39 protein-coding genes and 2 riboswitches are annotated in these 46,712 nt (G+C 66.2%); of the genes, 32 read left to right on the top strand and 7 right to left on the bottom strand.

Features of this window, described 5'->3' with window-relative positions:
• On the bottom strand, positions 1 to 141 hold a 141-nt coding region (locus ACT6S0_RS09195; RefSeq protein ID WP_444763601.1), incomplete at its 3' end, for a heavy-metal-associated domain-containing protein.
• 33 nt (positions 142 to 174) lie between these two features.
• Here ACT6S0_RS09195 and ACT6S0_RS09190 point away from each other — a divergent pair.
• Positions 175 to 717 carry a hypothetical protein gene (locus ACT6S0_RS09190; RefSeq protein WP_444763600.1) on the top strand — a complete coding sequence of 181 codons (543 nt, stop codon included), beginning with the start codon at positions 175 to 177 and terminating at the stop codon, positions 715 to 717.
• A 71-nt stretch (positions 718 to 788) separates the two neighbouring features.
• Here the strand turns inward: ACT6S0_RS09190 and ACT6S0_RS09185 are convergent, their stop codons facing one another.
• A complete protein-coding gene (locus ACT6S0_RS09185) occupies positions 789 to 2,051 on the bottom strand; it encodes an MFS transporter (protein WP_444763599.1) in 1,263 nt (420 codons plus the stop codon).
• On the opposite strand from ACT6S0_RS09185, the gene ACT6S0_RS09180 reads away from it, so the two are divergent.
• The 17 genes from ACT6S0_RS09180 (at position 2,050) to ACT6S0_RS09100 (ending at position 18,871) form a co-directional block, all read left to right on the top strand.
• Positions 2,050 to 2,292, top strand: a complete 243-nt coding sequence (locus ACT6S0_RS09180; RefSeq protein ID WP_444763598.1) for a hypothetical protein — start codon at positions 2,050 to 2,052, stop codon at positions 2,290 to 2,292. The genes ACT6S0_RS09185 and ACT6S0_RS09180 overlap by 2 nt on opposite strands.
• Positions 2,293 to 2,425: 133 nt before the next feature.
• On the top strand, positions 2,426 to 3,190 hold the full coding sequence (locus tag ACT6S0_RS09175; protein ID WP_444763597.1) for a hypothetical protein: 765 nt from the start codon (positions 2,426 to 2,428) through the stop codon (positions 3,188 to 3,190).
• Entirely contained in the window at positions 3,180 to 4,475 is a 1,296-nt protein-coding gene (locus ACT6S0_RS09170) for a hypothetical protein (RefSeq protein WP_444763596.1), read from the top strand. The genes ACT6S0_RS09175 and ACT6S0_RS09170 overlap by 11 nt, the downstream gene beginning before the upstream one ends.
• Positions 4,476 to 4,634: 159 nt before the next feature.
• Positions 4,635 to 4,982, top strand: coding sequence for a CzcE family metal-binding protein (locus tag ACT6S0_RS09165; protein ID WP_444763595.1), 348 nt, complete (start codon positions 4,635 to 4,637; stop codon positions 4,980 to 4,982).
• Between the two features lie 152 nt (positions 4,983 to 5,134).
• Positions 5,135 to 5,515, top strand: coding sequence for a cation efflux protein, CzcI family (czcI, locus tag ACT6S0_RS09160; RefSeq protein WP_444763594.1), 381 nt, complete (start codon positions 5,135 to 5,137; stop codon positions 5,513 to 5,515).
• A 109-nt stretch (positions 5,516 to 5,624) separates the two neighbouring features.
• Positions 5,625 to 6,956, top strand: coding sequence for a TolC family protein (locus tag ACT6S0_RS09155; RefSeq protein WP_444763593.1), 1,332 nt, complete (start codon positions 5,625 to 5,627; stop codon positions 6,954 to 6,956).
• A 26-nt stretch (positions 6,957 to 6,982) separates the two neighbouring features.
• Complete coding sequence (locus ACT6S0_RS09150; protein WP_444763592.1) at positions 6,983 to 8,593, top strand: efflux RND transporter periplasmic adaptor subunit; 1,611 nt, start codon at positions 6,983 to 6,985, stop codon at positions 8,591 to 8,593.
• Between the two features lie 13 nt (positions 8,594 to 8,606).
• Positions 8,607 to 11,786: a CusA/CzcA family heavy metal efflux RND transporter gene (locus tag ACT6S0_RS09145; protein WP_444763591.1), complete on the top strand. Its 3,180-nt coding sequence runs from the start codon at positions 8,607 to 8,609 to the stop codon at positions 11,784 to 11,786.
• Positions 11,787 to 11,883: 97 nt separating this feature from the next.
• On the top strand, positions 11,884 to 12,567 hold the full coding sequence (locus tag ACT6S0_RS09140) for a heavy metal response regulator transcription factor (RefSeq protein WP_444763590.1): 684 nt from the start codon (positions 11,884 to 11,886) through the stop codon (positions 12,565 to 12,567).
• The gene (locus ACT6S0_RS09135) at positions 12,564 to 13,943 is read left to right on the top strand and encodes a heavy metal sensor histidine kinase (protein ID WP_444763589.1); all 1,380 of its coding nucleotides are present in this window, start codon (positions 12,564 to 12,566) and stop codon (positions 13,941 to 13,943) included. Before ACT6S0_RS09140 ends, ACT6S0_RS09135 begins: the two co-directional genes overlap by 4 nt.
• Positions 13,944 to 13,974: 31 nt before the next feature.
• Positions 13,975 to 14,202 carry a hypothetical protein gene (locus ACT6S0_RS09130; protein ID WP_444763588.1) on the top strand — a complete coding sequence of 76 codons (228 nt, stop codon included), beginning with the start codon at positions 13,975 to 13,977 and terminating at the stop codon, positions 14,200 to 14,202.
• A 9-nt stretch (positions 14,203 to 14,211) separates the two neighbouring features.
• Positions 14,212 to 14,574 (top strand): cation efflux protein, CzcI family, encoded by a 363-nt coding sequence (gene czcI / locus ACT6S0_RS09125; protein WP_444763587.1) that lies wholly within the window; start codon positions 14,212 to 14,214, stop codon positions 14,572 to 14,574.
• Positions 14,575 to 14,731: 157 nt separating this feature from the next.
• Positions 14,732 to 17,410, top strand: coding sequence for a heavy metal translocating P-type ATPase (locus tag ACT6S0_RS09120; RefSeq protein WP_444763586.1), 2,679 nt, complete (start codon positions 14,732 to 14,734; stop codon positions 17,408 to 17,410).
• Positions 17,411 to 17,462: 52 nt separating this feature from the next.
• Complete coding sequence (locus ACT6S0_RS09115; RefSeq protein ID WP_444763585.1) at positions 17,463 to 17,900, top strand: DUF6328 family protein; 438 nt, start codon at positions 17,463 to 17,465, stop codon at positions 17,898 to 17,900.
• 29 nt (positions 17,901 to 17,929) lie between these two features.
• A complete protein-coding gene (locus tag ACT6S0_RS09110; RefSeq protein ID WP_444763584.1) occupies positions 17,930 to 18,247 on the top strand; it encodes a hypothetical protein in 318 nt (105 codons plus the stop codon).
• Between the two features lie 4 nt (positions 18,248 to 18,251).
• A complete protein-coding gene (locus tag ACT6S0_RS09105) occupies positions 18,252 to 18,629 on the top strand; it encodes a hypothetical protein (RefSeq protein ID WP_444763583.1) in 378 nt (125 codons plus the stop codon).
• A 14-nt stretch (positions 18,630 to 18,643) separates the two neighbouring features.
• On the top strand, positions 18,644 to 18,871 hold the full coding sequence (locus tag ACT6S0_RS09100) for a hypothetical protein (RefSeq protein WP_444763582.1): 228 nt from the start codon (positions 18,644 to 18,646) through the stop codon (positions 18,869 to 18,871).
• Positions 18,872 to 18,975: 104 nt separating this feature from the next.
• Here the strand turns inward: ACT6S0_RS09100 and ACT6S0_RS09095 are convergent, their stop codons facing one another.
• Entirely contained in the window at positions 18,976 to 20,019 is a 1,044-nt protein-coding gene (locus ACT6S0_RS09095) for a porin (RefSeq protein ID WP_444763581.1), read from the bottom strand.
• A 376-nt stretch (positions 20,020 to 20,395) separates the two neighbouring features.
• Between ACT6S0_RS09095 and ACT6S0_RS09090 the strand changes: the two genes are divergently transcribed.
• From ACT6S0_RS09090 to ACT6S0_RS09080, 3 genes are all read left to right on the top strand, one after another.
• Positions 20,396 to 21,988, top strand: a complete 1,593-nt coding sequence (locus ACT6S0_RS09090) for a tetratricopeptide repeat protein (RefSeq protein ID WP_444763580.1) — start codon at positions 20,396 to 20,398, stop codon at positions 21,986 to 21,988.
• A 155-nt stretch (positions 21,989 to 22,143) separates the two neighbouring features.
• Complete coding sequence (locus tag ACT6S0_RS09085) at positions 22,144 to 22,914, top strand: hypothetical protein (RefSeq protein ID WP_444763579.1); 771 nt, start codon at positions 22,144 to 22,146, stop codon at positions 22,912 to 22,914.
• A gap of 111 nt (positions 22,915 to 23,025) precedes the next feature.
• Complete coding sequence (locus ACT6S0_RS09080; RefSeq protein WP_444763578.1) at positions 23,026 to 23,454, top strand: hypothetical protein; 429 nt, start codon at positions 23,026 to 23,028, stop codon at positions 23,452 to 23,454.
• A 19-nt stretch (positions 23,455 to 23,473) separates the two neighbouring features.
• Here the strand turns inward: ACT6S0_RS09080 and ACT6S0_RS09075 are convergent, their stop codons facing one another.
• Together ACT6S0_RS09075 and ACT6S0_RS09070 are read right to left on the bottom strand one after the other, a co-directional pair.
• On the bottom strand, positions 23,474 to 23,710 hold the full coding sequence (locus ACT6S0_RS09075; protein WP_444763577.1) for a hypothetical protein: 237 nt from the start codon (positions 23,708 to 23,710) through the stop codon (positions 23,474 to 23,476).
• Positions 23,711 to 23,810: 100 nt separating this feature from the next.
• Complete coding sequence (locus ACT6S0_RS09070; protein ID WP_444763576.1) at positions 23,811 to 23,969, bottom strand: hypothetical protein; 159 nt, start codon at positions 23,967 to 23,969, stop codon at positions 23,811 to 23,813.
• Between the two features lie 298 nt (positions 23,970 to 24,267).
• Between ACT6S0_RS09070 and ACT6S0_RS09065 the strand changes: the two genes are divergently transcribed.
• From ACT6S0_RS09065 to ACT6S0_RS09025, 9 genes are all read left to right on the top strand, one after another.
• On the top strand, positions 24,268 to 24,450 hold the full coding sequence (locus ACT6S0_RS09065) for a hypothetical protein (protein ID WP_444763575.1): 183 nt from the start codon (positions 24,268 to 24,270) through the stop codon (positions 24,448 to 24,450).
• Positions 24,451 to 25,124: 674 nt separating this feature from the next.
• A complete protein-coding gene (locus tag ACT6S0_RS09060; protein ID WP_444763574.1) occupies positions 25,125 to 26,006 on the top strand; it encodes an LpxL/LpxP family acyltransferase in 882 nt (293 codons plus the stop codon).
• 10 nt (positions 26,007 to 26,016) lie between these two features.
• Positions 26,017 to 26,934 carry an aspartyl/asparaginyl beta-hydroxylase domain-containing protein gene (locus tag ACT6S0_RS09055; RefSeq protein WP_444763573.1) on the top strand — a complete coding sequence of 306 codons (918 nt, stop codon included), beginning with the start codon at positions 26,017 to 26,019 and terminating at the stop codon, positions 26,932 to 26,934.
• Positions 26,935 to 27,032: 98 nt separating this feature from the next.
• The gene (locus tag ACT6S0_RS09050) at positions 27,033 to 30,302 is read left to right on the top strand and encodes an amidohydrolase family protein (RefSeq protein WP_444763572.1); all 3,270 of its coding nucleotides are present in this window, start codon (positions 27,033 to 27,035) and stop codon (positions 30,300 to 30,302) included.
• Between the two features lie 21 nt (positions 30,303 to 30,323).
• Positions 30,324 to 30,421: riboswitch (glycine riboswitch) on the top strand.
• Positions 30,422 to 30,441: 20 nt separating this feature from the next.
• A riboswitch (glycine riboswitch) is annotated at positions 30,442 to 30,556 on the top strand.
• A 25-nt stretch (positions 30,557 to 30,581) separates the two neighbouring features.
• Positions 30,582 to 31,694, top strand: a complete 1,113-nt coding sequence (gene gcvT / locus ACT6S0_RS09045; RefSeq protein ID WP_444763571.1) for a glycine cleavage system aminomethyltransferase GcvT — start codon at positions 30,582 to 30,584, stop codon at positions 31,692 to 31,694.
• Between the two features lie 5 nt (positions 31,695 to 31,699).
• Positions 31,700 to 32,074 carry a glycine cleavage system protein GcvH gene (gene gcvH, locus ACT6S0_RS09040; RefSeq protein ID WP_444763570.1) on the top strand — a complete coding sequence of 125 codons (375 nt, stop codon included), beginning with the start codon at positions 31,700 to 31,702 and terminating at the stop codon, positions 32,072 to 32,074.
• 21 nt (positions 32,075 to 32,095) lie between these two features.
• Complete coding sequence (gene gcvP, locus ACT6S0_RS09035; protein ID WP_444763569.1) at positions 32,096 to 34,984, top strand: aminomethyl-transferring glycine dehydrogenase; 2,889 nt, start codon at positions 32,096 to 32,098, stop codon at positions 34,982 to 34,984.
• 3 nt (positions 34,985 to 34,987) lie between these two features.
• The gene (locus ACT6S0_RS09030; protein WP_444763568.1) at positions 34,988 to 36,376 is read left to right on the top strand and encodes an L-serine ammonia-lyase; all 1,389 of its coding nucleotides are present in this window, start codon (positions 34,988 to 34,990) and stop codon (positions 36,374 to 36,376) included.
• A gap of 4 nt (positions 36,377 to 36,380) precedes the next feature.
• Entirely contained in the window at positions 36,381 to 37,178 is a 798-nt protein-coding gene (locus ACT6S0_RS09025; protein WP_444763567.1) for an NRDE family protein, read from the top strand.
• 298 nt (positions 37,179 to 37,476) lie between these two features.
• Here the strand turns inward: ACT6S0_RS09025 and ACT6S0_RS09020 are convergent, their stop codons facing one another.
• Both ACT6S0_RS09020 and ACT6S0_RS09015 read right to left on the bottom strand, forming a co-directional pair.
• The gene (locus tag ACT6S0_RS09020) at positions 37,477 to 38,469 is read right to left on the bottom strand and encodes a GGDEF domain-containing response regulator (protein WP_444763566.1); all 993 of its coding nucleotides are present in this window, start codon (positions 38,467 to 38,469) and stop codon (positions 37,477 to 37,479) included.
• 47 nt (positions 38,470 to 38,516) lie between these two features.
• Entirely contained in the window at positions 38,517 to 44,111 is a 5,595-nt protein-coding gene (locus ACT6S0_RS09015) for a CHASE domain-containing protein (RefSeq protein WP_444763565.1), read from the bottom strand.
• A 234-nt stretch (positions 44,112 to 44,345) separates the two neighbouring features.
• Between ACT6S0_RS09015 and ACT6S0_RS09010 the strand changes: the two genes are divergently transcribed.
• Complete coding sequence (locus ACT6S0_RS09010; RefSeq protein ID WP_444763564.1) at positions 44,346 to 46,286, top strand: response regulator; 1,941 nt, start codon at positions 44,346 to 44,348, stop codon at positions 46,284 to 46,286.
• 151 nt (positions 46,287 to 46,437) lie between these two features.
• A partial coding sequence (locus ACT6S0_RS09005; protein ID WP_444763563.1) for a hypothetical protein occupies positions 46,438 to 46,712 on the top strand: 275 nt, incomplete at its 3' end.

The raw sequence follows: 46,712 nt of genomic DNA, 5'->3' as shown, positions 1-46,712 counted from the left end.
GACGATGGCTTCGCGGACGCCCGGCACCTTCGCAAGGGCCTTCTCGACTCGGGCGACGCAGGAGGCGCAGGTCATCCCTGCGATGGGGAATGTCCAGCGGCGCGCATCTGCCGCCTGAGTGGTGGGTGCAAGTGAGTTCATGGATTCCTTCCCGGCCGGCTTCAGTGCCGACCCATGAACGGAAGTCTCAAGCTTGCCATGATGGGAGAGTCAAGAGGCGATGCAGAGATTTTTTGGCCTCGATGCCACGGTGCCATGGAGGTGTCACTCACCAGCGGCACCATCCAGGAGATGCTTGAAGACACTGCACGCTGCACCAGGTCCCGGTTGTTGCCGGTGCTACTTCTTGCCGTGCTGACACCGATGGCCGGCGCAGCACCCTCCGTTCCTGCCGCACTTGCGTGCCAGAGCACGTCCCTGAACGATGAGCGAGCCGAAGCCGTGTGCACGCTGCCAGGTTCATTGGCCGGCGAGGATGTCCGCTTCAAGGCTCATTTCCTGGGCAGCCACGACGACAGCAAGGTGTCGTTCCGGTCCGTCATGCTGAACGAAACGCCGGTCGCCTGCCGCACGGGCAGCAAGACCGATTCGAGATTCGAGGATGGGGAAGTGACGTTGGACTGCGGTTTCACCGCACCTGCGGCTGCGGCCAGCGTCAAGGTCAGCATTTCCCTGCATCACCTGCAGCTGGACAAGACCGAATTGGTCGTTGACTAGATCCCGCCGCCGGGGGTGGCAGTGCGCCGCGCGTCCATACGGTCTGACGAGTTCGCCCAGTGCCAGCACGCCTACCTGTTCTCACCTGTACCCACCTCCAGATCGTCACCTGAAACCTGAGGCCGCCACGCGAACCAGGAGACGCAGGCTCCGACGATGAGCACGGATGCGGCAATCCAGAACGGGGCCGTGGCATTTAAGGCAAACGCGCTACCGGCGCCAACTGCTCCTACTGCCTGGCCCAGATTGCCGGCGGCTGCCAGTTGGCCGAGCAACAAACCCGGAGCGCCGGGGCGGTTGTTGAGCAGCGTGTACGACAAGACGGGGGCGATCATTCCAGCGCCCAGGGCGACGACAGCGACCATCAGGCCCAGCGCTCTTGCGTCGGACGGAGTGAACATCAGCGCCAGGGCTGAAGCTGCAAAGGTGGCCGCCAGCCACCGCTCGTTGAGCCGACGCCGCACCGCTGCAAACAGCAGGCTAAGCTGCGCTGTCAGCATGACCAGGCTGCAGGTGGCGAACATGGCTGCGATGGCGCTGGAGTTCATTCCGAGCGTCTGGCTGCCGAAGAGGTTGAAGCCCACATCAAAGGTTCCCACCGCAACAGAGGCCAGGAAGGCAAGCAGCATGGACGAGCGAATAAGGCTGCGCGACTTTTCTGGGTCGCTGCAGGGCTGCGCTGAGCGAGCGCGCTCGCTGCCGAGCGCCCAGGGCGTGAGCGCCAGGAGAACCGTCCCGAACGCCGCAATCGCCCAGGCCGGCCAGTGCAGCATCTGCGCCATCTGCCCCACCGGTTCGCGCATCACGGGCCCGGCCAACCAGGTGCCGAACGCGGGGCCGGTGATCAGGCCGATAAACGCCATCGTTCCCAAGACGACAAACCGGCGGCTGCGCACCACCGGCGTGCTGATGTCGGCGATGTAAGCCTGTGCAGTTGGCACTACCGCGGCGGCGCCCGCGCCGGCCAGCAACCGAGTGGCATAGATCCAGCCGATCTGCGTGGCCAACGCGGTCAAGGCGGTACCGACCAAGAACAGGCCGAAGCCGAGCATCAGCACCGGGACGCGACCGATGCGATCCGAAAGGCGGCCCCAAACGAGCGCGAACGTGAATAGCGCGAAGAGGTAGGCCCCGCCCAGCCAACCCACCTGACGGGAGATTTCCTCCGCGGACACGGGGCCGAAATGTCGCAGCAGCGTGGGCTGCAACAGCGGCTGGGCTGCACCGTAGGCCAGCGACACCACAAAGACCATCGCTGCCAACAACGCGATGGCCCGCGCGGGATGAGTGGAAATGATGGACAGGAGGAGACAGGACAACGGGAAGGACGGCATGGCGTCAGACCTCCCGCCCGAGTCCGCGGCCGCGCATCTCGATGCGCTCGGCAAGGGCATCAACGACGTGGACGTGATCGTCCATGGACTGCTGGACAAGATTCCGCCTGCCAAGCCTTGGCAGCGGCAGTTGCGCACCCATCTGCGGTACGCGGATCGCCACGTCGAGATCCTGAGGCTGGCGATCTCGCGCGAGCGCGAGGGGTCGGAAATCCATGAGGCGGCTCGCCAGCTCAAGTAGGTGCTGGAAGTGGCCAACGTGCATATCGCGGGCGGCCGTGCCGACGGCTGGACCCGCAACGCGCTGATGGTGGCGTACCGGGACGCCTCTCTGGTGAGCGCGCTGCTCGCACCTTGATCGAACGCAGGCCCGGATGAATCCAGACCAGACGATGAAACCAATGGCTGACAGCAAAGCCGCCGCGCACGAGCGGTACCACGCCGCCATGGTGGAGGTGAAGTGCCGACTGCGGGCCGCCAACCGCGTTCTTGGCGCCAAGAAGCCGCGGACTCTGACCGATGGCACCGACAACGAGTTCCTGTGGCTCCAGGTGCGCAAGGTGGTCGAACTGGTGGCCTTCGCGGGCATCTCCTCTGACGAGGCGCGGTACGCCGCCTTGCGCGCGGAGGCCAAGGACAACCCGGACTACACGCGTGACTGGAAGGTCGGCGACATCCTGAAGCGGCTGGCCAAGATCACGCCCCACTTTCTGCCGATCGCGATAGGCAACGTCCAGGTCGTCAGCGAGGGCAGGTGGCATTTCGATGCCGGCCAGGAGAAACAGACTCTGGAGCGTTTTGTCGAGATCTACGAGCGGGCAGGGGAGCACCTGCATGTGCCCAACCCTTTTGGGGAGGCATCGCTGGCCAGGCACCAGGAACTCCTGGCCACGTCTCGCGTGCAATTGGTCGATGACGTCGAGTACCTGACAAACGTGCTCTGGACGCACGCCAAGGTCGGACTGGAATTCGATCCGCAGACCAGCGAGCCGCGCGAGGCCGCCAACCCGATTTCGGCGTGGCTGGTCAGGCTCGGCAAGCCCGACAACGATGACGTGAACGTCCTGCTGGCGGAGGGCGTCGACCATCGGGAGCAGACGCCGGGGGCGTCCACCGAGGAGCCGGCCAATGATGCATGAGTCAGCCCATCCGCCATCCGCGCTTTGGCAGCACGACTTCACCGTCGACAACATCATCGACTTCGCCCGCGCGTCGCGCGAGCTGTCCGACTACGTCCGGGTGCTGGTCAAGGAGGGGTATAGGCACCTCGTAGTGCCGAGCCGGGGCGCCGTTCCGTTCATTCGAGCGGCTGCGGCGGCGTGGCGACTTGATGCGCGATCGCTGCCCACGTTCGAACAGCGCCTCAAGGAGGTCAGCGAGGTGAACAAGTCGCCGTTTCTTCAGCAGCTGATCCTTCCATTTTCGGCTGACCCGCAGGATGCGACGCAGACGACGGCGGCTATTCGTCGCTTCTGGAGCAGGGTCCTGGCCGCCATCGTGCATCGAGAGGGCACCGATCCTTACCTGACCTTCTACAAGGCGCTCGTCGAGAACCTCGCCCACCGCTCATGGCACGCCGCGTTGCCGAGCAAGCTCCCCAACGAGAAATTCATCTTTGTTGACACGGTCGTCTCTGGGCGCGCCGTCTGCGAGATCTTCAAGGCCTTCGAACAGGTCGGCCTCAACCAGTGCCAGTTCATCCTGATCGTCGATGCGCGGGGCGCTGAAGTGGTGCCTCAGTACCAGCGCGTCATCGAGGAGATGTGTGCGCGCCAGCGCTGCACCGTGATCCCGGTGAATCGGCTTTTCACCGAAGACCGCGGACCGGCTGTCAGCGGCGTCTGGAGCACCGTGTATCCCCAGGTGCTCGACGCTTTGCGCCAGAAGTTCGAATGGGCCAGGGACGCGTACGGCGCCGGCACCTTCTATCACCGGGTGTCGAGCTCGCAGGTCGAGGCTCGTGAAGGCATTGGCATGACCGACTACAACATGCCCATCACCCAGATGTTTGCGTCGCTTTCGATTGGTATCTCCACCGCGGTCACAGCCCTGCGCGACGCAGATCTCGCCGAACGGAAGTTGGCAGAGACGGTCGGGCGAGAGTTCGAAGGCTTCTCCGAGATGCTGGAGAAGCGCAGGACCCAGATCGATCTGGACCTACGTCGACAACTCGACTACCAGCTCATCAGCTTCCGTGAGACCGTCGAGGAGATGAAGCCCTACAGCCCCATGGACAAGCAGACCACCCGGACCTTGGCGGAGCCGCGCGTGCTGGAGGCGCATCCCAACGCCGTGGTCGATGTCTCCAGTTCCCACCTGGTGAGGGTGACGTTGCCGGAGCAAGACATCGCCAACTTCATGCGGCAGGCCGAGCGCGAGATCGCCCTTGGCAAGGATGTCTTGGACGACGACTCGTTCAGGTAGCCGGCCCAGGAGTCCCGCGGCGCGGCATGCCCGGCTAAATGACAGATTTGTAATGGGACGAGCAGGCATCTCGTCGGGGTCGGATTTCTAAAGTTCTTTCCATGGTGAACGTCTCAGGTGGCTCCCCCGAGCGACCCGTCCGCCGAAGAAGGAATCCTCATGAACCGCACCTCTTCCGCCTCCGCCATGATCGCCAGCCTCTTGTTCGCCGTCGGCGCTGCCCAGGCCGCAACCGGTGGCAACCAGGTCATGCTCAACGGCAAGTCAGTGCACGGTGAAGTCGTCGCCGCCGCGCAAGGCGCGCGCGTCGTGAATGTCGATGCTGGCAAGGCCATCAACGTCAACTGCGGTGACGTGGTGACTTTCCAAAGCGCTGGCAAGAGCTTCACCTGGAAGTTCAACTCCGCCGCCCACCGCGCCCTCGATGTGCGCGACATCGCTCCTCAAGGCTTCACTGACAAGAAGCAGATGGTCTACGTGTCCAGAAACGAGGGCGAAGGCGCTTGATATCGGCGGCTCCGATCCGCGGTCGGGACCGGGCTGCGGATCGAGGAGACAACCTCCTGTAAGGCAAAGCAACCGCGCCTTGCGAACGATTTCACCGAATCGAAAATCTTCGATTCACCCTCGATTCACAGATTAAAGACACAATCCCGCCCATGCGTCGCTGGCTGACCATCCTCCTGCTGTTTGTGCTGCCCGCCCAGTTCGCCTGGTCGGCAGCGGCAGCCTATTGCCAGCATGAGCAGGTCCCGGCCAAGACGCACATCGGGCATCACGTCCATGAGCATGAGGCCGCCGGAGAAGCCGGATCCAAGGCATCCGGCAAGCATCTCGGCGACAAGTCGGCGTCCAAGAGCATCAAGCTCGTGGGCGACAACGACTGTGGGTACTGCCACCTGAGTTTGGCGAAGCCACTGGTGTCCGTCGCGATGACGTTCGACGCCCGAGCCGCCTTCATCGTGGACACCGCGTCCAACCAGGCCTTCCGTTCGCGCGGGCCGGATCTCCTTGAACGCCCCAACTGGCGCGTCGCCTGATTCGGCGAGCGCAGTTACTTTCCTCCCCCTTTCCCGATAGATGCGGCCCTGACCGCATCACTGCACTCGCCGAAGACCTCGCGTTGTTCCTACAACCCTGGAGTTTTCGATGCGCAGAACATTCGTGCCGCTTGCATGCGCGGCACTCATCTCATCCCTTGCCCAGGCGCAGTCGTCTGGGTCCGTCTCGCCCGTTGCGCCTGACGTCCAAGTTTCCCAGGCCTCGGTCGCAGTCCCCGCAGCGGTAGCACCGCAGATCACGCCGCAAGCTCCGTCACAGGTCGCACCTCTGAACCTGCGGTCCGCCGTCGACACGGCGATGGCACAGAACCCAGCACTGCGCGCTGCCGCAGCTGAACTGGATGCCAACGATGGCACGGTGCGGCAGGCAGGCCTCATCCCCAACCCCGTTTTGGGCGTGGACCAGGAGGACGTCAAGTCCGGCACGCGGGTCACCACGGTGCAGCTCAGTCAGACGCTGGAGATGGGTGGCAAGCGTGCCGCCCGCGTCGATGTGGCGCAGCGCGGGAAGGACATCGCTGCGCTTGATCTGGTCGCACGCCGCGCTGACGTGCGGGCCTCGGCCATTCAGGCGTTCTTCGACGCGTTGACCGCTCAGGAGCGCGTCAAGGTGGTCGAGGAGTCTCTGCGCATCGCCAACAGCGGTGCCGACGCTGCGACGCGTCGGGTGACCGCGGGCAAGGTATCCCCTACCGAAGAGACGCGTGCACGAGTTGCCGCATCGACGGCTCGCATTGATTTGCGCCAGGCCCAGGCTGAAGCCTCGGCAGCACTTCGTGCACTGTCCGCGGTCATGGGTGTGCCCGACGGCTCCATCCAGCGCTTGGACGGCAATGTCGATGCGCTGCCCGTCGCTCCCTCGGCTCCAGACATCATGGCCCGCCTGCCCGATGCGCCGGCGGTGCGACGTGCCCTGCTGGAGGTGCAACGGGCGCAGGCCACCTACGGCTTGGCGCGTGCGAACGGTGTTCCGAACGTCACGGTGGGCGTCGGCGCCCGCCGGGCGCAGGAGATCGGCCGCAATCAACCGGTGTTCAGCGTCTCCGTGCCGCTACCGTTGTTTGACCGCAACCAGGGCACACAGCTCGAAGCCCTACGTCGCCGCGATGCCGCCCAAGCCACGGCACAGGCCGAGGAACTGCGCCTGCGCTCTGAGTTGTTGCAGATGTCAGACCTGCTGCAGGCCCGCAAGGAAGAGGTGGAAGCCCTGCGTAGGGAAGTACTTCCTGGCGCGCAAAGCGCCTACGAGGCCGCTAAGACCGGCTTTGAGCTCGGCAAGTTCAGCTTCCTGGACGCCCTCGATGCCCAGCGCACATGGCTTCAGGTCCGCAGCCAGTACTTCACGGCGGTGGCGCAGGTCCACCGCACGGCCGCTGAGATCGACCGCCAGCTCGGCACTACCACCGCCGACCGCCCCTGACAGGCAATCCAACTTCGAGATCGACGATGAAATTCAACCAAAACACTACCGAGAGCGTGCGCGCCTCGCTCGGCAAGAAGCAGATGATCGCCATTGCGGTGGTCCTGGCGCTGGGCGCCGTGGGCACCGTCTCCATCCTCCGCATCGGCGGCAGCTCGCCTGCTGCCGAAGAGAAGGGGGACGCCCACGGAGAAGCCAAAGGCCACGGTGACGACGAGCATCACGGCGAGGTCAAGGGCGAGAAGGGCCACAAGGACGCTGACAGCCATGTCGATGGCGAGCATCACAAGGAGGCGAAGAAGGGCGCCAACGGCGGCGACGTCCTCGGAGTCCAGAAGGGCCTTTCCGTTGAGATGCTGCTTGCCGAGGAAGGCGGAGCGCCACGCATCAAGGTGTGGGTGACGAACGCCGGCAAACCGGTGAAGGTCACTGCGGAGCAGGTGGCCCTCCTGCTGGAACGACCCGGCCAGGACCCGGAGAAGATCTCTTTTGCCGGTCAGGGCGGCGCGCTCGTGAGTGCGAAGACCATCGAGGAGCCGCACCTGTTCAAGGGCTCAGTCAACGTCCAGACGGCTGAGGGCGCGCTGAGCTTCCCCTTCGAGAAGGACGAGGGCGCCGTCACGCTGACGGCCGAGCAGATCAAAACGGCCGGCGTTTCCATCGAAAGCTCGGGCCCGGCACAGATCCGCACGGCGCTCCAACTGCCCGGCGAGATCGCGTTCAACGAGGACAAGACGGCCCACGTGGTGCCGCGCGTTGGCGGCGTGGTCGAGTCGGTCGCCGTCTCGCTGGGTCAGCAGGTCACCAAGGGCCAGGTGCTTGCGGTCATCAGCAGCGCCAGCGTGTCCGACCAGCGTTCCGAGCTGCAGGCCGCGCAAAAGCGCCTCCAACTGACTCGCGCGACCTACGAGCGTGAGAAGCAGCTTTTCGAGCAGCGCATCTCGCCTCAGCAGGACGTGCAGCTGGCCGAGCAGGCCATGCGTGAGTCGGAGATTGCAGTGGCCAACGCGCGCCAGAAGCTCAACGCCATCGGCGCCTCGCCGGACTCTTCCGCGCTCAACCGCTTTGAGCTGCGTGCGCCCTTCAACGGCGTGATCGTCGAGAAGCACATCGCCTTGGGCGAACAGGTGCGTGAGGACGTCAACGTCTTCACCATCTCAGACCTGCGCTCGGTCTGGGCGCAGATCAATGTCCCGGCGAGCAGTCTGCCGCAGGTGCGCATTGGCGAGAACGTCACCATCCGCACGACCGCCTTCGAGCAGACGGCGATCGGCAAGGTCGCCTATGTCGGCGCGCTTATCGGCGAGCAGACGCGCACGGCGCAGGCGCGCGTGGTCGTCGACAACCCGAAGACCGCCTGGCGTCCGGGACTGTTCGTCAACGTCGAGGTGTCCGCCGGCGAGACCCAGGCCCCGGTCACCGTGACGTCGGATGCCGTCCAGACGATGGAAGGCAAGTCGATCGTGTACGTGCGCACCGCCAGCGGCTTCGCGCCGGTTCCGGTTGAACTGGGCCGCAGCGACGGCAAGCGTACCGAGGTCAAGTCCGGGCTGAAGGCCGGAGCGCAGTACGCCAGCGCTGGCGCCTTCGTCATCAAGTCCGAAGCCGGCAAAGCGTCGGCTTCGCACGCGCACTGAAAGAGGCGTCCACATGTTTGAACGCATCATCCGTTTTGCCATCGAGCACCGATGGCTCGTCATGCTGGCCGTGTTCGGCATGGCCGCGCTGGGGGTCTTCAGCTACCAGAAGCTGCCCATCGACGCGGTCCCCGACATCACCAACGTCCAGGTCCAGATCAACACCAAGGCGCCCGGCTATTCACCGCTAGAAACCGAGCAGCGCGTAACCTATCCCATCGAGACGGTCATGGCGGGCCTTCCCGGACTCGAGCAGACCCGGTCGCTGTCACGCTACGGCCTGTCCCAGGTCACCGTCATCTTCAAGGACGGCACTGACATCTACTTTGCACGCCAGCTCGTCAACGAGCGCATCCAGAGCGCGCGCGGCCAGCTGCCGGCGGGAGTGGACCCGAACATCGGGCCGATCTCGACCGGTCTCGGTGAGATCTATCTGTGGACCGTGGAGACCAAGCCCGGTGCCAAAAAGCCCAATGGCGAGCCCTACACGCCCACGGATCTCCGCGAGATCCAGGACTGGGTGATCAAGCCGCAACTGCGCAACGTCACCGGCGTCACCGAAATCAACACCATCGGTGGCTATGCCAAGGAATACCACGTTGCACCGGATCCCAGCCGCCTGGCGTCCTACGGCATCACGCTTGGGGATGTCGTCAACGCGCTGGAACGCAACAACGCCAACGTCGGCGCGGGCTACATCGAGCGCCGCGGCGAGCAGTACCTGATCCGCGCCCCGGGCCAGGTCCGCTCCATCGCTGACATCGGCAACGTGGTGCTGCGCAACGAGGGCAGCGTGCCGGTCCGGATCAAGGACGTGGCCACGGTCGAACTCGGCCGCGAACTTCGTACGGGTGCGGCCACCGACAACGGCAAGGAGGTCGTGCTCGGCACGGTCTTCATGCTGATTGGCGAGAACAGCCGCACCGTGTCTCAGGCTGTCGACAAGAAGATGGTCGAGATCAACAAGAACCTGCCAGCCGGCGTGCACGCAGTGACGGTTTACGACCGCACGATCCTCGTCGACAAGGCGATCAGCACCGTCAAGAAGAACCTGCTGGAAGGGGCGATCCTCGTGATCGTCATCCTCTTCCTGTTCCTCGGCAATATCCGCGCGGCCATCTTGACCGCCATGGTGATCCCGCTGTCCATGCTCTTCACGTTCACGGGCATGGTGAACCAGAAGGTCAGCGCGAACTTGATGAGTCTGGGGGCGCTCGACTTCGGGATCATCATCGACGGCGCCGTCGTGATCGTTGAGAACTGCGTCAGACGCCTGGCGCACGCGCAGGAGCACAAAGGCAGGCCTCTGACGCAGTCTGAGCGCTTCCACGAAGTGTTCCTGGCATCGCAGGAAGCACGCCGTCCGCTGCTGTTCGGTCAGCTGATCATCATGATCGTCTACCTGCCGATCTTTGCGTTGGCCGGTGTCGAAGGCAAGATGTTCCACCCGATGGCGTTCACGGTCGTGATCGCGCTGGTGGGCGCCATGATCCTGTCCATGACGTTCGTGCCGGCAGCCGTCGCGCTGTTCATAGGCAAGAAGGTCTCCGAGAAGGAAAACTTCCTGATGGGCTGGGCGCGCCGCGCCTATGAGCCGGCACTGCTGCGCGTGATGAACGCCAAGCCGCTGGTGATCACAGTTGCGGTCGTCGCAGTGCTCTTGTCGGGTCTGCTGGCCACCCGCATGGGTAGCGAGTTCGTGCCGAGCCTGAACGAAGGGGACTTCTCCATCCAGACGCTGCGAATCCCAGGCACGAGCCTGACGCAGTCGGTCGCCATGCAGCAGCAGCTCGAAAGCACGCTGAAGGAAAAGCACCCGGAAATCGAGCGCATCTTCGCCCGCACGGGTACCGCCGAGATCGCGTCCGATCCGATGCCGCCGAACATCTCGGACGCCTATGTGATGCTCAAGCCGCAGTCGGAGTGGCCTGAGCCTCGCAAGACGCGCGACGAACTGGCGGCACTGATCAAGGCGGACGTTGAGAAGCTCCCAGGTCAGAACTACGAGTTCTCGCAGCCAATCCAGCTGCGGTTCAACGAGCTGATCTCTGGCGTGCGTTCAGACGTGGCCGTCAAGGTGTTCGGTGACGACATGGACGTCATGAACGAGGCTGCCGGCAAGATTGCTGGCGTGCTCAAGGGCATCTCAGGCTCCACCGAGGTCAACGTCGAGCAGACCACTGGCCTGCCGATGCTGAGCGTCCAGATCGACCGGGAGAAGACCGCGCGTTATGGCCTCAATGTCCAGGACGTTCAGGACACGCTGGCGACCGCTGTGGGCGGCAAGGAAGGCGGCACGATGTTCGAGGGCGACCGCCGCTTCGACATCATCGTGCGCGTGCCTGAGAACGTGCGTTCCGACCTGGAAGCGATCAAGCGTTTGCCGGTTCCGCTGCCTGCCGGCGCCAACGGCACGTCCCGCAAGTTCATTCCGCTGAGTGAAGTGGCCGAGCTGTCGCTGTCTCCGGGTCCGAACCAGGTCAGTCGCGAAAACGGCAAGCGCCGCGTCGTGGTCAGTGCCAACGTCCGTGGCCGCGACATCGGTTCGTTCGTCGCCGAGGCTGAACAGGCCATCCAGCAGCAGATCAAGTTGCCGACCGGCTACTGGATGGTCTGGGGCGGCCAGTTCGAGAACCTGCAGTCCGCGACGAACCGCCTGAAAGTGGTCGTGCCGGTGTCGCTCCTGCTGGTCTTCACGCTGCTGTTCGTGATGTTCGGCAATGCCAAGGACGGTCTGCTGGTGTTCACGGGCATCCCGTTCGCGCTGACGGGGGGCATCGTGGCGCTGTGGCTGCGTGACATCCCGATGTCGATCTCAGCCGCGGTTGGATTCATCGCGCTGTCCGGAGTGGCGGTGCTCAACGGCCTCGTGATGATTTCGTTCATCCGGAACCTCCGGGAGTCAGGGAAAGGCCTCGATGAGGCCATCTTCGAAGGTGCGATCACCCGGCTGCGACCGGTGTTGATGACCGCGTTGGTCGCGTCGCTTGGCTTCGTGCCAATGGCGATCGCGACGGGCACGGGTGCCGAAGTGCAGCGTCCGCTGGCCACCGTCGTCATCGGCGGCATCTTGTCGTCGACCGCGCTCACGTTACTGGTGCTGCCGGTGCTTTACCGGATTGCCCACCGCAAGGACGAGGAAGAGGACGAGACCGCGCCTCGTGCCACGGCTGGGGCTGAGGTGATCGCATGAACGCAGGTTCGTACTTCGCGATGGAAGGGACGAAGCGCCGTTCGACCGCCGACGCTGTCCTCTTGAACGGGGGGCTGCCGCAAGGCCGCTGGACCTCATGAAGATCCTGGTCGTCGAAGACGAAGTCAAGGCGGCCGCTTATCTGCGCAAGGGACTCACCGAGGAGGGCTACCAAGTCGAGGTGGCTCACTCCGGTGTCGACGGCCTCCACATGGCGTCGGTAAACGAGTACGACCTCGTCATCCTGGACTGGATGCTCCCGGGCATCGACGGGATAGCGGTCCTCTCGGCGCTTCGCCACACCCGCTCGGTGCCCGTCCTGATGTTGACGGCGCGCGGTCAGATCGAGGACAGGGTGCGCGGATTGCAAGGCGGTGCGGACGACTACCTGGTCAAGCCGTTTGCGTTCTCGGAGCTGGTGGCGCGGATCCAGGTGCTGTTGCGGCGTGCGAGTGGCAGCCGCGGCGACGGCGAGACGCTGTTGCTGCGGGTGGCCGATCTGGAGGTCGACACGGTGCGCCGCAAAGCGTCCCGTGCCGGCCAACGGCTGGAACTGACGCCCAAGGAGTTCAGTCTCCTGATCCTGCTGTTGCGGCGCAAGGGGCATGTCCTCTCGCGCACCGAGATCGCCGCGCAGGTGTGGGACATGAACTTCGACAGCGAGACCAATGTCGTCGAGGTGGCCATCCGGCGTCTGCGCGCCAAGTTGGACCAGCCATTCGAGCGGACATTGCTGCACACCGTTCGCGGCATGGGGTATGTGATGGAGGAGCGGCCATGAACGCGCTCACAATTCCAGCACCGAGCCTGCGGGCGCGCCTGTCCCGGCAGTTTGCGCTCCAGACCATGCTTGGCCTGAGCCTGGTCTGCGGCGCGGTCTATCTCGTCATCTCCTTGACGTTGGCCAGCCGCCAGGACGACACGCTTGTCCAGAAGCGAGCCACCGTCCAGCGCTTGCTCAACGAAGGGCGAGAGGTCCACGACATCCCGGGCATCAAGCACCTGCTCAGCGATTTCCTGTCGGGTCATGACGACCTGTCGCTGGTCGTGAAGCAGCAGGACGGCACGACCGTCTTCGACAAGAACGACCGCAACCGGCCCGAGGCCATGACCAAGCGGCAGGCTTTCGAGGTACGTCTGCCTGATGAGTTGGGTGGCGCGGGCCGCGCCGAGCTGATCTATGACATCAGCAAGGACGAGAGCCTGCTCAACCGCCTGTGGTGGACGCTGCTGACAGCCGCCATCGTGGGGACATTTGCGGTGTCGGCGACCGGCTTTGTGCTGGTCAAGCGTGGCTTGGCGCCGCTCAACGCATTGGCGCGCCGCACGTCCGAGCTCGATGCGAGCCGGCTGGATCAGCGCTTAGATGCCACGGGCCAGCCCGAGGAGGTCCAGTCGCTACTGCTGCAGTTCAACGCCTTGCTGGACCGACTGCAGGCGGCGTACGTGCAGATGGAAGCCTTCAACGCGGACGTCGCGCACGAGCTAAACAACCCGCTGTCCATCCTCATCGGGACCTGTGAGGTGGCGCTTCGACGACCCCGCTCTGGGGCGGAGCTGCACGACACCCTGGCCTCCAACCTGGAGGAGCTGCGCCGGATCGCCGGCATCGTTGCGGACATGCTGTTCCTGTCCCACGCGGAGCGCGGCGTTTCAGCGCGGCGGTCGTTGCCGATGAGCATGGCTGACCTCGCATCCGAGGTGATCGACTATCACGAGGCGGTGTTGGAAGAGTCTGAGCTCCGCGTGGAGGTGCGCGGCGATGCACGTGCCGCTGTCGACACCGGGCTGGTCCGTCGAGCGCTGTCGAACTTGCTGAGCAATGCCACCCGGTATGCCACCCGCGGCTCAATGATCGAAGTGCGGATCTTGCGGGTAGACCCACGCCATGTCTCCATTGGAGTGCACAACCGCGGTGAGGTGATCGCCCCAGAGTACCTACCGCGACTCTTCGACCGGTTCTACCGGATCGATCCGTCGCGCACCAACGCCAACCGCAACCACGGTCTGGGCCTGGCCATCGTGGCGGCCATCGCGCGCATGCACGGGGGCACGGCGACAGCCGAATCGACGGACCAGGGCACCTTCATCGGGTTCACGTTGGAGGATGTCGGCGCGCAGGGCGCGGGCGACGCCAGCCGCGTGGGCGCGTCTTGACGGTGTCGATGCATCAGCAAGGAGCTCAGCCGTGCTGAAGTTATTCGAGCATCTGCGCGAGAAGCATCCTGGGTTGGCGACATACATCTTCGGCAGCTCGATCTTCGTCATCGTCGTCTCTCTGATCCTGCTCATCTACTTCCTGCGCCAGGACCGGGCGAAGAAGCAGCAGCGGCGGGAAGTGCGGCTCGAGGAGCGACGCCAGCAGCGCCGGCGTGGCCGCCAAAAGCGGTCGCCTCCTACAAAGACCCGCTGCTAGGATGTTTTGGTGCGTAAAGCTGTCCTGATCTTCTTGCTCGCGGTGCTGCCTTTCCAGTTCGTCTGGGGGGCGGCGGCCGGCTATTGCCGGCACGAGCAGGGGAGTGAGGTGAGCCATTTCGGGCACCACCTGCACAAGCACCAGAGCAAAGCCTCAGAGACCTCGGACAGTTCGGCGGACAACGCCAAGCTGTTCGGTGGCGAGGACGCCGACTGCATCGCGTGCCACATGAGCTGCGCCTCGGTGGTCTCCGATGCCCGTTTGAACCTGCGCGCTACCGAGGTCGAGCACCTGGTTGCGACGACGGCGAGTGCGTACGCACGAATGCTGGTGCCGTCGATCGACCGGCCCAAATGGGCGGCGGTTTCTTGATCTGACCCCGGAGCTTCGCTTCGGGACACGCCGCCGGCCGCATGTGCCGGGCGATCCAGATTGATCCGTACGTTCCAGGACACGGGTCGAACATCAGGCAGCCATTCCAGCCATCTCTGCGCGCTGGCTGCCGTTTTCCAAGAAAGCGACGCCGCTCATGAGCGACACCCAGAAGCTACGGCTGGACTTGCCATTGGTCCTGCCGGACATCCACGGTACCGACGACCCATGCGTGAAGCGGCTGCAGGACAAGTTTGCCGGGCGCCCCGGCATCGATGAGGCCCACGTCACCGGCGTCGAAGACGGCAAGCCCCAGTTATGCGTGCACTACGACCCCAACGTCATCTCCCTGGGCCGCTTGCGTGAGCTGGTCCAGTCGGAAGGCATCGCGCTGACCGACCAGTTTGCGCATGTCCTGGGACGGGTGAACCTGCCGACGCACGCGCGCAATGCAAAACGCATAGCCGAGCAACTGCGCTCACTCGATGGCGTCATTGAAGCGGACGTGTCCCCTGGCGGCGTCGTGCGCATCGAATACGACCGGTCGGCCATTGAGGAAGCCAAGCTGCACGGCCGCCTGACCGCGCTCGACATCACGCTGGACGGCGCCAGCACCGGCGCCCGGTCCGCGCCGATCGCGCCATCCAAAGTAGATGCCAAGGCCGACAAAGCTGACCATGCAGGGCACGACCATGGTCCGGATTACGACCACGACCACGGGGCTGAGGGCGCGCCAAAGGTCAAGGGCGACGGCAAAGGCCAGGGCGATAAGGCTGCCGCGCACGGCGAAAGGGGTCACGTCCATGGCAAGAACGAGGAGGGCGGCGAGCACAGCGATGAGCACGGCGGCCTGTTCGGCGAGAAGACCGAGCTGATATTCGCCTTGGTGTCCGGCGTGTTCCTGGTCGCCGGCTGGCTGATGGGGCGCAATGGCAGCGGCCCCGAGTGGCTGCCGACGGCATGCTATGTGGTCTCGTACTTCTTCGGTGGCTTCTACACCGTCAGGGAGGCCATCGAGAACCTGCGGGCGAAGCGTTTCGAGATCGACACGCTGATGCTTGTCGCCGCAGCGGGCGCCGCAGCTCTGGGTTCTTGGGGCGAGGGTGCGTTGCTGCTGTTCCTCTTCAGCCTCGGGCATTCGCTGGAGCATTACGCGATGGGACGCGCGCGGCGCGCGATCGAGGCGCTGGCCAAGCTGGCGCCGGACACCGCTACGGTTCGTCGGGCCTCGGGCACGGAAGTCGTGCCGCTCGCGAAACTGGAAGTGGGTGACGTAGTCGTCGTGAAGCCCAATGAGAGGCTGCCAGCCGATGGCATCGTGGTGGTTGGCACCTCCAGCGTCAACCAGGCGCCGGTCACCGGCGAGAGCGTCCCGGTCGACAAGCGGCCGGTCGAGGACGGCAAAGCCGCGATTGGCAATTTCGAACGCGCAGCTGCCGAGAACCGTGTGTTCGCGGGCACGATCAACGGCGCCGGCGCCATAGATGTGATGGTCGCGCGCAAGTCCGACCAGTCGACCATGGCGCGCGTCGTCAAGATGGTCACCGAGGCGGAAGCTCAACGCTCGCCGACGCAGCAATTCACGGAGAAGTTCGAACGCATCTTCGTGCCGTCCGTTCTCGCCCTCGTCGTCCTGCTGCTGGGCGCCGGCCTCGTCATCGACGAGCCGTTCTCGCAGACCTTCTACCGGGCCATGGCGGTGCTGGTCGCAGCCAGCCCCTGTGCGCTGGCCATCTCGGTGCCCAGTGCGGTCCTCAGCGGCGTGGCGCGCGCTGCCCGCGGTGGCGTGCTGGTCAAGGGTGGTGGACCGCTGGAGAACCTGGGCACGTTGACCTCCATCGCTTTCGACAAGACGGGCACGCTGACCGAAGGCAAGCCCAAGCTCACCGATGTGGTCCCGGCTCAAGGTGTCCCGGAGCAGGAATTGCTGGCCGTGGCGTTGGCAGTCGAAGAGCACAGCGACCATCCGCTGGCCGCTGCGATCGTGACCGGCGCGAAGGAGCGCCTGGGCGACAAGACCGCCCTGTTGCAAGCGTCCGACGTGAAGGCCATCACCGGCCGTGGCGTGCAGGCGCAGTTGGGCGGCGAGACGGTCCACATCGGCAAGCCGGTGCTGTTCACGGAGCTGCCGGATTCCAAGGTTCCTGCCGACGTCGACGAGGCCAACAAGAAACTGGTCGCGGACGGACGCACCACCATGATCGTGCGCAAGGGCAGTCGCTTCCTGGGCGTAATCGGCGTCATGGACACGCCGCGTCCGGTGGCAGGCCAGGTGATGGCAGAGCTCCGCAAGCTCGGCATCGAGCGGCTGATCATGATCTCTGGCGACAACCAGAAGGTCGCGGAAGCTGTTGCACAGACGGTCGGCCTGACCGAGGCGCGCGGCGACCTGATGCCTGAGCAGAAGGTGGAGGAGATCAAAAAGCTGCGTGCGGAGCACGGCAAGGTGGCGATGGTGGGCGACGGCGTCAACGACGCGCCGGCGATGGCTAACGCGACGGTGGGCATCGCCATGGGCGCGGCCGGCTCAGACGTCGCCCTGGAAACCGCAGACGTGGCGCTGATGGCGGACGACCTGGCGCAGTTGCCCTTCGCGGTGGGCCTGTCGCGCAGCACCAGCCGGGTGATCAAGCAGAACCTCTGGGTGAGCCTGGGCGTCGTTGCCGTATTGATCCCCTCGACCATCATGGGCCTGAGCATCGGCACGGCCGTGATCTTCCATGAAGGGTCAACGCTGCTCGTGGTCTTCAATGCGTTGCGGTTGCTGGCCTACAAGCCGTTCGACAAGAGCGCCAGGGCTGCGGAATCGGGCAAGGAAGCCGAGAAGAAGGCGTGAGGCGGCCATGTCTGCGAACCAAGAAGATACGCCGTCCGCCGGCTTCCAGGCATTGGATGCCGACGGCGATCTCACCGACATGCTGGGTGAGCTGCGGGTGCTGTTGCCCACCGCCCAGCTGTTGTCTGCCTTCCTGATCGCCGTGCCCTTTGCGCCGGGGTTTCGCAGCATCGTGCAGGCGGAGAAGAACGTGTTCCTGGCGACGTTCATGCTGTCCGTGGCCAGCCTGGTGCTGTTCACCGCGCCTGCGGTGCAGCACCGACTGATGCGTCCGCTGCGTCAGCGCGCCAACTTCAAAGTGCGCGCCAGCCGCCAGATGCTGTTCGGGGCGGCGTTGCTTGCGGCCGCGCTGGTACTCGCCACTCAGTTTGTGCTGTCCGAGGTGCTGGGGCACACGGTTGGCAACATCGCCGCCGGTATCGTCGGCCTGTTGATTGGAGCCATGTGGCTTCTGGTGCCGTTGAGCTGGAACCGGAGGCAGTCGGCATGAACGCCCAGCCGCTGTAGCTCGCAGCCGTGATGACGTTTGCGGCGGTGCCCGCCGCGGCAGTCGTCCTCGGAGGCGTCGCCGCGGCCGTGCGCACGCCGGGAGCGCGAGTGCAGAGTGCCGTCCAGCACATCGCGGCTGGCGTGCTGTTCGCGGCGCTCGCGACGGAACTGCTGCCCGACGTCGTGCACCGCCGCCTGCCGTGGGTGACGCTCGGCGGCTTCGCGTTGGGCGTCATCGCGATGCTGCTGAAGGCGCTGGCTCGCCGGCTTGAAGCGCGGGAGGAGCAGGCGTCAGCGCCTTGGCTCTTCCCATCAGCTGTTGGCATCGGCACTGGACATCGCCCTTGATGGAATGCTGATCAGTTTGAGCTTTGCGGCGGGCGAGCGCCAGGGTTTGCTGATCACGATTGCGATGACGCTAGAAGTGCTGTTCCTGGGCGTGGCGACCACGGCGGCGATGCGTGGGCCCAAGGCGAGGAGCCAAGTGCTGGCCACCACCATCACCTTTGCAGTGCTGCTGATGGCGGCCGCCGGCATTGGCGCGTACTTCCTGGCCAGCGCCAGTCCGCCCGTACTGGACGGCGTGCTCTCGTTTGGCGTGGCGGCGCTGCTCTACCTGGTCACCGAGGAACTGCTGACCGAGGCGCACGAGGTCGACGAGACACCGTTGCTGACGTCGATGTTCTTCATCGGCTTCCTGGCGCTGCTGATGATCGAGATGATGGTCTGACTGGAGACGACTCCATGCAACGCATGAAGGAACTGGCGAAGTTCGCATCTGGGTTTGAGGCGTTTCACGCGCTGGCAAACGCCTACTTCTGGACGACCAACGCGTCCTTCCCGCTGTTCGGGGTGGTGACGACCCTGGCGATGCATCTGACGAATGCGCTGGTGAACGCCGCCATTGCGGTGGCGCTCGGCGTCTACGGGTTGGAGGCACTCGATGCCGGGCGGCCGTCCATAGCAACTTGACCGGCAGGCGGTCCGCACCGCCCGGCGGAAGTTCCCCAACCAATGGCCTCCTCAGTCAGCGAGCGGGAGCGCCGAAGCGCGCCCGCTCGCTGTTGCGGTACCGATCAGAAGCTGTGGCGCATGCCGACTTCCAGCCCGGACGAACTCTCCCCGCCGCGCATGCCGGTCGGCGTCGTGTAGAGCACCGAGCTGCGCGCGGCACCCTTGTTGCTGATGTTGGCGTAGGTGCCGTACAGCGCCGTCCGCTTGGACAGGTCGTGCACGTAGCCCAGTGCGACGCGCGTGCTGTCGTCGGCGTCTGCATAGCCAGAGCCGGCCACCCCACCCGAGCGGTTCACGTTGGTGTAGCCGACACGGATCGAGCCTGCCTGGGTCACCGGGACGGTGGCGCCAACCGACAGCTCTTGGGCCTTGCGCTGACCCCACTTCTTCACGTCAAAGAGGGTGTGCAGCGTGCCCCACGGCGACTTGTAGTTAAACAGCAGGTTGTAGTTCTTGAACTTGGGCTGCGTGCTGCCGACGTCGGTCTGGCCAAGGGCGCCACCCACCAGAACGGTGCTGTTCTCGAAGCCGATGCGGCCACCGGTGTACTTGTTGCCCGCCACGCCTTCGCCCGCGGCGACGTGGACCTGGCCGAACCAGCCGCCCAGGTTCTTGGGCAGGAAGTAGCTGACGCCGTTGTCGGTTCGTTGGGCGGTCGTTGCACCGCTGCCCAGCACGGCGCTGGAGCCGTAAACGAACACACCGCGCGAACCGACGCCGACGATGCCGAATTCGTCGTTGACGGCGTTGTTGTAGGTCGGCGTGGTGTCGCGGCCGAGGCGGACTTCACCGAAGTCGCCCATCAGGCTGACGGTCGAGCGGCGGTTCCAGAACTTGCCGGCATTGGCGGTGCCGGTGTCCAGTTCGACGCCCGATTCCAGATTGAAGCCGGCCGACAAGCCGCCGAGTTGTTCAACGCCACGAACGCCCAGGCGGCTGGTCGTGTTGGCGCCTGAAGTGACGCCCTTGACCGTGCCTGCGCTGCCGTTCTTCACTTGACGAACGGCCGCATCCGCGACGCCGTACAGCGTGACCGACGAGGTTTGCGCAAAGGCGGAGCTCGCCATCGCGCTGCATGCCAAGGCCAAGAGGACTGGCTTCTTCATGTACTTCTCCTATTCAGTTGTCGACGCCCGAGGACTTGGATCGCCTCGAGCACTTTGAAGGCTAGGGACCATGCCTAGGGAAATCCATGACTCCAACCATTTGCACGGGTGCGTGCGGGTGCGCGGTGCGGCAAAGCCGCCGTTGCCGTGCCTTCGAGTCGACACCGCCCACTTGCGTGAAACGCGCGTTTGCGATTCACACAGCTGTCGCAGCGGGAAGCTCGTGCCTCACGGCGCGCCAACCTTACAAAACCGTAATCCGTCGGACGGGCCGCGGTCATGGCCGGCTTCCTAGGCTTGCAGGTTGATGCGGCGTCTCAGGCGCCTCTTGATCGACAGATGGCTTTGGCAATGCGCCACTGCAACGAAGGCGCGGATGAGAAGACCAGATGCTCAGCTGATTTCCCGAGCGCGGCGAGGAGACATCGCCGCGTGCCTGGAAGCAGGCCGGAAGTACCTGCAGGGCACGAGCGGCTTTCCCCGTCACGTGACGCTCGGATTGGAGTACCTCCAGCACGCTGAGCCAGTCCGGGCCGGTGACACGCAGCAACTGATCGTCGAGTCGCTGGATCTCTTTGAGATCGCAGCACATGGGCGGATCGCCACACTGGAACAAGCCGCACAGGCCCGCAGGGTGACGGCGCAGCTGAAGCTGGCCATCTGGCTTTCGCTGACAGCGGTCGATGCCGAAGAGGGCATGTGTTGGTTCCGCAGCGCTGCCGCCGGCGGCGAGGCCACCGCCAGAAGCGTGCTCACGGCCTATTCGTCTGACGACACATCGGAGGAGCGGGTCGTGGCGCGCCTGCGCGCTCTCAGGGCGGTACCGGGCATCGGCTGGACGGACCTTCTGACGCTAGCGATGGACCGCGCGTTGATGCGTCGCGAGCCGCAGAACCTGTTTCGCGCGCTCGCGCTCAGCCTGGAGCCGGACGCAGCGCCGCAGCCCTGCCTCGCCGACAAGGTGTTCGAAGCGCTGAGCTATGCCAGCACGCTGCCCGCCGCCGCGATCGGCGTTGATCGTCGGGCCATTGAGGCGCTTCTGGATGACTGCGTTGCAAGAGGGAGCAGCGGCGCGGCGCTGATGCTGGGTCAGGCGCTGAGCGGCAATGACGTGGGTTCGTTGCCCTGGGCATCCCTGGTCGCGAGCCAGAACTTCCGGAAGGCTTCCGCGCTTTTGATGCGTGCTGCAGATGGCGGTCGGGGAGTGGCGTGGACGCGGCTCTACGAAATCCACTCGAACCACAATGGCTCGGTCGCCAATCCGCCCATGGCGCGGTTCTGCCTGGAGAAGGCCGCAGCCACCGGCGCGGTTGTGGCGCAGCGCCGGCTCGGCGCCACCATCTTGCGGTCGTCGGGGTCGCTGCGGGACGTCGAGCACGGCATGCAATGGCTCTTTCAGGCGGCGCAGGCCGGGGACAGCGTGGCCTACCGGTTGCTGCGCACCTTCGTTCTGCTGGTGGATGGACGCAATGACGACGCGAGCCAGGCGCTTGAAGCCATCGCGCAATCCAGTCCGGGACTCGCGCTCCGGCTGCAGGTGGCCAGGGACTTTGGCCTGACGAAGCTGGAGGCGATGACCGTGGACTTGGTGGGCGGGCAGCGACCTTGGGGACTGGTGGTGGGGCGGAACCCCTTCATCCGTCACGCGAAGCTTTCAGCACCGCGCGCGGTCCCGGCGATTTCGGAGGAGGTCCAGCAGAACCTGCGACGCGTCGTGGCACAGGTTGCCGGCGGCGGCGTGCGCGGTGCCGAGTTCCACGACTTCGATCTTCGTCACCGGATGGTGAAAGTGAGGCAGATCCTGCAGGCACATGGCCTGGCCGAATCCATGTTCTTTGCCCGGGCCTGCTCCAACGAACTGGATGTGCTTCGTGGCGGTGGCCGTTGGGCTCGGCTGGCGAAGGCCGAGGTCGAAGAAGCACTGGCGCTGCCCGAGAGCGGCGCTGAGGGTTCAAACGCCGCTCCCTGAGTCGCGGCAGGCCATTTCGGTGAGGACTGCCGACGGAGGTAAAACTCCGGCTTGCGAATACCAAGGGAGTGCTGCGTGGGCACGGTAAGGCCGTGACCGACGTGGCTGTGGATCAACAAGAACGAGCCTGGCCGAAGGGCAGGGCAGGAGACGACATGCTGTCGCCGTACGAAAACATCATCATCGGCAACTTCCTCTACGGCCTCGGGCTCGCGATGGGCCGCAGGCCGACCCCTGTCGATGCGTGCGTCAATCTGCTGCAGCAAACGCCCCTGGACAAGGCCTTGGGCGACGTCATGCTGCAGTTCCCGGGTGCCTGGCGGCTGATTGAGTTCAAGCGCGTGGGCGCGAACATGAAGAAGGAGGCGGTCAAGCTGGCCACCTACCGCGGCGCCACAAGCCGGGACCGTGAGCTTCGCGAAGCGTCCCTGACAGCCCACTGGTTTGTCGAAAGCGGTCCGTACGTGGTCGACGAGTTTGACAACGCAGAGTTCCAGATGAAGGTGCGACCGTATCTGCAGCTCCAGGAAGACGGCGGCATCTCGCTCGAAGCGTTTGTCGAGCGGATCGTCGATGACGCTCGTCGCGGCCCGACGCGGCGCAAGGAACTGGACCTGTACCTTCGTCTGATCAGGCTCTTTGGCTGCCTTGACGGGTATGAGACCTCGGGCCTACTGGTCGGTGTCAACAGCGCTGGTGGCTTGGTCTACCTTCCGCTGGACAACATCACCGACTTGAACGCGACCTCGAAGCTGCTCCGCGCCCGGCTGCGTGCCCAGCAGGCGGAGTTCGCCGGCAGAGAAGTCGAGCGCGGGCCGTTCTCGAGGGCGGTGAAGGAGCGGCTGCGGCTGCGCCGCGAGCAGGCTCGGCAGCCCGTCCAAGAGCCCCGGAAGCAGCGCACCCAGGAATTCGAGCACGAGCGCTGATCGCACTTCAATCACAACAGGCGGCGAGTCGCTGGTTCGCCTGCCCGCCTTCAACGACGACCTCACATGTCATCAAATCCTGACCGCAATCCGCCACAGTCCCTCGACGACTTGGTGCCCTACGTTGCCGACGTCATCGAACACGCGATGACGCTGCAAAACACCGCAGCCGTCGCCGTCGGCCGTGTCGATGCTGCAGCTAAGGTGGTGACGGAGACCGCCAAGACGCTGGTCTCGAACCACGCGCAGATGGCTGCCCAGATCGAACAGCGTGTGGCCGAGAAGTTCGATGCGGCTATGAACGGTGCAGGCATGCGCATCGGTGAACAACTGACTGCGGCCGAGCAGCAATCGCAGAAGGCCCTGGGCGCGCTGACAACTGCCACTCGTACGGCTACGGACGCCATCAAGGGTGAGGCGGATCGCCTGAAGGAGAGTCGGTGGCTACCGATGCTGATCAGTGGTGGCTTCGGCGCGCTGGTCGGCGCGGCAATCAGCGGCACCGCGGTATATCTAGTGCTCACCCGCGTCACCGGATGAAGAAGCAGCGCTAGGCTCGTCAGGGTCCTGAGCCTCGCGGCGACTCGGTTTCGCTCAACCGATCGCTGCCATCAGCTTCGGGGTCCTCAACGCTCTGCGCGCGCCGGTCGGCTGTTGCCTTTGCGTTGGCGTGTCCGGGGCTGTCCTCGGGCTGCGGCGTGTTGGGAGCGTCCGCAGGTTTGTCCGGCTCGGTCGGCAACTCGACGGGGGATTTCTGATGATTACCGGGTGAGGGACCGGGGGTGTGGTTGTTCATGGCTGTCTCCATCGGGCGTGTAGAGGGTCAAGGTAGCGGCCGCGGCGGCGGCGTCCCACCCCGCTCAGGCGCATTCCGATGTAGGCGGGGATCGCCTGGATCAGTGGCGGATGAGCCAGATGGCGACGAGTACCAGGATGCCAGCGGAGATGATGAACGGTCCGGTGGCAAGCATGAACATGGCGCCGGCACGATGCCTGCCTGCGCCGTTGAGGAGGCCTCTAAACGCATGGATCGCGGCGGTGAGGTGGGCACGCATGGGAACTCCTTTTTGATTGATGGGTGGATGCGGTGGCGTCGCTAGGGCAGGTTGAGTGTCAAAGCCACTGGCATCAAGGCCGTCCCGGGTTTGCGGCCCCCAGAAAGCTCTGGACGACTGAGAGGCAGTGCCACCAGCCGGTCTTGAGTCAGAAGGCGAAACCTCACTCCATCCCGGCAGCACCAAACGACCTTCTTGAGATCTGACGGGAAGGTCGCTCTCGCTGGGATGCGCAAGCAACACCGCCGAGCTACAGCGTCAGTTGGCGATACTCGGCGCCGCGCTAAAGGGAGACAAGATGACATTGGCGAACTACCGCCAGCAGTGGCCTGTCGGACAGGGCGGCTTCCACGCAGCCCGACTGCTAGACGACGGCGAGTTGATCGTCAGGTACGTGGTCGACTGCGGAGCGATGTCGACGTACGACGCCACGCGCGACACCCGCATCGACAGCTACATCGAAGGTGGTCATAGCCGCTGACGCGCTCGATGTCTTGCGCGCACAGCACTATGAGAGCGGATGCGGCGGGTCGTACATCGGCCTCCTTAATTGATCCTGGCCCGACCAAGTTTACTCGGCCGACCGGAGGTCAACCTTGTGTGAAGCGCCGCCAACGCCCAAGCCGGTGGTTATCGTTGTGTGCAGAATGCCAAAGGCGGTCAACCCTGTGCACACCGCCGAAGGTGGACAGCTATATGCGGGACGGGGCCATGGCCGATGGCAGGTCTGCGCGACCGTGCAGAGATCACATGGGCCCGCCGGGGGGGATTTTTATGACTTATCTGCTATGCGGCCAGGGGGGCCTAAGTGGACCCGTAGGGGGGTGGAGAACGGACCAAACGTCCGGTCTCAGGGGGAGACTTCGTGGAAACCGACTTGGAACGATGCGGTACCCGCACGCTGATCATGTGAACTGCCGACAATGTGCATTATGTTAAATACGATGCTGGTGCTTGCCCACACCCTGGGCGGAAGCTGAAATGGCGAACTTTGAGTCCTACCCGGTCCCACCATTCAAGAACGGCTCGACGGTCCTGGCTTGCGTGGCCGCAGCGCCCCAAGGCAAAGCCGCGCCGCGGCCTGCCACTACGATGCCGGCCTTGCAGCAAGGGGTCGTAGACGATGGCACTGACGGTTTTCATTGAGGTGGGCGCGTGGGCGTGAGGCTGTCGCTGCGGCTGCTCGTCGGGCTGGTGTGGCTGCTGAGCTGGCTGCCGTTCCGCGTCATCTCGATGCTGGGCTGGGCCATCGGCAGCCTCATCGCCGCCCTGCCCTCGTCGCGGCGGCATATCGGCACGGTCAACCTCAGGCTGGTGCTGCCGGACTGGACGCCCGCCGCGCGCCGGCGCCTGCTGCGCCGGCATTTCGTCGCGATGGTGCAGATGCTGCTGGAGTACGGCTACTGCTGGTTCGCATCGCAGGAGCGGCTCAAGCGTCTGATGCGTATCGAAGGCCTGGAGCACCTGCGCGCGCAGGACGGCCGCAATGTGATCCTGATGATGCCGCACTTCACCGGGCTGGACCTGGCCGGGCTGCGGGTGTCGCTGGAGACGCCGCTGGTCAGCATCTATTCGGTGCAGAAAGACCCCTGGCTGGACGCCTTCTTCCGCGCCAAGCGCCTGCGCTTCGGCACCGGCATCATCTTCGCGCGCCAGCAAGGCACACGGCCGACGCTGCGCGCGCTGAAGGATGGCTATCGCCTGTACTACCTGCCCGACCAGGACTTCGGCCACCGCGACTCGGTCTTCGCGCCCTTCTTCGGCGTACCCGCGGCCACCATCGGCGGGCTGTCGCGCATGGCCGCAGTGGCCAAGGCGGCGGTGCTGCCCTGCTACCCCCGGCGCGAGGCGCATGGCTACACGCTGGTCATCGAGCCGGCGCTCGACAACTTCCCAACCGCTGACGTGTTGGCCGACGCCACCCGCATGAACGCGGTCATCGAAGCCCAGGCGCGCCGACAATTGCACCAATACTTCTGGCTGCACAAGCGCTTCAAGTCGCGCCCGCCGGGCGAGGTCGATTTTTACGGGCGCTGACTGAACGACGATGAACGACATCCCCTACATCAAGCTCAGCATCGTCGCGGTCTTCATCGCGAGCACGGTCTATGTGCATTTCCGCGGCAAGGTCAGGTTGCGCTTCTTCCGCCAGTTGACGGACCACTCGACCTTCATGGCGCCGATCAACTGCCTGATGTACCTGTTCTCCAAGCTGCCGGCCAGGCCTTATCTGCCGGTGGCCGAGTTTCCGGAGCTCAAGCTGCTGCAGGCGCACTGGCAGGACATCCGCGCCGAGGCGCACCAGTTGGCTGCGGCCGGCGAGATCAAGAAAAGCGACAAGTACGACGACGCCGGCTTCAACAGCTTCTTCAAGACCGGTTGGACGCGCTTCCATCTCAAGTGGTACGACGAGGCGCATTCATCGGCGCGCGAGCTCTGCCCGGTGACAACGGGGCTGTTGCAGCGCATCCCGACCGTGAAGGCAGCGATGTTCGCGGCCCTGCCGCCGGGCGGGCGCCTCGTCACCCACCGTGACCCCTTTGCCGGCTCGCTGCGCTACCACCTCGGCCTGGTCACGCCGAATGCTGACAACTGCTACATCTCGGTCGACGGGGAACGCTATTCCTGGCGCGATGGCGAGGGCGTCATCTTCGACGAGACCTACCTGCATTACGCCGAGAACCAGTCGGACCAGATGCGCATCATCCTGTTCTGTGACGTCGAGCGGCCGCTGAACAACCCGCTGGCACGCTGGTTCAACCACTTCATCAGCCACACGCTGATCCGCGCGGCCTCGGCGCCCAACTCCGACACCGACCGAACTGGCGGCATCAACAAGCTGTTTGCCTATGTTCAGCAGGTGCGGCTGTTCGGCAAGCGCATCAAGGCCAGGAGTCGTTTCGCCTACTACGGCCTGCAGTGGTTGATCTTTGGCGGGCTGCTGGTCTGGTGGTTGCTGGGCTGACCCCAGGGGAAGCCCTGAGTCCGGAGGAAGGCTGACCTCCGACGCGTCAAGGCTGGCTTCGTTAGCATCGAAGGTTTTGGTCTTCCGAAACCTCGTCCATGCGCCGTCTGATCCTCACCCCCGCCCTGCTGCTGGCCGCCGCCCTGGCAGCGAACGCGCAGGAGGCCCCCAAAGAAACGCCGAAGGAAGCCGCCAAGGCGCCCGCCTGGAATGTCAATGCGCCGCCCGGCGTCGCCAGGACGGCGACCATCGACGTCAAGACCGGCACCTGGATGAGCGTGGACGTCAGCCCCGATGGCAAGACGCTCGTCTTCGACCTGTTGGGTGACCTCTACACCCTGCCCATCGGCGGTGGTGAGGCCAGGTCGCTGACCCACTCCATCGCCTGGGAGCACCAGGCCCGCTTCTCGCCCGATGGCAAGCAGATCGCCTTCCTCAGCGACGCCGGCGGTGGCGACAACCTCTGGGTCATGAATGTCGACGGCAGCGGGGCACGCGCCGTGACCAAGGAGGATTTCCGCCTGCTCAACAACCCGGCATGGCACCCGAGCGGCAAGTACCTGCTGGCCCGCAAGCACTACACCGGCACACGCAGCGCGGGCTCGGGCGAGATCTGGCTGTATCACGTCAACGGCGACGCGGCCAAGAACAAGGGCGTGCAGCTCAACGAGAAGCCCAACTGGCAGAAGGACCTGGGCGAGCCGGCTGTGTCTCCGGATGGCAAGTACCTGTACTACTCCCAGGACACGACGCCCGGCCGCGTGTTCAAGTACAACAAGAACAGCAATGGCGAGATCTACAAGATCTTCCGCCAGGACCTCGGCGACGGTTCGGTCGAGGCCTTCGTGCAAGGCCCGGGCGGCGCGGTGCGGCCGACGCCGTCACCCGACGGCAAGTACCTGGCCTTCGTGCGTCGCGTGCGCAACCAGAGCACGCTGTTCCTGAAGGACCTGCAGACCGGCGTCGAGCGCCCGGCCTGGAGCGGGCTGTCGCGCGACCTGCAGGAGATCTGGGCGATGTGGGGCGTTTACCCCAGCTTTGCATGGATGCCGGGCAGCAAGGAGATCGTCGTCTGGGCCGAGGGCAGGATCTGGCGCGTCGACCCGTTCAAGGGCACGGCCGCGGAGATCCCCTTCCACGTGAAGGACACGCGCGAGATGCGCGAGCCGATGCGCTATGCCCAGGTGGTGGCGCCCGACAAGTTCGCCGTGCGCCAGCTGCGCGGTGCCCAGGTGTCGCCCGACGGCAAGCGCGTCGTCTATGCGGCGCTGGGTGCGCTGTATGTGAAGGAGCTGCCGGACGGCAGCCCACGCCGGCTGACCCGCCAGACGGAGGCCTTCGAGTTCGCGCCGCACTGGGCGCGTGACGGCAGGTCCCTCGTCTATGCCACCTGGCGCGACGACGCCCAGGGCACGGTGCGCCGCCTGGACATGGCGTCGGGCAAGGAGACCGTCCTCATCAACGAACCCGGCAAATACCTGGAGCCGCGCCTGTCGCCGGACGGCCGGCAGGTCGTCTACCGCAAGGTCAAGGGCGGCGGTCTGACCAGCCCGTGGCACAGCCTGGACACGGGCCTCTACCTGGCCGCGGCCGACGGCTCCGGCAAGCCGGAGAGGATCAGCAAGGAAGGCAGCGGTGCTCATTTCGCGGCAAGCAGCGACGAGCTGTTCTTCACCAAGACCGCTTCCACCAGCGAGGTCGAGCAGCGCTTCTCGCTGACGCGCCTGAACCTGCGTGACCGCAGCGAGACCGAGGTGGTGCGCAGCGACGCGGCTGCCGAGTACAGCGTGTCGCCCGACGGCCAGTGGCTGGGTTTCGTCGAGCGCTTCCATGCCTATGTGATGCCGCTGCCGGCCGTGCAGGGCCAGGCGGGCAAGGTCATCACCGTGGGCGCCAAGATGGACGCGCTGCCGGTGCGCCAGCTCGCCCCCAATGCCGGCGCCGCCCTGCACTGGAGCGGCGACAGCCGGCGCCTGCATTTCACCTTGGGTGACGAGCTGTTCACGGCCAACGCCGAGGGCAAGGACAAGGCCACGGCGCAGAAGATCGGGTTCGAGCAGGCCAGTGACAAGCCCAACGGCAAGATCGCGCTGACCGGCGCACGCATCGTGACCATGAAGGGCGATGAAGTCATCGAGGCCGGCACTGTTCTCGTCGACGGCAACCGCATCGCGGCCGTCGGCAAGGACATTGCCATTCCGGCCGATGCCAAGCGCATTGACGCCAGCGGCAAGACCATCGTGCCGGGTTTCATCGACGCCCACTGGCATGGCGCCATGAACGACGGCGGCCTGATCCCGCAACAGAGCTGGGTCAACCTGGCGTCGCTGGCGTTTGGCGTCACAACGCTGCACGACCCCAGCAACCAGAACGCGGCCATCTTCACCCAGGCCGAGATGCAGCGCGCCGGCCTGATGCTGGCCCCGCGCATCTACTCGACTGGCAACATCCTCTACGGCGCGCGCACGCCCTTCTATTCCAACGTCAACAGCCTGGACGAGGCGCTGACCCACCTGAACCGCCAGAAGGCCGAAGGTGCCATCAGCGTCAAGAGCTACCAGCAGCCGCGCCGCGACCAGCGCCAGCAGGTGCTGGAGGCCGCACGGCAGACCGGCATGATGGTCGTGCCCGAGGGCGGCTCGCTGTTCCAGCTGAATATGAGCATGATCGTCGACGGTCATACGACGGTGGAGCATTCGCTGCCCGTGGCCGAAGTGTGGGACGACGTCAAGCAACTCTGGAGCCAGGCGGCGGTCGGCTACACGCCGACGCTCAACGTCGGCTACGGCGGGTTGGACGGTGAGCACTACTGGTACGCGCGCACCGAGGTCTGGAAGCATCCGCTGCTGAGCCGCTATGTGCCGCGCACCGTGCTGGAGCCGCGCGCCGTGCGCCGCGTGACGGCCCCCGAGGAGGATTTCAACATCCTGCGCGTGGCTCGCACCGCGACGGCGTTGTCGCGCGCCGGTGTCAACACCATGATCGGCGCCCACGGCCAGCGCGAGGGCCTGGGCGCGCACTGGGAGATGTGGATGTTCGTGCTGGGAGGCATGACGCCGCACGAGGCCCTGCGCACCGCCACCATCAACCCGGCGCGCAACTTCGGTTTCGAGAAAGACCTGGGCTCGCTGGAGCCGGGCAAGCTGGCCGACCTGGTCGTCATCGACGGCAACCCGCTGGCCGACATCCGCCAGAGCGACCGCATCGCCCAGGTCATGCAGAACGGTCGTCTGTTTGACGCCGCGACGATGAATCAACTCGCACCGGCGGCCAAGGCGCGCAAGCCCATGTTCTTCGAGGGCGCGGACGGCAAGACCATGCCGATTGACAGCGAGGCGCTGGAGGCGGGGCATGGGCATGGCGATTGAGCCGGCCAACGGTGGCTAGAATGCCGCCGTTCAGGAGAGCGCCCCGGTGAACTTGGGGGCCGCCGAAGGCGCAGGGTCGTCAGACTCAAACGCTCAGGCAGAAGGACTGACAAGACGCGACGGGTGACAGACACTCGGCGCGTTCCTCACTGGAGAGAGGCCGATCCTGGAGTCGGCCCACCGAAGGGGCAAGCTTGCGCGGGACTGCCAACCGCCTTGTCAATCTCTCAGGTACCCCGGACAGCGAGGACATCCAAACCCGACCCATCGGAGCACTTGATGTCCTCTTTGCTGCAGACGCCACTTCACGCCCTCCACCTCGAACTCGGCGCCAAGATGGTGCCCTTCGCCGGCTACGACATGCCGGTGCAATACCCGAGCGGCGTGATGGCCGAGCACAAGCACACGCGCGCCGCCGCAGGCCTGTTCGATGTGTCGCACATGGGCCAGGTGCGGCTGGTCGGCGCCGATGCCGGCGCCGCGCTGGAAACCCTGGTGCCCGTCGACATCGTCGACCTCGGCGTGTTCAGGCAGCGCTACGCCCTGTTCACGAACGAGCAAGGCGGCCTGCTGGACGACCTGATGGTCTGCAAGCGCCCCGACGACCTGTTCGTGGTGGTCAACGCCGGCTGCAAGGCCCAGGACATCGCGCACATGCAAAAGCACATCGGCTCGCGCTGCGAGGTGATTCCAGTGCCCGAGCGCGCGTTGCTGGCGCTGCAGGGCCCGCAGGCCGTGGAGGTGCTGTCGCGCCTGAACGCCGGTGTCGCCAAGCTGACCTTCATGACGGGCGGCTTCTTCGCGCTCGACGGTATCGACACCTTCCTGACCCGCTCGGGCTACACCGGCGAGGACGGTTTCGAGATCTCGGTCCACGAGGACGACGCCGTCGCGCTGGCCCGCAAGCTGTTGAGCCACGCCGAGGTACTGCCCATCGGCCTGGGTGCGCGCGACTCGCTGCGCCTGGAAGCCGGCCTGTGCCTCTATGGGCACGACATCGATGAGACGACCACACCGGTCGAGGCGGCCATCACCTGGGCCATCCAGAAGGTCCGCCGCGCCGGTGGCGCACGTGCCGGTGGCTATCCCGGTGCCGCCGTCATCGACGAGCAGCTGGCCAACGGGTCGAGCCGCAAGCGCGTCGGCCTCATCGGCAAGGAGCGCATGCCCGTTCGCGAGGGCGCCCGGATCGTGACGGCCGACGGCACCGAGATCGGCGTCGTCACCAGCGGCACGCTCGGCCCGACGGTCAACCAGCCGGTCGCACTGGCCTATGTCGGCACGCCGCATGCCGCCGTCGGCACCGAAGTCTTTGCCATCGTGCGCGACAAGCGCACACCCATGGTGGTTTCCGCTACCCCCTTCACCCCCAACCGCTACTACAGAGGCTGAACACGATGAGCATCAAGTACACCCCCGACCACGAATGGCTTGACGTGCATGGCGATGGCACGGCCACCGTTGGCATCACCGTCCACGCGCAGGACGCGCTGGGCGACGTGGTCTTCGTGGACCTGCCCGAAGTCGGCAAGACCTATGCCGAGAAGGAAGTCGCCGGCGTCGTCGAATCCGTCAAGGCCGCCGCCGACGTCTACATGCCGGTGGACGGCGAGGTCGTCGAGGTGAATGAAGCCCTGCGCGACGACCCGGCGCTGGCCAACACCGACCCTCTCAAGGCCGGCTGGTTCTTCAAGGTCAAGCTGAGCAATCCCGCCCAGCTCGACGCACTGATGGACTCGACCGCCTACGACGCCCTGCTCAAGACTCTCTGAACCTCAAGCTGTAGACCCGCCATGCCGACGCCGCTCTCCCATCTCGAAGATGCCTCCGAATTCCACGCCCGCCACATCGGGCCGGATGCCGTCGATGAATCCCTGATGTGCGCGGCGGTTGGCGTGGCCAGCCTTACGGCGCTGATCGATGCGGTGGTGCCCGCGTCCATCCGGCGAGGTGAAGGCATGAAGCTGCCCGCGCCCATCACCGAGGCCGGCGCACTGGCCGAGCTCAAGGCCATCGCCGGCAAGAACAAGGTCTACAGGAGCTTCATCGGCCAGGGCTACTACGGCACCCACACGCCGGGTGTCATCCTGCGCAACATCCTCGAGAACCCCGCCTGGTACACGGCCTACACGCCCTACCAGGCCGAGATCTCGCAGGGCCGCATGGAAGCGCTGATCAACTTCCAGACCATGGTGACCGACCTCACCGGCATGGACATCGCCAACGGCTCCATGCTCGACGAAGCGACCTCGGCCGCCGAGGCCGTCACGCTGGCCAAGCGCGGTGTGAAGAGCAAGAGCAACACGCTGATCGTGGCGGGCGACGTGCACCCGCAGACCATCGAGGTCATCCAGACGCGCTGCGCGCCGTTGGGGCTGGAGGTCAAGGTCGGCATGGCACCGACGCTGATGGCCGAGAACGACTACTTTGCCGTCGTCTGCCAGTACCCCAGCACCACCGGCCTCATCCATGACCTGAAGGCCTTTGCCGATCAGGCGCATGCCAAGCAGGCTGCTTTTATCGTCTGTACCGACCTGCTGGCGCTGACGCTGCTGGTCTCGCCCGGCGAGTTCGGCGCCGACATCGTCGCGGGCAACAGCCAGCGCTTCGGCATGCCGATGGGCGCTGGTGGCCCGCACGCCGCCTTCCTGGCTTGCAAGGACGAGTTCAAGCGCTCCATGCCCGGCCGCCTGGTGGGCGTCAGCAAGGACGCCCAAGGCCACCCCGCCATGCGCCTGGCGCTGCAGACCCGCGAGCAGCACATCCGCCGCGAGAAGGCCACCTCCAACATCTGCACGGCCCAGGTGCTGCCGGCCGTTGTGGCCAGCATGTATGCGGTCTACCACGGCCCGCAAGGGCTCAAGCGCATCGCCGAGCGAGTGGCGAGCTACACGGCCATCCTGCATGCCGGCCTGACGCGCATGGGCGTCAAGGTCGTGACGCCGCATGTGTTCGACACGCTGCTGGTCGAGTGCGACGCCGCCGCCATCACGGCCAAGGCGGTGGCCGCGCAAGCCAACCTGCGCAGGCTCAGCGCCAAGCACGTGGGCATCGCGCTGGACGAGACGAGCTCACGCGCCGACGTCGAAGCCATCTGGCGCTGGTTTGCCCCTGCAGGCGCCACCGTGCCGACGGTTGCCGAATTCGCCGCTGGCGTGGAAAGCCTGATCCCCGCCCAACTGCGCCGCAGCAGCGCCTACCTGACCCACCCGGTCTTCAACACCCACCACAGCGAAACCGAGATGCTGCGCTACATCCGCAGCCTGTCGGACAAGGACCTGGCACTGGACCGCAGCATGATCCCGCTGGGCTCGTGCACGATGAAGCTCAACGCCACGGCCGAGATGATCCCCATCACCTGGCCCGAGTTCGCGAACGTCCATCCCTTCGCGCCGCAGGATCAGCTGGCGGGCTATACGGAGCTGGACCAGCTGCTGCAGAACTGGCTGAGCGAGTGCACCGGCTATGCCGGCATCACCCTGCAGCCCAATGCCGGCACGCAGGGAGAGTACGCCGGCCTGTTGGCCATCAAGGCCTGGCATGAGTCGCGTGGCGAAGCGCATCGCAACATCTGCCTGATCCCCGAAAGCGCCCACGGCACCAACCCGGCCTCGGCGCAGATGTGCGGCATGCAGGTCGTCGTCACCAAGTGCGACAAGGAAGGCAACATCGACCTGGTCGACCTGAAGGCCAAGTGCGAGCAGCACGCCGACAAGCTGGCGGCAATCATGATCACCTACCCCTCCACCTATGGCGTGTTCGACACCCACGTGAAGGAGATCTGCCAGTTGGTGCGCTCGCACGGTGGCCGCGTCTACGTGGACGGCGCCAACATGAATGCGCTGGTCGGCATCGCCGCACCCGGTCAGTTCGGTGGTGACGTGTCCCACCTGAACCTGCACAAGACCTTCTGCATCCCGCACGGCGGTGGCGGCCCCGGCGTCGGCCCGGTCTGCGTGGTGGAAGACCTCGTGCCCTTCCTGCCCGCGCACCGCACGGCGGGCCTCGGCAAGGAGACCAATATCGGCGCCGTCTCCGCGGCGCCGCTGGGCAACGCAGCCGTGCTGCCGATCTCGTGGATGTACATCCGCATGATGGGCGCCGAGGGCCTGAAGAAGGCCACCGAGGTCGCCATCCTGTCGGCCAACTACGTCGCGGCCCGGTTGTCGGACCACTACGACATCCACTTCAGCGGCGGGATCGACGGTGTCAAGGGCGGCGGCGTCGCCCACGAATGCATCCTGGACCTGCGCCCGCTGAAGGAGACCAGCGGCATCAGCGCCGAGGACGTCGCCAAGCGCCTGATCGATTACGGCTTCCACGCACCCACGCTGAGCTTTCCCGTCCCCGGCACACTGATGGTCGAGCCGACCGAGAGCGAGAGCCGCGCCGAGCTGGACCGCTTCATCGACGCGATGATCCAGATTCGCCAGGAGATCGCCGACGTCGAGGCCGGCCGGCTGCCGCGCGAGGACAACCCACTTGTCCATGCGCCGCACACGTCGCTGGTCGTCAGCGCCACCGAGTGGACGCACGCCTACAGCCGCGAGGCCGCAGCCTTCCCGCTGCCTTCGCTGCGCCGCCAGAAATATTGGTCGCCGGTCGGCCGTGTGGACAACGTCTACGGCGACCGCAACCTGTTCTGCTCCTGCGTGCCCTTGTCCGAATACGAGGAGGCCTGAGCCATGGCTGTGTCGGTCTTCGACCTCTTCAAGATCGGCATCGGCCCGAGCAGCTCGCACACGGTCGGGCCGATGCGCGCCGCGCGGCTGTTCGGCCTGCGGCTGCAGCATGACGGTTTGCTCGACAGGACGGCCCGCGTGCAGGTCATCCTGTACGGCAGCCTCGGCGCCACCGGCAAGGGCCACGGCAGCGACAAGGCCGTGCTGCTGGGCCTGGCCGGGCATGAGCCGGACACGGTGGACATCGAGGCCATCCCCGGTCTGCTGGAGGCCATTCGTGCAGGCAACCTCTGCGTCGTAGGCCAGCACGCCATCGCCTTCAACGAAGCCACCGACCTGATCTTCAAGCGCCGCGAGTCCCTGCCCTTCCATGCCAACGGCATGCGATGCATCGCCTTCGACGTCGAGGGCAACGAGGTCGCCAACCGCATCTACTACTCGGTCGGCGGCGGCTTTGTCGTCAGCGACGAGGTGGCGGCCGATGGCAGCAAGCAAAAGGTCATCGCACCCGACGCCACCGTGCTGCCCTTTCCCTTCAAGAGCGGCGACGACCTGCTGGTCATGACCCGGCTGCACCGCATCAGCATCGCCGAGCTGATGCGGCGCAACGAGCGCCACTGGCGCGAGGACGACGCCACCCGCGCCGGCCTGCTGCGCATCTGGCAGGTCATGCAGGACTGTGTCGTGCGCGGCTGCAGGACCGAGGGCGTCCTGCCCGGCGGCTTCAAGGTCAAGCGCCGCGCCGCGCAGCTGCATGCCGATCTGACCGCCAATCCCGAGCAGGCCCTGCGCGACCCGCTGATCGTGATGGACTGGGTCAACCTCTACGCGCTGGCCGTCAACGAGGAAAACGCCGCCGGAGGCCGCGTCGTCACCGCGCCCACCAACGGCGCGGCCGGCATCATTCCCGCAGTGCTGCACTACTACACGCGCTTCCATCACAACGCCAGCGACGACGGCGTCGTCGATTTCCTGCTGACCGCCGCAGCCATCGGCATCCTCTACAAGGAAAACGCCTCCATCAGCGGTGCCGAGGTCGGCTGCCAGGGCGAGGTCGGCGTGGCCTGCTCGATGGCCGCAGGCGCGCTCTGCGCCGTCATGGGCGGCACGCCCGAGCAGGTCGAGAACGCCGCCGAGATCGGCATGGAGCACCACCTGGGCCTGACCTGCGACCCGGTCGGCGGCCTGGTGCAGATCCCCTGCATCGAGCGCAACGCCATCGCCTCGGTCAAGGCCATCAACGCGGCGCGCATGGCACTGCGCGGCGACGGCACCCACTTCGTCAGCCTTGACAAGGTCATCAAGACCATGCGCGATACCGGGGCCGACATGATGACCAAGTACAAGGAAACCGCGCGCGGCGGCCTGGCCGTCAACATCGTGGAATGCTGAGGCCATGTGCCTCGCCGCGTTCGCGCTGAACGTCCACCCGCGCTTTCCTCTCGTCATCGCCGCCAACCGCGACGAGTTCTTCACCCGTGCCGCCGCGCCCATGGCCTGGTGGCCCGACCGGCCAAACATACTCGCCGGCCGCGACCTGTCGGCCGGCGGCAGCTGGTTTGGCCTGAGCCGCGCCGGGCGCCTGGCGCTGCTGACGAATGTGCGCGAGCCTGGGCAGCAGCGTGACGGCGCGCCCTCGCGCGGCGCCCTGGTCGTCGACTGGCTGGCCTCGCAGGCCGAGGCCGCCAGCTTCGCCGCCGAGCTGGCCGGCGGCTACAACGGTTTCAATCTCGTCACGGCCGATCTGCGCCGCCCGGCGTGGCACTGGATCAGCAACCGCGTCGCGGCGCCGGCCGGGCTGGGGGCGGGCATTCACGCGCTGTCGAACGCGGCGCTAGACACGCCCTGGCCCAAGGCGGTCGGACTGAAGACGGCAATGGCCGAAGCGGTGACCGCCGCAGCCGACGCGCAAGACCTGGCCGAGCGCCTCCTGCAGGTGCTCGCCGACGACCGGGTCGCGCCCGATCACGAGCTTCCCGACACGGGCGTCGGCCTGGCGCGCGAGCGCCTGCTGTCGCCGCGCTTCATCCGCATCCCCGACCCGGCGCAACCGGCCACCGCAGCCTACGGCACGCGTTGCTCGACGGTGCTGGTTCGAGAGGCGGGCGGTGCGACCCGCATCACCGAGCGCAGCGTGAGCGCCGACGGCCGCTGGCTCGCGCCTGTCACCCATATCCTGGGCAACTGGCCCTGACAGCAGGCCCCGGGCCAAGCGGCCCGCCTGACGCATTCCCGCCTCGGCGCGGCCTGCATCACAGGTATCACCGGCAGCTGCCGACCGCCGGCTTCACCGCAGCCCGGCTTGTCGGCTCAGCGGGCGCCACGGCGGCCGAGGCCGGCAACTTCGCGGCGCCGACCGGCCGGTCACCGACCGCAGTGAGGTCATCGAGCTCTGCCTTCACGATCCTCTGCGAGATCGCTTGAACTCGGGGGGGCATTCGCCCGACGCTGACCATCCGGGCAGATTGCCAGGTTGCTCCGGCCGCCGCCGGTCATTGAGGGTCACGCACCGGCAGGTCAATCCGCGTGAACGAACTCCGCGCCCTGCCTGCCTGCTTGGCGGCATACAGGGCGCCATCAGCAATGGCCAGCAGTCGCTCCACCGACATGCCGGCCGGCGGCGACTCATCGGACTGCAGGAGAGTGGCGGCGCGCTCCCGACCCAGGCTCTGGTCGTCGAAGCTCGCGATTCCGATGGAGACCGACAACCAGCCCCGTTCGCTCGCACGGTGTTCGATCTGAAGCTTCTCGAGCTTCTCGTGGACAGCCGCAGCCACGACCATGGCGCCGTCTTGCTGCGTGTCGGGAAGGATCAGGGCGAACTCCTCACCGCCGTAGCGGGCCACCAGGTCGCCCGGACGGATCGCGCTCTGGCGCAAGGCGGCAGCTACGGCGATCAAGGCCTCGTCGCCGCGCAGGTGACCATAGACATCGTTGAACATCTTGAAGTGGTCCACGTCCAACATCAGGATGGACAACGGGCGCATCCTGCGGACTGCACGGCTCCATTCATCAGCCAGACGCTCACCCAGCACGCGCCGGTTGGCGCACTGCGTCAGGGCATCGGTGGTCGCCATGCGCCTCAGGCGGTCGATGGCGAGTTTCAATCGCAACTGGGTCCTGACCCGCGCCGCGACGATGGCCGGCCTGACCGGCTTGGCAATGAAGTCGGCCGCACCCAGCGCCAGACCCTTCTCTTCCATGCCCTCTTCGCTGTGGCTGGTCACGAAAATGACCGGCACATCCTGCAGGGATGGCTCGGCGCGCATCGCTTCCCACACTTCGAAGCCGCTCATCCCCGGCATCTCGGCGTCCAGCAGCAGCAGGTCGGGCGGGTCTTCCCTGGCCAGGCGCAACGCGGCTTCGCCGTCAGTCGCGAAGCGCAGACGTCCAAGTCCTGAAAGGCATTTGCTGAGCACCTGGATGACCGTGAGATCGTCATCAACCAACAAGATGCTCGGCAGTAAGGAGGCGTCCAAAGGCATGTCGGTCGTATTCCCTCGTGATGGTCGTTTCAAGCGCCCTTGGGCATTCAGCTTTCGGCAGCTTCGCTGACGCCCAGCGCCGGCGCCCTCTCGATCAGCTGCAAGGCCGCCAGGAAATCCAGCTCCTGGACGGCATGACGCACCTGACCACAGTAATCGGTGCCCCAGTGTGCGGTAAGCGACGGCGCCAGCGCTTGGAAATGCTGGACTGCGGAAAGATCCTGCTGATGCAGCAACGACACCAGTTGCGCCAGCGCCTCGCCCGTCACGGCCGAGGACGCCTGGGCCACAGGCAGCGTGGATGCGCCCACCGCCTCCCCGGCCGCCAATACCGGATGAGCGGCCTGCATGAGACCTTGGAGCGACTGGTCCAGGGCGGACAAGCCGGGGTGTACATCCGCGATCGTTGCGCCAGCCCGCAATGCGTTCTCGGCCTCACCCGCCAATCGATGGACATCGCGTGCACCGAGCAGGCCGGCTGAGCCGCGCAGCTTGTGCAGGCGCGCAGTCAATGCATCCCGATCCTCGCTGCCGTCTTGGGTCGGCATGACGGCAAAGCTTGCTGTGCCGAACTCGCGCAACAGCCGGCCGAGCAGGCGCACGAACAGGTCGACATCCTGGCCGAGCCGATGCGCCGCGTCGCGCCCGTCGATGCCGTCGATCTCCGGCCAGCCCACCGCGACGTCAGGTGCATTCGCGCCTGCGAGGAGTTGCAGAGGCTGACCCCGTGCGCCTTCCACGGCGCGACGCAAGGCGCTGACCAGGGACTGTGGATCCAGCGGCTTGGTCAGGAAGTCGTTCATGCCGGCCGCTTCGGCCCGACGGCGCTCTTCGCTCAAGGCCCCGGCCGTCAGCGCCAGGATCGGCAACTTCTCCAAGCCCAACTCAGCGCGGATCAGGCGGGTGGCCTGGTAGCCATCCATCTCGGGCATCTGCACATCCATGAGCACCGCGTCGAAGCCACCGGGATCAAGCCTGAGCCGCTCCACGGCTTCGCGGCCGTGGGCCGCCGTCAAGACGATGGCACCGTCACGCTCCAGCAGTCGGCGCGCCACCTCCAGGTTGATGTCGCTGTCGTCCACCACCAGCACCCGCACACCCATAAGCCATTTCGAGTCGATGGCGGCGACCCGGGTAGAGCGGGCCACACGCTCCGTGCTGCCTGTATGGCGGGACACGCTGTGATTGACCGCATTGAACAGCTCGGAGGGGCCCACAGGTTTGGTGAGGATGCAGTCGACCAACTGCTGGTGGTCCAGGGATGAGATGACGCTGCGCTCATGCGCAGACACGATGAGCGCCGCGGGCAGGCGCTTCCTGCCGACCTCGTTGGCCACCTGCACCAGCGCCTGCAAGCCATCGAGGCCGGGCATCTGCCAGTCCACCAGCACGGCGTCCGGTGGCGCCTCGCCAGCGTCCACGACTTGCTTGCAGTGCGCGGCCAGCGCCTCACCGGAAGGCAGCTCCAGGGCACGCCACCCCAGGGAACGGCACATCCTGGCAAGGATGAGGCGATCGTCGGGGTTGTCATCCACCACCACCACGTCCAGCCCGCCGTCCTGCAACGCCGCAATCTCGTTGCCGGTCGGCTCGATCAGCGGCAGGCGCAACCAGAACTCGCTGCCTTGTCCCGGCTCACTGTGCACGCCGACCTGGCCGCCCATCAACTCGGCCAGCTTGCGCACGATGGACAGCCCCAGTCCCGTGCCTCCGAAACGTCGCGTCGTCGACGCATCGGCCTGGACGAACGGATCAAACAGCCGTTCCAGCACGTCGGGGGCGATGCCGACACCCGTATCGCAGACCCGCCAGCGCAGCCAAGGCTTGCGGGCAGCGTCAGCTTCCTGCGTGACCTGGATGCTGACAGTCCCATGCAAAGTGAACTTGATGGCATTGCTGGTGAGGTTCACGAGGATCTGGCGCAGCCGCAGCTCATCGGTCATGAGCAGTGCCGGCAAGGCTGACAGGCCGTGCAGTTCCAGCCCGATACCCTTGGCCTGCGCCTGCGGGGCGAACATTTGCTCGACCTCGCGCAGCAACGCTGCAGGCTTCATCGGCGCGACCTCGACAGCCATCTCACCCGCTTCGATCTTGGACAGGTCCAGCACGTCGTTGATGATGCCCAGCAGCGAGCGCCCCGCGATCTGCAGCTTGCTCAACAGCTGCCGCTGATCGTCATCCAGCGGCGTGGACTCCAGCAGGTGCGCCACGCCGATCACCGCGTTCATTGGCGTGCGAATCTCGTGGCTCACATTCGCCAGAAACATGCTTTTCGCGGCACTGGCGGCCTCGGCCGCCGACTTGGCGTGGCGCAGCGCCGACTCGGCCCGCAGCCGCTCCGTGATGTCGTGCGCAATACCCAGGTAGCCGGCAACGCCGCCGTCTTCATCGCGGATGGCGGTCACCACCAGAGACACCGGCACGGTGGAGCCGTCCTTGCGCACATAGGTCCACACGCGACGCTCGGCCCCCTCCAGTTCGGCCTTGTGCACGAACGCCCGGAAGCCCGCCACCGCCACGCCGTACTCTGCCGTCAACGCCTCACCCCGTTCAATGACCTCGGCCGGCAGGTGCAGCGGCGCCGGCGTGCTGACGCCCACCATCTCTTGCGCCTGATAGCCCAGCAACTGCTCTGCGCCGGTGTTGAAAAGGGTGATCAGCCCCTGCGGGTCGGTGGCAATGATGGACAGCTCGGTCGCGGCGCCGAGTACGCTGGCCAGCAGGGCGGCGACGCGCTTGACCTCCAGCTCGGCCTCCTTGATCGCCGTGATGTCCTGGTGGGTGCCGTACATCCACTCGGGCGCACCGTCGGGCGTGCGCGTCAGCAGTTGCCCGCGCGACAACACCCAGACCCAGCGCCCGCTGCGGTGGCGCATGCGCACCTCGATCGAGTAATGCGGCGCGGTGCCCTCGAAGTGCTGCCGCAGCAGCTCCCCGGACTTCGGCAGGTCCTCAGGGTGTGCCAGCGATGCCCAGGTCTCGATGCTGACCGGCGCCAGCTCATCGAGGCGATAGCCGATGATTTCGGCCCAGCGCTCGTTGAACACCGTGGCGCCGGTGGCGACATTCCATTCCCAGGTCCCCACGCGGGTGCCGATCAGGATGTTGTCCAGGCGCTGGCGCTCCAGATTCAGGCTGGCGGTGCGCTCCAGCACCTGGCTTTCGAGATTGCGGTTGAGGGCTTCGATCTGGGCCTGGGCCGCATGCTCGGCCGTCACGTCCCGGATGATGGCCGACGCATCACCGCCGCCGTCGCCACCCACGCGCGACAGGCTCATGGACACCCGCAGGGGGCGGCCCTCGCGGCCCTGGCAGTCGAACTCCCGGGTCCGGCCACCCTCGCCACGGGCGTCGTCGGCCAGTAGCGCATCCAGCTCGGGCGGCGCCTGGATCAGCGGCAACAGCGGCTGCCCCACCGCATCCGCTTCGTCGATGCCGAAGAACTGGGCGGCAGCGCGGTTCCAGGACGTGACGACCCGCTGCGGATCGAGTCCGACGATGGCATCCAGAGAATGGTCGACGATGGACGCCAGGCGCAGACGCTGCCCCCGGATCAGCAACTGGCGCTGCACGCTGGCCCAATAAAGATAGAGCAGCAGGCCCGCCGTCACGCCGGCCCCCAGCGCCAGGGCGAGGTTTTGCGCCATATCGCGCCACACGGCGGCCTTGAGCCGGGCCACGGGCATGCTGGCCGTGTAGGTGAGCGTGCCCACGGCGCTGTCGGCATTGGGGCTGACCCGGGCTGTCGCTGCCACGATCAGCCCCGGCGCGCCGCGCCAGGCCTGCAGGCGCGTATGGTTGGCCGCCTGCGGCAGCGCAGCGGGCTGGAACTCGTCGCTCCAGCGACGCTGCCGCCCGTGCTCGAAGCCGAAGCGTTGCGCCGGGTCAGGGTGCATCACATAGTCACCGGCAGCATTCGTGGCATAGAACGTGGCGCCCGCCGGTGCGGCAGCGGCCGCCTCGGCCAGGCGGTCGGTCACGTCGACGTTGACCACGACGGCCCCGAAGAGCTCGCCATCGGCCTGGTAGACGGGCGTGGCGTAGCGGACGGTCGGGCGGTGGGGCTGCTCCAGCTTGCCGTTTTCCCGGTTCAGGTCCAGCTCCGACACCCAGACGTCGCCGGCAGGCAGCCGCAATGCCTGTTGCAAGTACGGCCGGTCGCCATTGGCCCGCAGCCCGCCCCGGGGGATGACCACCACGTCCTGGCCGCGCCGATCCACGCGCACCAGTTCCCGCCCGCCATCAGCCACGCCGATGAGCCGCGCCTGCGCGACTTCGGGCGACGAGTTGAGATGGGCGCGAAGGATCTGCTGCATGCGCTTTTCCCAGCTCTCCAGGCTCGATCCATCCCGTGGGTCGACGCCGGTGGGCAAGGCATGCATCAGGCCCTGCACCGGCGGCACATCCGCCAGGAAAAGCATGGTCTTGCGCCGCGTGGCCTGAGCCGTCTCGAGGCGATCCGCACGTTCATCGACGAAGCTTGCCAGCGTTCGCCGCGTCTCGTCCATCTGCCGGTGCCACCCAGCGCGGTAGTCCAGCACCAGATAGATCGCCATAAAGCCGAAGTAGGCCAGCCCGCCCCAGCGCGCCAGCGGGCTGGCCAAAAAGAGCCGCAGCGTGACGGGTGCGGCGGCCTGCGCGTCCGCGCTGCGGCCCTGGCGTCGCTCCATCACGAACCACACCAGCAGCGCCAGCACGCCAGCAGCCAGGGCCGCCGCAGCGCCGACCGCAAGCGCCGACTGCGGCCGGGCGGCAGCGGCCAGGGGCTGCAAGGCCTGGGCCTGCAGCAGCCAGCGGCGGCCGAAGATGGCCACCTCGCGCGAGGCCAGGGGCACTGCGTCAAGGGCCGGCAGGTTGCCCGCATGGGCCGAATCAAAAAAGGCGGTCGTCTCGGTGGCGTCGGTCAGCCGCACGCCGATCTCCTGCAGCCTGAGCTCCAGTTCCACCAGCACGTCGTCCACCACCAGGGGCGCATACGCCCAGCCCAGCGTCGCCGCCTCACGCGCCTCGGGCGTGTGCAAGGCGGCGCCGGCCCGATAGATCGGCAGGAAGACCAGAAAGCCGCGCCGCGGCTGACTGCCGGCCTGCACCAGCGTGAGCGGCGCCGTGAGCCTGACCTTGCCCTCGCGGGCAGCCGACAGCGCCGCCTCGCGGCGCCTCGCCTCCGACGCCACATCCAGGCCGGTCGCGCCACGATTGCTGTCCGCCGGATAGATGTACTGGATCACGAAGCGCTCGCCCGCATGCGGCGCCAGCTCGCGAATGTCGAACTCCGCAGCGCCATCCGCGCGGGCTTGGGCCAGGAAGCGGTCCTCGTCGGCCTGCGGCACGCGGCGAATGAAACCGAAGCCCCGCGCGCCCGGAAACTCGCGCGCCAGCTCGCGTGTGCCGATGTAGGCCTCGAACGCTGAGCGTGTGACTGCCGGGCCGCCTGCCGCCACCACCGCGCCGCGCGTACCCCGCAGGCCGAACTCGTACAACCCGAACTTGCGTTCGACCAGCTGGGCGACCTCGTCGGCCAGCACCGCCAGGCGGGCTTCGTACAGGCGCTGGTTGCTCTGCAGCACCCCGGCGATGAGCAGGCCGCTCAGCACCCAGCCCGCCAGCAAGGTGAGCAAGGCAAGCCGCTTCGGCTTGTTCATCGGTGATGTCATGTGCGCCCGTCGCTGTAACTGCTGACCTGCCCCATTCTGGATGCGCCAGCGCCTCTTCCCTGCAGCCTGGTGGTGCGCCTGCGCCAACTGTTGACGCGTTCGTTGCAAGGGCGGACCAACCGCGGCTGCCCGTTCCGGCTACGGCCGTAGACTGCCACCCGACCATTGCAATAGGAACATGCACAGATGCAGTGGCGGCACTCTTGCCAGGGAGGTGTGCGGATGAATCGACCTGAACTCCTGCTCGTCGATGACGATCCCGTCGCCATCGAGATGCTCAGCCACATGCTGGCCGGTTTCGCGCGCCTGCGTTTCGCGCGTACGGGACCCGAGGCGCTGCGGCTGGTGCGCGAGCGTTGCCCCGACCTGATGCTGCTGGACGCCGAGATGCCGGGCATGCACGGCATCGAGGTGTTGCAGGCGCTGCGCGCCGATGCCAAGCTGTGCCGGCTGCCCGTCATCGTGATCACCAGCCACCGCTCGGCGGTGCTGGAGGCCAGCATGTTCGAGAACGGCGCCGCAGACTTCCTGCCCAAGCCCTTGACGGCGCCGCAGGTGATCGCCCGCGTGCAGGCCCAACTGCGCATCCAGCGCATCGCCGAGCTCGCGGACCGCATGCCGCCGGCCTTTGCGGCCAGAAGCGGCGCCTCCCTGTTGGTCGTGGATGATGATCTGAGCGCCATTCAGACGCTGCAGTCGGTTCTCGCTCCCCTGGTGGGGCAGATCCGCTTCGCCACGGACGGCAGCCAGGCTCTGAAGCTGATCGCGCAAGACCCACCGGATCTCGTATTGCTCGACGTGCAGATGCCCGGCATAGACGGCTTCGAGGTCTGTCGCGCCATCCAGGCCGACCCGGTGCTCAGGCAGATCCCCGTGGCCATGCTGACCCGTTTCTCGGATGCCGAAAACGAAGCCCGCGGCCTCGACTCGGGCGCCACCGACTTCATCGCCAAGCCCTACCAGAAAGCCGTGCTGGTGGCTCGCGTGCGCAACCTGCTGCGCATCAAGCAGGAGAACGACCAGGCACTGCGCGCACTCAGCGAGCACTGGCAGCGCCTGGGCGCGGCGCGCGTGACGGACATCGTGGCCGCAGCGTCGGATGCCATCGTGAGCCTCGATTCCGACGGCCGCGTCGTGCTCATCAACACCTCGGCCTGCTCGCTCTTTGGTGTCAGCAGCGACGCCGTGCTCGGCCTGCCGGCCAGCGCCTCGCTGCACGGCGCCAGCGGCCTGATGGCCTGGCTGGCGCTGCATGGCGGGTCACCCGCCAGCGAACACCGCGCGACGGCCAAGACTGAGATCGTGGCGCTGGTGAAGGCCGACGGCACGCAATGCCTGCTGGAGCCCACGAGCTTTCGCGTTGGCGAGGACGAAGCCGCCATCACCACCTTGCTGCTGCGGGACGTGACGGCACGTGAGCAGGCCCTGGAGGCGGCGCTGGCGCACCAGGCTGCCGAAGCGGCCAGCCGAACCAAGTCCATGATGCTGTCCTACATCGCCCACGAGATCGGCAATCCGCTGAACGGCATCCTGGGCTACGGGCAACTGATGGCGTCCGACGCCGCCCACCCGCTGGACGAGGTGCAGGCCAAGCGGCTGAACAGCCTGCTCACGTCGGGCTGGCACCTGCAGAGCCTGATGCGCGATGTGATGGACCTGAGTCGCATCGAGGCCGGTAAGTTCGCCATGACGCTGGCCAGCGTGGATGCCGCCATCGCGGCCAAGGCCGCGATGGACGCCACCACCGGACAAGCCGAGCTGGCTCGCATCTCGATGCGGGCCGCCCTGCCCGACGTGCCGGTCTGCGCCAGCGCCGACCCCGGCCGGCTGCACCAATGCCTGGTCAACCTGCTGTCCAACGCGATCAAGTACAACCAGCCCGGTGGATCGGTGTCATTGACGGTCACGGCGGAGGAAGGCACGGTCTGCTTCGCCGTCCTCGACACGGGCCTGGGCATGACGGCCGAGCAATGCGCGCACCTGTTCGAACCCTTCAACCGCCTCGGGCGCGGCGAAGGCGATATCCGCGGCGCCGGACTGGGGCTGGTCATATCGAGACTGCTTGCCGAGGCCATGGGCGGTGCGCTCAGTGTGGAAAGCCACCCGGGCAAGGGCAGTTGCTTCACGTTGCGGCTCAGCCAGGTGCGCCGCCAGGCAATTTAGGAAGCACGGGGCGGCCGGCGTGTCGGCTTCGAGTTCGTGTCGCAGGCACTGGGCGTCAGGCGCCAGTTGCGGCCGGCCGTGACCCACCTTTGCGCAAACGGTCTTTGAAGCTCACAAGCCCGGCGCCGCACCGCGCCACAATCCGCCGGTCGTGACTGCCGCCGTCATTCGCCCGCCGCCCTACCCTCGCCAGTTGCAGCCGCGCCAGTTGGAGCGCTGCCTGCTGCTGGCGGCGCTGCTGCACATCTGGCTGGTGCTGGTGTTCGGCAATGCCACCGGCACCGCCGCTCCGGGCGAGGGCGTCTGGGGCAGCCTGACCGTCAAGCTGCGGGGCCGAAGTGGCGGTGAAGCCGGCGCCCCGCCGGGCGAACCCGCCGAGGAACGCGACAACGGCGCAGCGGGCAGCGGCGCCACGCCGCGCCAGGG

The organism is Roseateles sp. (genome assembly GCF_052436255.1).
Lineage (GTDB): Bacteria > Pseudomonadota > Gammaproteobacteria > Burkholderiales > Burkholderiaceae_C > Pelomonas.
Note: the sequence above shows the minus strand (reverse complement) of the source record. Positions and strands in the feature narration are given on the sequence as shown.

What these genes read in the sequence shown, in the direction of transcription:
- czcI (WP_444763594.1), top strand. Translation starts at nt 5,135, where the DNA reads ATGCGTCGCTGGCTGACCATCCTCCTGCTGTTTGTGCTGCCCGCCCAG.
- ACT6S0_RS09050 (WP_444763572.1), top strand. Translation starts at nt 27,033, where the DNA reads ATGCGCCGTCTGATCCTCACCCCCGCCCTGCTGCTGGCCGCCGCCCTG.
- ACT6S0_RS09165 (WP_444763595.1), top strand. Translation starts at nt 4,635, where the DNA reads ATGAACCGCACCTCTTCCGCCTCCGCCATGATCGCCAGCCTCTTGTTC.
- gcvH (WP_444763570.1), top strand. Translation starts at nt 31,700, where the DNA reads ATGAGCATCAAGTACACCCCCGACCACGAATGGCTTGACGTGCATGGC.
- ACT6S0_RS09105 (WP_444763583.1), top strand. Translation starts at nt 18,252, where the DNA reads ATGCTGATCAGTTTGAGCTTTGCGGCGGGCGAGCGCCAGGGTTTGCTG.
- ACT6S0_RS09030 (WP_444763568.1), top strand. Translation starts at nt 34,988, where the DNA reads ATGGCTGTGTCGGTCTTCGACCTCTTCAAGATCGGCATCGGCCCGAGC.
- ACT6S0_RS09170 (WP_444763596.1), top strand. Translation starts at nt 3,180, where the DNA reads ATGATGCATGAGTCAGCCCATCCGCCATCCGCGCTTTGGCAGCACGAC.
- ACT6S0_RS09015 (WP_444763565.1), bottom strand. Translation starts at nt 44,111, where the DNA reads ATGAACAAGCCGAAGCGGCTTGCCTTGCTCACCTTGCTGGCGGGCTGG.
- ACT6S0_RS09190 (WP_444763600.1), top strand. Translation starts at nt 175, where the DNA reads ATGAACGGAAGTCTCAAGCTTGCCATGATGGGAGAGTCAAGAGGCGAT.
- ACT6S0_RS09025 (WP_444763567.1), top strand. Translation starts at nt 36,381, where the DNA reads ATGTGCCTCGCCGCGTTCGCGCTGAACGTCCACCCGCGCTTTCCTCTC.
- ACT6S0_RS09185 (WP_444763599.1), bottom strand. Translation starts at nt 2,051, where the DNA reads ATGCCGTCCTTCCCGTTGTCCTGTCTCCTCCTGTCCATCATTTCCACT.
- ACT6S0_RS09090 (WP_444763580.1), top strand. Translation starts at nt 20,396, where the DNA reads ATGAGAAGACCAGATGCTCAGCTGATTTCCCGAGCGCGGCGAGGAGAC.
- ACT6S0_RS09100 (WP_444763582.1), top strand. Translation starts at nt 18,644, where the DNA reads ATGCAACGCATGAAGGAACTGGCGAAGTTCGCATCTGGGTTTGAGGCG.
- ACT6S0_RS09135 (WP_444763589.1), top strand. Translation starts at nt 12,564, where the DNA reads ATGAACGCGCTCACAATTCCAGCACCGAGCCTGCGGGCGCGCCTGTCC.
- ACT6S0_RS09175 (WP_444763597.1), top strand. Translation starts at nt 2,426, where the DNA reads ATGAATCCAGACCAGACGATGAAACCAATGGCTGACAGCAAAGCCGCC.
- ACT6S0_RS09140 (WP_444763590.1), top strand. Translation starts at nt 11,884, where the DNA reads ATGAAGATCCTGGTCGTCGAAGACGAAGTCAAGGCGGCCGCTTATCTG.
- ACT6S0_RS09070 (WP_444763576.1), bottom strand. Translation starts at nt 23,969, where the DNA reads ATGCGTGCCCACCTCACCGCCGCGATCCATGCGTTTAGAGGCCTCCTC.
- ACT6S0_RS09180 (WP_444763598.1), top strand. Translation starts at nt 2,050, where the DNA reads ATGGCGTCAGACCTCCCGCCCGAGTCCGCGGCCGCGCATCTCGATGCG.
- gcvP (WP_444763569.1), top strand. Translation starts at nt 32,096, where the DNA reads ATGCCGACGCCGCTCTCCCATCTCGAAGATGCCTCCGAATTCCACGCC.
- ACT6S0_RS09150 (WP_444763592.1), top strand. Translation starts at nt 6,983, where the DNA reads ATGAAATTCAACCAAAACACTACCGAGAGCGTGCGCGCCTCGCTCGGC.
- ACT6S0_RS09155 (WP_444763593.1), top strand. Translation starts at nt 5,625, where the DNA reads ATGCGCAGAACATTCGTGCCGCTTGCATGCGCGGCACTCATCTCATCC.
- ACT6S0_RS09055 (WP_444763573.1), top strand. Translation starts at nt 26,017, where the DNA reads ATGAACGACATCCCCTACATCAAGCTCAGCATCGTCGCGGTCTTCATC.
- ACT6S0_RS09065 (WP_444763575.1), top strand. Translation starts at nt 24,268, where the DNA reads ATGACATTGGCGAACTACCGCCAGCAGTGGCCTGTCGGACAGGGCGGC.
- ACT6S0_RS09120 (WP_444763586.1), top strand. Translation starts at nt 14,732, where the DNA reads ATGAGCGACACCCAGAAGCTACGGCTGGACTTGCCATTGGTCCTGCCG.
- ACT6S0_RS09020 (WP_444763566.1), bottom strand. Translation starts at nt 38,469, where the DNA reads ATGCCTTTGGACGCCTCCTTACTGCCGAGCATCTTGTTGGTTGATGAC.
- ACT6S0_RS09010 (WP_444763564.1), top strand. Translation starts at nt 44,346, where the DNA reads ATGAATCGACCTGAACTCCTGCTCGTCGATGACGATCCCGTCGCCATC.
- ACT6S0_RS09110 (WP_444763584.1), top strand. Translation starts at nt 17,930, where the DNA reads ATGACGTTTGCGGCGGTGCCCGCCGCGGCAGTCGTCCTCGGAGGCGTC.
- ACT6S0_RS09145 (WP_444763591.1), top strand. Translation starts at nt 8,607, where the DNA reads ATGTTTGAACGCATCATCCGTTTTGCCATCGAGCACCGATGGCTCGTC.
- ACT6S0_RS09095 (WP_444763581.1), bottom strand. Translation starts at nt 20,019, where the DNA reads ATGAAGAAGCCAGTCCTCTTGGCCTTGGCATGCAGCGCGATGGCGAGC.
- gcvT (WP_444763571.1), top strand. Translation starts at nt 30,582, where the DNA reads ATGTCCTCTTTGCTGCAGACGCCACTTCACGCCCTCCACCTCGAACTC.
- ACT6S0_RS09075 (WP_444763577.1), bottom strand. Translation starts at nt 23,710, where the DNA reads ATGAACAACCACACCCCCGGTCCCTCACCCGGTAATCATCAGAAATCC.
- ACT6S0_RS09085 (WP_444763579.1), top strand. Translation starts at nt 22,144, where the DNA reads ATGCTGTCGCCGTACGAAAACATCATCATCGGCAACTTCCTCTACGGC.